Here is a 57,671-nt window from a genome sequence, read left to right as displayed (position 1 = left end):
CGAGAAAGGTGAATGGTGCCTTCGTTTTCGTTTTTGTTTGCAACAAAAACGTCTACTTTGTCACCAACTGCAACAGTTACTTCACCGTCAGCATCCAGAAATTCAGATACTGCAATCTGGCCTTCAGATTTGAAGTTAACGTCGATGAGAACGAAGTCTTTATCAACTTTAACTACTTCACCGGCAACGATGCTGCCTTCGTCCAGATTTCCGAAATCGGCATTAAGATAATCTTCAAGGGCAGCCTCGAAGTCCATATCCATTTCCATTTCGGCGTTCATGTTTTCATTGTTTTCCATGGGTTACCTCCAACAACGATGTCCTCGGACAAAATTTCGACATATATGATGGGATAAGTACATTGGAATCAACCTGCTCACGCGTTCCGAGGCAGCCGATGCCCAGATTGTCCGTTGGCTTAAAAAGCCGTACTTCGTCCCTAATGCCCGTTACGGGATACTCTCAACCTATTAAGATAATCATCCATCTGCACTTTTCAATGCGGGTGATAAAAATTCCCAGCTTGAGATTAAGAGAACTGCTTCTATCCTAAAAAAGAACTTATGTAAACCTCATCCAGCATGCCCCCAGCACCTGAAATCGTTTGCACTCAATGCTTAAGGCAAAAAAAAGAGCCGGAACAAATCCGGCTCTTTCTGTGAGACATATCTTAATAACACATACTGCGGGATTTAGCCCTTGCACTGGTGCTTGATGTTTACACCCTGACTGATGAAAATAACTGACTCGGCAATGTTGGTGGCCTGATCCGCAACACGCTCAAGGTTGGCGGCAGCCATGATCAGATGCACACCGCGCTCAACAATTCTTGTCTCGGAGACCATATTCTCGATAAGGCCTTTAAGAATCCGGACATTGAGGCTGTCCGCTTCATTATCCATGCCGCAGACTTCGGCAGCAAGGACATGGTCTTCATCAGCAAAAGCCTTGACCGCCTTGGCGACCATGTCCTGTGCAATAGCACTCATCTGGTCCAGCTGCTGGTTGAACGGCAGCGGAGGACGGGTGCTCAAAAAGACCGTATGATTGGCGAGATTAACCGCCTGATCGCCAATCCTTTCGAGGTTGCTCGCAATACGCATGGAACCGACAATGAAACGCAGGTCCCGGGCCATGGGCTGGTCAAGGGCCAGCAGACTGAGATTGTATTCATCAAGCTCGCATTCAAGTTCGTTGATCTTGATGTCGTTCATGATGACATCTTCAGCCAGCTCGGCATTGCATTCACTGAGAGCTTTTATTGAATTGTGCAGGGCGGTTTCCGCCATGCTGGACATCCTGAGGACCTGAACCTTCAGGTCGTCCATTTTTTTTATAAAGTGGGCACGCTGCTCCATAAGAATCTCCGTAGGCTTGCGGTCCGGCAGGCCGGACCTGTATACATGAACTAGGGCAGCGTTCTAACCGAATCTACCAGTGATGTAATCTTCAGTCTGCTTGTTCTTGGGTTTGGTGAACATGGTTTCGGTTTTACCGGTCTCAATAAGACGTCCCATGTAAAAGAATGCAGTCTGGTCGGACACACGTGCAGCCTGCTGCATGGAGTGGGTCACGATGATAATGGTGAAATTCTTCTTAAGCTCGTGGATCAGGTCCTCGATCTTCTGGGTGGCGATGGGATCGAGAGCGGATGCAGGCTCGTCCATAAGCAGGATTTCAGGCTCAACCGCGAGAGCGCGGGCAATACACAGTCTCTGCTGCTGACCACCGGAAAGCCCGAGTGCGGAAGAATGGAGGCGATCCTTTACCTCGTCCCAGAGAGCACCGCCCTTGAGGCTTTCTTCAACCTTGTGGGCGATAAATTCCTTATCTTTAACGCCGTTTACGCGCAGACCGTAAGCAACGTTCTCAAAGATGGACTTGGGAAAGGGGTTGGGTTTCTGGAAAACCATGCCCACACGCCTTCTGAGGGTAACAACATCCAGCCCCTGAGCGTAAATATCTTCTTCATCAAGGGTAAGGTCACCATCCACGCGGGTACCGGGGATAAGGTCATTCATCCTGTTCAGGCAGCGCAGAAAAGTACTTTTACCACAACCGGAAGGCCCGATAAGCGCGGTAACCCTGTTTTCTTCAAAATCCATGGAAATATCTTCAAGAGCCTTGAAGTCACCATAGTAAAAGTCCAGATTTTTGGAAGCGATTTTAACAGCTTGCCCCATTACACTATCTCCATAATATTATATAAAAATAAAATCGGATCAGGCTCGATGAATCCCTGATCTTACGTGATACGCACCGTAAAAAAATAGCCAGCTTTCTCAAGCTGACATGAACTAACTATCCGGCACGGGTTACAGGGCAATGACCCGGCTGTTACGTTTGTGTTACGTGCCACACTTTACATCAAAACCAAACATATCATTACATTAGAGCTAAAAAACAAACTAGTTGAAACAAAAACGGACTGAGGCAGCAAAGCACCCCAGTCCGTTCGCAACAAAATATTTTCCGCTGAAATTTAAAAATCCAGTTTCAGGAAAATCCCCTTATCCTCCCTGCGCACAGCAGGTTTTATCTTTGCAGGAGCTGCCTTTTCATCAAGATATATGACCAGACGAATTTTTCCGGGATGTTCGCCAAGCACAATCTTTTGAACCGGACAATCTTTTATCCGGTATACGGATTTAGCCTTGTTCTTCCACTTTCCGTGCAGATCAACAACCAGACGGCGCGGCTTATCAAGATTGAACCAGCTTATTCTACCCGCAGCGGAAGAAAGGCTGATCTCCAGTGCAGCCTGTTTCGGCTGACAGGAAACATCTATCCCTCTGAGCACTCCTTTGACTGAAAGAGGCTTGACAGACTTCGCTTTCGGCTTGGGTTCCGGTTTAGGCTTAGGCTTGGATTCGGGCTTGGACTCAGAAATTTTTTTCTCAGCAACAACCTGCTCTGTTTTATTCCCGGCATCCGGGCCGTTCTGTTCATGTTCTTCTGAAGAAGGAGTTGATGCGGAATTATTTCCTGCAGCAAGATCCTGTTCATTGAGACCTTCAGCTTCCCCGGGCTGACCGGACTCCAGCGGTAAAACCAGTTTGCTCACTTCACGGCGTACAACAGGACCCTCCCCTTCCTGTTGCTGGACGATTTCCACTTTTTCAGCAAAAAAAGCATCGAAAAAGCCCATGTGAAAAGCTGCTGCGCAAACTCCCACCAACAGCAGGAGAGTTAACAGCAAAGCAGTAAAAGGACGAAATTTCATTTTCATTATTTGGTATCCATTCTTAGGGTGGGTTTGGGATCGTCAATATATGTAAATTTCAACGAGTTGGCAAAGCCGGGCTGATCCCGCAGAAAGTCTGGGCTAAGCAGAAAGAGCCAAAACATAACCGCCTGTTTTAAAGGTAAAACAGGCGGCCATGCTAAAGTTTATAATAATTAAAAACTATTTTTCCAAATCCATGGGACGAATGCCCCAGATATTGCGGGCGTAATCCATGATGGACCTGTCACTGGAAAAATGCCCGGAACCGGCAGTGTTAAGAATGGAACTGCGCAGCCAATTTCTGCGGTCCAGCCATAATTCATCAACCTTGTCCTGCGCATCCACGTAATCCCTGTAATCGGCAAGGACCATATACTGGTCACCGCCATCAAAAAGAGCATCAAGGATCGGCTTGAACAGCTCCCGGTCACCTTCGGAAAATGTGCCGTCACCCATGTAATGCAGGACTTCGCCCAGCTCCTGATCAGCTGAAGCAATTTCAGAAGGGTTGTATCCGTTGTAGCGGCGAACCTCCACTTCATCCGCATCCATACCGAAGATGAACATGTGCTCCCGGCCCACCTCTTCCATAATCTCGATATTGGCCCCGTCAAGAGTTCCGATGGTCAGGGCACCGTTAAGGGCGAACTTCATATTTCCGGTACCGGAGGCTTCAGTCCCGGCAAGGGAAATCTGTTCTGAAAGGTCGGTAGCCGGAATAATGCGTTCCGCCTGCGAAACCCGGTAGTTGGGCATGAAGGCGATACGCAGTTTATGGTTCACCGCAGGATCGGAGTTGACCACCGCGCCTACGGAATTGATCAGTCTGATAATGCGCTTGGCAAGAAAATATCCGGGAGCGGCTTTCCCGGCAAAAATCTTCAACCTCGGCACAGCCACACTATCCGGATTCTTTTTCAAACGGCAGTACAGGGTTATGGCATGCAGCACATTGAGAAGCTGACGCTTGTATTCATGGATACGTTTAACATGCACATCATACATCCAGTCCGCAGGCAGGTAGAGTCCGTATTCATTGCGGGCATAATCCACCAGCCGCTGCTTTTCCTTAAGCTTGCATTCATACCAGCGGTCCTGAAAGTCAGGGTCGTCAGCCAGCGGTTCAAGCTTTCTCAGCTGAGCAAGATCAGTCACCCACTCATCACCGATCTTTTCACTGATCAGGTCGGACAACGGCTGGTTGCACTGCTTGAGCCACCTGCGCGGGGTAATGCCGTTGGTCACCGAGGTGAACCTGCCGGGAAACATTTCCACGAAATCCTGAAAAATGCTCTTTTTGATCAACTCTCCGTGCAGGGCGGAAACCCCGTTCACAATAAAACTGCCCACCACGGCCAGCCAGGCCATACGCACCTGCGGGAATTCGCAATCCTCAATAATCGACATGCGCTTCAAACGCTCTTCATCACCGGGAAAACGGGCCTTCACATCTTCCATGAAACGGCGGTTGATCTCGAAAATGATGGAAACATGACGGGGCAGAACCTTTTTCATCATGTCCAGAGGCCATTTTTCAAGGGCTTCGGGCATGACCGTGTGGTTAGTGTATGCGAAAGTCCGGCGGCAGATGCGCCATGCCTCATCCCAGTTGAGCATATGCTCGTCAATTAGAATGCGCATCAGTTCCGGGATGGCGATGGCCGGGTGGGTCTCGTTGAGCTGGACCACGGCCCGGTTGGGCAGTTCGGAAAAATCAAGTTTCAATTTTTCAAAGCGGCGCATCATATCCTGAATAGTGGCCGAGACAAAAAAATACTGCTGCACAAGACGCAATTCCCGTCCTTTACTAAGACGGTCATTGGGGTAAAGGACCTTGGATATGGTCTGGGAACGGACCGCATCTTCCATGGAGCGGATGTAGTCGCCGCTGTTGAAGAGGTCGAAATTGAACCGCCGCGCCGGCTGGGCCTCCCAGAGACGCATGTTGATAACGTTGCCGTTTTTGTAACCGGGAATGAGCATGTCTACGGGCACGGCCATTACTTTGGCACTGTCCGCCCAGCGATGGCGAACCGATCCGTCTTCGTGGGTGTACTGCTCTTCACGCCCGTAAAGACGGACCGTAAACATGAATCCCTTGCGGTTGAATTCCCACGGGTTGCCGCTGTGCAGCCAGTCATCCGGGGCCTCGACCTGCTCCCCGTTCTCAATGGCCTGCTTGAAAATACCGTACTCATACCTTATCCCGTAGCCGTAACCGGGAATCCCCAGACTGGCCATGGAATCAAGAAAGCATGACGCAAGCCTGCCCAGACCGCCGTTACCCAGCCCGGCATCGGCTTCCGCACTTTCGGCCTCATCAAGAGTGACCCCGAATTTATCCAGAATTTCAGTCACTTCTTTTTCCACCCCAAGACTCAAGGTGTTGCTGGCCAGAGATTTCCCGGTCAAAAATTCAAGGGAGAGGTAATAGACACTCTTGGCCCGCTGGTTGTAATAAGAACGCTGGGTTTTGATCCAGTTACCTACAAGGCGGTCCCGCAAAGTATAAGCCAAAGCCTGATAGAGAGAGAAGATATCTGTACGGCTGTAATCACGTCCCAGATATGAAAGATGGTGGCGGCAGACGCAATTCACAAGGGAATCAACATCCATTCCCCCTATTTCATTTAGAAATTCATTAATATCTTTGGGCATAACAAACCTCGCTATCTACAGGATCTGATTTGATTCAATAGTACGCGGGAACAATTCCCGTCCCTCAGACAAAAGACCTACTGCATCGTTATACCTCAACTAGCGTGAAAAAGTAACGCAAACTTTCACTTTGATTGCGACAAAGTGTTACAATCCGGTACACAGCAAAACCTTACCCCTCCCCCAATCTCAACTCACAACCTGACTTACACTAAATCAAACTGACTCCCATGCAGTGGCCTGCAGCATTCTAAAAAAGAATAGAGTTTTTTAATATTCTACTTCACCTTTATCCATAGATAGTGTTACTGGTAATAGGCAGTGGCAAAAAAAGGTTATCAATAACACAAACTGCAATGCCACAACTGCCACACAAAGAGATTTAGAAATTTATAATAGGTAAAAAGAGCACAAATTTATACCGTGCTATACAACTTAAACCAATACAAATAATAATTTTAAACAGATAAAGGGAGATAATATGGAAGATCATCTGAAAGAAGCACTTGAAATTGTAAAAGCCCAAGCCAGCGTAAGGACCATGACTGAAGAAGAAATAACTTCCATGGTGCAGAAGCTTGCAACAGGAATCAAAAAAATCAGCGAAGGCATGCTCGACAGCGGCTCCCCTGACCCCACCCCTCCGGTAGATCCCAAAAAAGCCATCAGAGAAAAGAGCATCATCTGTCTGGAATCAGGAAAATCTTTCAAGGTGCTTACCAAACGTCATCTCGCGAAATACGGCCTGACCCCGGAAGAGTACCGCGAAAAATGGGGATACGCCAAAAAGACACCGCTGGTCTGCAAATCCCTGCAGCGTGAGCGGCGTAAAAAAATGAAAGAGATGAAACTCTGGGAAAAACGCAAAAAGAATTAAAAAACTTGATCATCCCAAAAACCCCGTCATTTCTTCATGGAAATGACGGGGTTTTTATTTTTTACTTTCTATCAGAATTTATCAGATGGCGGCTGGTAATAGAATTCAACCCTGCGGTTGATGGCCCTGTTGCGGTTGGAAGTATTAGGTACCAGCGGCTTGGTTCCGGCATAACCCACGGCTTTTACCCTTTTGGAAGAGACCCCGGACTTTTTCAGAATATAACGCAGACAGGAAGCCGCCCTTGCAGCAGAAAGCTCCCAGTTGGAACTGTAAATATTATTCTTCGTGGCCCGGTCATCCGTGTGCCCGCGGACGACAAGATTAAAATCCTTTTTCTTCATAATGCCGGCAACTTTATCCAACAGTTTCGTTGCTCTGGGATTAATCTGCGCAGTTCCGGGCATGAATATGGCTCTGGTGGGAACCCTGACCAGCACACCCTGCTGATCGGTATTCACCGCCATCAGCTTCTGCAGCTTACCGGCGGAAATAAAAGCCCTGATATCAACTTCAAGAGCCTCCATCTTCTTCTTGGCATCAGCTTTCATGGAAGACGCGGAGTTGGGACTCTTGGAAAAAGCCATATGCTTTCCGGTTTTATCCTGAGTCTGCATCCCGAAAGCATCGCGCATGGAGCCTTTCAGGGTCTCAAAGTTAGCAACATCCTGGTTGGCAAAAGAAAGCAGCAGAACAAAAAAGCACAACAACAGGGTAACCATATCCGCAAAGGTGGCCATCCACGGCGGCAGTCCCTCCTCCGGAGGAGGCTCCACAGGTGCTTTCGCTTCTATATATATTATCTCTTCTTTTTTCGGGGGCACAAAAATTCACTCCGGGAAAACCGTTCTTCTGTCAACCTGATAACGGCAACCCGCTCTTATTGCAAATTCACACTGTTTCTGAAGTACAAAGACACCCTAAGCCAGCATGCGCCTAATTTCGTTGACCATAACCTCGCAGGTCGGCAACGGCTTCAGGAATATGGAATTTGAAACACTGGAAACTTCGGCCAGATCCACCGGTATACTGAACTCCGGAGAGCCGGTATAAATGATAAATTTCAGTGCCGGCCATTTTAACCGGGCTTCATTAATAAAATCAGTACCGTTCATTCCGGGCAACCGTAAATCAACGATCACCATATCCACTTTCTGCCCATCCAGAAAAGTCAAAGCATCTTCAGAACTGCCGACCTCGTAGACATCGAAATCCTCATCTTCAAGGCTTATCGCAAGACTTTCCCTGACATGCACGTCATCGTCGAGAACCAGAATTGAATGTGGCATTGCTACGCCTCCTGCCCTGAAATAGGTATCTTAATCCCAAACCGGGTCCAATTGCCCGGAACCGAATTTACTTCCATTAATCCGTTATGCTGATCCGTAATGATAAAATAGGACACCGACAATCCCAGCCCGGTCCCGTGTCCGACACTCTTTGTGGAGAAAAACGGCTCAAAAACCCTTTTGCGTACATCTTCGTCCATGCCCGGACCGTTATCTTCAACTTCCACAACAGCCATGCGGCCTTCTTTTTTCAACCTTAGAATAAAACAGGGTCCGTCATCAATATATTCCTTTTCCATCATGGCCTGTGCGCCGTTTTTCAGCAGATTGAGGAAAACCTGCTGAATTTCGTTTTCTTCGCAGTGGACTTCTGAAAGATCCGGGCTGTACTCTTTGATTATCTCGATCTTTCTGAAATCATATTCCCGTTTGAGGTCGTAATCGTTGGCCGCCAGTTCAATTGTATTATTCATCAGTTCAGCCAGATTACATCCAGTGAACTCTTTTTTGCTCTTGCGACTGAACCGAAGCATATTGCTGACAATGGTGGCCGCCCGGTTGCAGGACTCGGAAATACCGTTCAACATTCTGGGAACATCCCTGCGGGAAAGATAATCCCGCAGATTATCCAGCTCCACTTCGCATTCTCCGGCCACCCTGCGGTTCTTGTCCAGATCCTTATAAATACGGTTGAGAATATTCTGGGTATTACCGGAGATGGCTGCAAGAGGGTTGTTTATTTCATGAGCCATTCCAGCTGCCAGCCCGCCCACAGACATCATTTTTTCAGTCTGAATCATCATCTGTTCCAGATTACAACGCTCGGTAACATCATCAATCTGGATAACCGCTCCCTCAACACCGTTGGCGATGAGCGGAAAGATGGTCACATCTTCATAATGAACCCCGCCCTCACCCTGACGGGACTTACGTTCCTCATTCCGGGGCTGGCGGGAACGGATGCTCTCCCTGATCTTATCCATTTCGGCCCCCATACGCGGAAAAACAGAAGCAAGAGGTTTACCGTATGCATCGCCGGAGGAAACCCCGGTAGCCTTTTCAGCGGTCATGTTCCACTGGGTGACTTTGCCATCCACATCCACCCCCACAAGAATGGAAGGCATGGAATCAATGATGTTGGAAAGGTAATTACGCAGTTTTCGCAACTCCTCCCGTTGCCGATAGTCTTCCGAAACATCCCTGAAGACAAGGACAGTGCCTGAAATATTGCCATATTTATCAAACACAGGAGCTGCGGAATCCGCAATCTGGAACTCCTCTCCGTCATGGGAAATAAGTGTGGTGTGATTGGCAAGCCCGACCACTTTCTTCGACTGCAAAACCTTATCCACAGGATTTTCACACGGATGCTTGGTAACGGAATTAATGATCTTGAAAACATCAGGCAGGGCAAGCCCCGTCGCAGCTCCCACAGACCACCCGGTAAGCTGCTCGGCCACCGGATTCATGCGGGTAACCCGCCCCTGTGCATCAGTGGCAATCACCGCATCCCCGATGGAATTAAATATGGTTTTCAGCTTCTGCTCACTTTCACGAGCCCGTTCTTCAGAAAGTGACACTCGCCCATACATGAAAGAAACAACCGCTCCACTGAGCAGTATCGAACTGACCATCAGGATACGCATGAACATTTCATGCGGGTCGTCTATGGGAAAGAAGTGATGACCCAGCCCCGCCCCCTCTTCATTAAACCAAAGCAATTCAAAAATTGAATCTACAAACCACATGCAAAGGGCAAATAAAAGAAAGGTCAGCAGCATGGATCTGCCGGGATTCTTACTACCGCTCATGGCTCACCCTGCTTTCCAGCCATGCAAAATAGGGAACCGCAAAAACAAACGTTCCCAGAGCATGGGCCATACCCCAACGGGCAATTGAAACAACCACCTTACCTGCGGGCAGAAATCCGAACATAAATTTACTGCCGATTCCTCCGAGCGCAGTCAGCAGCGGAACAAGGAAAACCCCGACAAACACGGCAAAGCCCATATTTCCGGCAGTCTTGAAATGCAGCCCGCCGCCGTTTTTACTTCTGATCAGCGAGGCCCCTAAAAGCGGACCCAGCGTATTCATAACCGCAATGCAGCACGCAAAAGCCCACGGCGCGCCCAGTGAAAAATGGTTGGCCAGAATTGTTCCCAGGGCTATGCCCGAACCGATGGCCCACCCTCTATATAACGCAGCAATAATAGCAACAGCCGCCGCAGGCCATATAGGCATGGGCAACACACCCACACTGCTGAATACGACCCAGTTCAGATGAGACACAATCCAGTAGGCCGCTGCAACAGCCAGATTTTCCATTATTATCTTTCGGTTGTCAGACATAACAACTCCTTAATACACCTCAGAATGGAGTCTATGATAACCCAAAGAACAGGTTTTATCACCTGAAAAATATATTTGTAGGACTTGTGCCGAATCTTGAGTAGATCATAAAAAAGGGTGGAGACATCTGCCTCCACCCCGTAAATTCGAAAATGATAACGTTACCCGGATTAACCGAGAGCTTCGTCAGGAGCCACTGAATCGATGCCGAAAGCTTCACCTACTGCAGCGTAGGTCAGCTTGCCTTTCATGGTATTCAGGCCGAGTTTAAGACAGGGATTTTCGCGAAGAGCACCCAGCCCCTTATCTGCAAGCTGCAAGGCGTAAGGCAGGGTCTGGTTGACCAGCGCGAAAGTGGAGGTTCTGGGCACCGCGCCGGGCATGTTGGCAACACCGTAGTGCACAACACCATCCACAACATAAGTAGGATCACTGTGGGTGGTGGGCTTGATGGTTTCAACACAACCGCCCTGGTCAACTGCGACATCGACAATAACGGCTCCTTCCTTCATAGTGGAGAGCATGCCGCGGGTGACAAGATTCGGAGCCTTGGCACCGGGAATGAGCACCGCGCCGATGACAAGATCAGCCTCGGCAACACCGGCCCGGATGTTCGGTTCGGTGGAGGTCATGGTAGTTATGCGGCCATTGAAAACATCGTCCAGATACTGCAGACGGGCGTGGCTCACGTCGAAGATGGTAACTTTCGCGCCCATGCCGGATGCAATCTTGGCTGCGTTGGTGCCGACCACGCCGCCGCCGATGACCATGACTTTAGCCGGTGCCACACCGGGCACACCGCCCATGAGCACACCGCGCCCGCCCTTGGTTTTTTCAAGGTGCAAAGCACCTTCCTGTGCGGCCAGACGTCCGGCGACCTCACTCATGGGGGTCAAGAGGGGCAGGGAGCCGTCCGGAAGCTGCACGGTTTCATAGGCCACCCCGGTGGTACCGGATTCAAGCAGGGCTTTGGTCAAAGGCTCGTCCGCAGCAAGGTGCAGATAGGTGAACAGCAGGAGGTCTTCACGAAGATATTTGTATTCGGAAGCAATGGGTTCTTTAACCTTGATGACCATTTCCGCAGCCCATGCGTCATCCACGGACCCCATTTTCGCGCCCGCATCAATATATTCCTGATCGGAAAGCCCGGAACCGAGTCCGGCCCCTTTTTCCACCAGCACTGAATGGCCGCGGCGGACAAAGGCTTCTACCGCACCGGGGGTCATGGAAACCCTGTTCTCCATGGTTTTAACTTCTTTAGGGATACCGATAAGCATGTCGTCAACTCCTGCTGATAAAAAGTTGTAAGTTTAAAATGATGCAACAATCTAACGCAACTATAACTTTCTTAGCAACGGCAAAATACGAATAATATACACCGGCCGTCATTAGACCGTGACTATTTTTCTGTTTAAATCCTTTTTTCAGAAACATAACACTCAACAGCCACCCAGACACGCAAAGGATTCAGCAAAATGCCCATCCAGCCAAATAATATACCTACCATTCTCATTATAGATGATGAGCCCTTCAATCTTGAATTCCTTGAAATTGTATTGAAACAACAGGGCTACAACATCCTGACCGCAGGTAATGGGCGCACCGGCAGAGAACTGGCCGAGCAGGAACAGCCCGACCTGATTCTGCTGGACATCATGATGCCTGATGAAAACGGCTTCGAATGCGCGGCAGTATTGCGGATTTCACCGGAAACATCTGAAATACCCATCATCTTTCTCAGTGCCCTTGATGACGAGAGCAACACCTCACGCGGCTATGACGCCGGGGCCGTGGACTTCATTGTCAAACCCTTTGAATACAAAGAGGTCATCAATCGCATAAAGCTGCACCTCAAGCTGAACTCCTGCGCCAGACAGATGCAGAGAGCAGCTCTGCAAGATACCCCGCTACGCATAAACGAAACAGCTTTCCCACCAGCCGGGGCAAGGTGTACTTTCCCGGCATCCCCGCCGTCAGCTGGGCAATTCATTTATGAAACCGTAGTCCTGAACAACAAAAGTGAAAGCCATTTTCTGCTCAACAGCACAGGCGATTGGTCGGTGATCATGCAGGAAAAAATAAAAGCCCTGCTGGCAGAAAATACCGGGCCGCTTTTCAGCCCTTCCGAAACCGTGCGCAACATAGGAGCCGCCCTGACTTCCCGCCAAAACAGTGAAAGCGGACTCACGGCCAGCTACATTCACATTGACCGTGAAGACGGAACCGTGACCGTGGTCAACTCCGGTTCGCTCCCCGTAATCCTGATGCGCGCAGACAAAGCCCACATCCTTATCGAAAGACAAAGCGGAAATCTCGGCAGCCTCGGCCTTGGCCTGCCGCCCTGCTCCACATACGAGATCAACAGCAGAGACCGTTTATTCATGGTTAGTCCGGCCATGCTGAACTCATTCAGTAAAGAAGGGGAAGGCATCCGCGAACTGATGGAAGCATGCCGCAGCCATACCGGAGTCGATCTGGAATTGACCTGCCGTATCGTGGGTAAGCAGTTTTCAAAAGAAACTGATACGGCTGGGATATTGGTTGGGGTTGAAGGGTAAAGGATTAAATTGAAAGGCCAGCCTTCCCGGACCAGGAAAGGCTGGCCTTGAATCATTTGAAATTCAAATCTTCTTCAAGCGTAATCAAAACTGTGGGTGGTCCGGGACACATAATTTTCCGATGAATGACCCATAAACCCGAAGCAATTATCTTCAACTCTTTGTACGTAGCTCCATCGGCGACATAAGTTAATTCCACATGCAGCAATGTTCGCAACTTACCTAAAATTTTTTTCTTGCTCCGCTTTACAATCTTACAATTAATCCTGATTTTTTTACCGTTTGACTTTCCATGCTGAATCCAGTGCTTTTTTTGCAAATCAAGAAGAACGTCACCCTCTCCTTTGAATGTCAGACTTTCAGCGGTTATTCTTGGGCCGTCAGCCCGCAAGATATAATTATTAACAATATCTTTTTCTCCTTTCATAATCTGCTGCATATCTGGAGGATATTGCGACCAATCAACACCTTCTTGAATTTTTCCGGCAGCCAGTCTTGTACGTTCCTCAATATGAAAATTTCCATCAGATACAGACTTGCAACGGCGTTTTGTGGTGCTGCCGTCTTGTGCTTTTAGGATGATGTTTTCAGCGGCAGAGGGTAGAAAGATGGCTGGGTCAATATCTCCAGCATACGCCTGACCGCACAATAGAGCATAAAACATTAATGTCAGTAGAAATTTATGCAGCACTAGCATCCCCAAAACTTACATAATTTGTAGACTTTAATTCTCTTTTAACTTTCCCGACTTCGTGTCTCCTTATCATGAAATTCTCTGTCCTGTAAAAATTGTGGCAACTAAAAAAAATCCGCTGCAAGACGCAAAAAAGCCCCGGCACACAATGCACCGGGGCAGGGAGAGAACCGTTTTTATACAGTTCTAATGGCTTATTTTACGGAACCGACGGGGTATTTGGCACCTTTCCATGCGAAGATACCGCCGGGGTATCTCTTAACGTTGGTGTAGCCGAGCTTCTTGGCCCATGCTGCACCGTTGTGGCTGCGGGTGCATTTTACGAAACCGCAGTAGATTACGATGGGTGCGTCTTTGTCAGGTCCGAGCATTTCAATGAACTGCTCTTTGGTCTTGCCGTCGGTTTCCTTTACGTCCCACTCAACCATATCGGGAATGGGGAACAGGAACTGCTTGGCGCCGGGTACGTGTTCTTTTTTGTAGCTGGCTTCGTACGGCATGGTGTCGATAACAATCACGTCTTTGTTCTTATCCAGCAGAGCTTTCAGTTCCGGGGTGGTGATGATGTCATAACCGCCGCGCTGCACTTCTTTGAGCAGCTTTACCGCGCCTTTTTCCTTTTCCACTTCCTGAGCGAATTTATCGGAACCGAGGCAGCCGGTCATTGCAAACATCAGCGCGCAGAGGGCCGCAATTACAGAAATATTCCTAACCATCTTCATTCAACCATCCTCCAAATTTAGAATTCTAACGGGCAATCAGAGTCAACATAGAACGCGAACGGTACCCCTTCATCCGACGCATCAGATAAAGATAACCGCATCCTAAAAGCAGAAAAGCATCACGCAGCAGGGCCTCACGCAGGGAGTGGTAGGCTTCCCCTTCCGGGTCATCAGGAGCAAAGCAACCGCAATCAACATCCAGTCCCATATTGATGCCGTGGGCAAGTACAGCCATAAACACAAGCAGCAACACTGAATATGATGAAAGAGAACCCTTCACATCCCAGAGCAGTCCAAAAGCAATGAGAATCTCCGCCAGCGGCAGCACCAGTGCCGCTACGTAATTCAATTGTCCGGGCAGCAATCCGTATCCGCTGATGACCGTGGAGAATCCCTGTATATCCGTGAGCTTTCCCGCTCCCGCATATAAAAACACGGCAGCCAACACACACCTGATCAGAAAATAAACCTGTTTGGACATCAATTTATCAACCATTGCAACACCCGTTCAAAAAAGTTTTAATAAATTAGAATTACATACAGTTTTGCTCCAAGATCAAATAGTTATACCTAATCGGTTTGCAGCTCTTTTATTTGTTTTATTAATACCACCAATCACACGCCAAAATACCCTTTGCAAAATCCAATACTTATAGCGTAGTGTTTTGCGGATATTTCAAGTTTTAATAGGAAAAACATTTATGACCAATTCAAAAGACGACCAAGACACGCAGAAAATGCATAATGAAAGCGTTCACGATGAACCGGATAAAGTAGTGGAACCAGAAGACTCCCTGCCGGAAATCACCAAAGAAGAACTCCCCCCATCCATACTGAACGCCCTCGACAAAGCAGGCTGGGAAAAACTGACCCCGGTCCAGTCCAAATCTCTCCCCTATCAGCTCAGAAACTGGGACCTCATGGTGCAGGCCAAAACCGGCAGCGGCAAGACCGGTGCTTTTGTAATGCCCCTGCTGGAAAAACTCGATCCCAATATCAACTACACCCAGGCGTTGATCCTCGTCCCCACCCGCGAACTTGCCCGGCAGGTTGAACGTGAAGCGGAAAGAATTTTCGAAGGCTCCGGGCTGCGGGTCCTCTCCGTCTACGGCGGCGTCGGCTACGGCCACCAGCGCGAAGAGTTGGAAAAAGGCGCGCACATGGTTGTGGGTACACCGGGCAGAATTCTCGACCATCTGCTCAAACGCACCTTCGACCTTGAAGATCTGGAAACCCTGATTTTCGATGAAGCGGACCGCATGCTCTCCATCGGTTTCTACCCGGATATGCGCGAAGTAAAATCCTACCTGCCGCGCAGGCCCATTTCCACCTACATGTTCTCGGCAACATTCCCGGAGCACGTGATCCGTCTCTCCAAAGAATTCATGTACAGGCCGCAGATGCTCAGCCTGAGCAGCAAGCAGGTGCATGTAACCGAGATCGACCACGCCTATTACGAGGTGCCTTCCATGGGTAAGGAACGCCAGCTCATGCGTATCCTTGAAATGGAAAATCCCACTTCGGCCATCATTTTCTGTAACACCAAGGCCAACGTGGAATTCGTGGCCGCCGTGCTCAACAACTTCGGCTTCAATGCCGCAGACCTTACCTCGGATCTTTCGCAATCCAGACGTGAAAAGGTACTGGCCCAGCTCCGCTCCGGTGATGTGCGCTTCCTCGTAGCCACCGACATTGCCGCGCGCGGAATCGACGTGCCGGACCTCTCCCACGTGGTCATGTACGAACCGCCGGAAGACAAGGAATCTTACATCCACCGTGCCGGACGTACCGGACGCGCAGGCTCTTCCGGGGTGGCAATCTCTCTTGTAGACGTCATCCAGAAGATCGAACTGCAGCGCATCGCCACCGCCTACAACATCAATTTTGAAGTCCGCGAACTGCCGGACGACAAGCAGGTGCTGGAAACCATCAACGAAAGATTGACCACCATCCTTGAAGGTCAGTTCCGCTCCAGAACCATCCTTGAAAGGGAACGCATCGGACGCTATAAAGACCTTGTCCGTCAGCTTGCCGAGGATGACGAGCAGTGTATTCTCGTGGGCATGCTGCTGGACGAACTGTACCAGAAATCCCTGCACGCCCGTGCAGAACAGCCCCCGGCACCCAAGCCCAGACCGCAGAGAAAATCCCGCCCCCGTAATAACAACTATCGTGGCAAGCCCAAGAGCAACCACTCCCAGAATAAGGGCCGCAGCGGGAACTATAATAAAAAACGCAGATAACGGAGAATTGAAATGAAACTTCTTTCAACCCAAGTGGAAGGGTACATCGAACGTTCATCCTGGATTCGCAAGATGTTCGAAACAGGTATGGAACTGAAGAAAAAATACGGTGAAGACGCTGTCTGCGATTTTTCACTGGGCAACCCGGACGTTCCCGCTCCCGCAGCAGTTGCGGAAGGCCTTAAGGAACTTTCCGAGACAGCGGACAAGCCCTTTGCTTTCGGCTACATGCCCAACTTCGGCTATCCCGCAGTGCGTGAAAAACTGGCCGAAAAAGTTTCCGAGGAGCAGGGTGTTAAAGTTGCAGGTGCCGATCTGGTCATCACCTGCGGTGCAGCCGGAGCCATCAACGCCCTCTACCGGGCCATTTTAGAGCCGGGCGACCAGATTCTCTGCCCCGCGCCCTTTTTCGTGGAATACGGCTTCTATGCCCAGAACTCCGGCGGAGAACTGGTCACCGTACCTTCCAAGCCGCTCACTTTCGAACTGGACCTCGACGCTATTGAAGCGGGCATCAACGAAAAGACCCGCGTGGTGCTCATCAACTCCCCCAACAACCCCACCGGGGCTGTCTACACCAAGGCGGAGCTTGAAGGGCTGGCAGCCATCCTCAAAAAAGCAAACGAAGGCCGCGAGCGTCCCATCTTCCTCGTTGCCGATGAGCCATACCGTTTCCTCGCCTTCGATGATGTGGAAGTGCCTTCCATCCTGCCGCTCTACCCCTACAGCATCGTGGTAAGCTCTTTTTCCAAGAATCTCTCCCTTGCCGGGGAACGGGTCGGCTACGCCCTGCTCAACCCGGAAATGCCCGGCAAAGAGCAGCTCACCGCCGGGCTGGTGCTCACCAACCGCATCCTCGGTTTTGTGAACGCCCCCGCAGTGGGCCAGAAGCTGCTTGAAAAGGCCCTCGGCTCTCAGGTGGATAAGAACATCTACCTCGAACGCCGCAATGCCATGGATTCCGTGCTTAAAGATGCCGGATATTCCTACACCATGCCCAAGGGCGCATTCTACTTCTTCCCCGAAGCCCCCGGCGGCGACGATGTAAAATTCTGCGCCGCACTGCAGGAAGAAAAAATCCTCGCCGTGCCCGGAACAGGATTCGGCTGCCCCGGTTACTTCCGTCTCGCCTTCTGTGTCGGCACTGAAGTAATCGAAAGATCACGTGAGGGTTTTAAGAAGGCTATTGCAGGTTTTAAGTAAGATGACTTTGGCGACCCTGCCTGGGACCTTAAACCCTTTTGGGAAAGGGTTTGTTCCACTGTCGCTACCTCTCTCGCGGGAGACCGCTCGCCTAAGAGCTAATGCAAGAATCCCAAAACTTTGTGTTAAGGCTTCGCCACGTTGCTTGGTAAGTTGTTAGAAATATTAAAGGCCGGAAGTTTTATCGACTTCCGGCCTTAATTTTATTCATCCATTTCGACGTATTCTATGTCTAGATGCTCAAGAAAATGCCTGACTCCGGCGGTGTGTTCCGGGACTTCGGACATGTCTTCATCTACTGCTTTGTCTTCGATGAGGGTGCCCAGCCGGGTCAGTTCATCAAGTCCGTATGAGGAACCGGTCCCTTTCAAGCGGTGGCCCAGCAAACGTATTATTTCAAAGTTTTTTGCGGCAACGGCTTCTTCAAGTTCCGCTAATTCTTTTTGCCTGATTTCCAGATAGCGCGGCATAATGGCTTCCAGATCTTCATCCACTTGAATAACAAAACGTTCACTCATAGCTATATTCTCCCGGCTGAGATGTTAAAATACAAAGATTATGCAGGTGCTTGGGAGTAATATTACTTCTTCTTGGAATCTTTTTCCACTGCTTTTAATTCTTTTTCTTTGTCTTGGTTAAATTCGGTTCCCAGAAAATTTTTGGTCTCCGGGAGTTGCAGGAAGAAATCGTTGTAGGAACCGACCTTGGCAGCCAGGTCGGTGAAAACGCAATCAAGGACATGGCCCCCGGCAGTACGGTCCCTGGTGATGAAGTGCCAGTGATATCCGGGCACGCCGACACCTTTGACATAGGCCGGGCTTTTTATGCCCACCAGTGAACCTTCAATGTTCTTGAAGCGGAAGATGGATTGTTTTTTTACCACATCCACCAGCGGCACGTAGGGCTTGGTCTGGGCCGGGACACTGCGAGTTTTCATTGTCTGGAATTTGCCGTCAATGCGGATCACGTAAAAAAGATTTTCAGAGTCAAGGGCGGATGAGATTTTATTGTTAAGTTCTTTGAGCGACTTTGCGGAATCAAGCTTGATGATTTTATCAGTTTTTAAGAAGGCTGCGGCGGCAAAAGGGGTACGGGCTTTGTCTTCCATTTTTTCGGCTTTGCCTTTGGCGGTGATTTTGTAGACTTCACCGTCAATGAAAACCATCTCTCCATCAAGGCGGTTGAAGGTGCCCAGTCCGGTGTCGCCGTGCTTTTTCAGCCCGCCGATGGTCAGTTCTCCGTCATAGTTGCCCACCAGCAGTGAGTCGATGATGGAATATTGGTAGATGGTTCCGTCTGCTGCGGAAAAACCGGGCAGACAGAAAAGAGCCAGAGCAATAAACAGAATTGAGGAAGAAAGCTTGTTAGTGATGTTCATGGTCGTTATCCGGTTTGGTCCGGTTTATGCGGACCTAAAACATTTTTTTTTCGAGTCTTTTGATCCAGACATCTCCGGTGTAGGTGCAGAAGAGCAGTTTTCTGCCCACATTGCCGCCTACATCCATGGTCCGCGGCTTCAGACCTTGTGCTTTGAGGTGTTCAAGGGCAGCGTCAATATTTCTATTGCCGATGCCCAGCGCACAGGACGGTCGTACCTGCGAATAGGTCAGTCCGGTCGCCCCTCCGAAGAGCTTGACTTCGAGTTCATTCTTTTTGACCCCCAGACGATTCATACTCTTTAGCAAATGGGTCACAGCCGTGTCTACATATCTGCAAATCTGCAGGGAGGGCTCGTTAACGTCCTTTATTTCCGAGCGGGAAGGCAGGAAGGCATGACAGATTGCGCCTTGCCGGGTGCGTGCTGAAAACATGGATATCGCCACACAGGACCCCAGTACAGTGGATACTATGGTCGGTTTTACGCCAATGTATGCATCTCCGGTGTGCAGGAAAACGCGGCGTATATCGGAATCTTTCTGTGGCATTATGTTCATTTCGTCCGTGGGTTGTAGCTTTAAGCTTGTCCCGTAACAATATATTACTATTGCGTTAATGCCCAGTATTATTGTGCTGTTTTACGTTATGCAGCTTTAAAAAATAATACGGTAAATATATTCGAAAAAGCCTAGTTGCCGTGGATCATGCGAAGGACTTCTTCAAATTCATCCAGCGGGGCGGCTCCGGTGACGGTTACTCCGTTGACCAGAAAGACCGGAGAGGCGGTAAAGCCGAACTTGCGGGCTTCTTTTCTGTCCCCGTCGATGCGTGCTTTGACCTGCGGTGAATTCAGGGTCCGCTTTAGCTGTGCCATATTCGCGCCGCATTTTTCTGCCAGCTCATCAAGTTTTTTTATCCCGCTTTTTTTAACAGCGATTCTGTTCTGCAGAATCAGGCTGCTCAGTTTCTTGGCTTTGCCATGGTCCTGCAGGGCGAGAGCTTCGTAATAGCGGGCTGCAGGCAGGGACATCTTGTGCAGGCCCAGCGGATTGTGGCGGTAGCGGAAGCTGATTTCAGGATATTCTTGTAAAAGTTTTTGAATTGTCTTGTCCGCTTTGGCGCAACTGGCACTCTGGAAATCGGAAAAGACCACGATATTGATTTTTCCGTTGGCAGCACCCCAGACCGGGCGGTCCGGATGCAGGGCCGGGACTTTCGGGTTCTTCAACTGTTTGAGTCGGCCCTGCCTGATGCGGGATTTGTTCTTTTTTTCCAGCCCGACCTGCAGGAGATCGTAAAGTTGTTCTTCATGCCCTTCAAGGGCTTCAAAGATGAGCTGCGGATTGTTTTTCAGGATGTTGCGTATTTCAGCTTTGGACACCGTCTGTGCTGAGGCTGTGCAGAAAGAGGTGAAAACGAAAATTGCACTGAGCAGTAGGGCAGGCAATGCGCGGAACATTCTTTAATCTCTCAGGATATTTTTTCCGCTGCGGTCAGGGCGGAATTGTAGATGTTGAACATGGTTCCGAATCCGGAAATTTCAAAAACTTCACTGATCATCCCGGTGATATTGGCAAAAGCAATGGTTCCGTCAGTGGATTTAAGTTTCTTGGCGCAGAAAAGTATGGCCCGCAATCCGGCACTGGAAATATATTCAAGTTCGCCGAGATCAAATACTATTTTTGTTTCACCGTCCTCGATGAGCTTGCACATTTTGCCTTCGAGTTCAGTTGAGGTAAGGGCGTCCAGACGTCCTTTTATGGACATGATAAGTACGTTGCCGACCTTTTTGCTGTTGATTTCCATTGCAATTCCTTAAAAAATATATGTGAGTGCTCTTTTTTTTATTATTAAAGTACAAACTTCATTCATTTGCGGAGGTTTGTAAAGGGGAAGTAGAGAATTACAGCTTGTCCTTACAGTAAATTGATCCATGCCGGAACCAGACGACCAGCCTCTGATAACTCTTTTTCCAGCTTTTCCACGTCCGGTTCCACCATCTTGACCAGCCGCCAGTATTTAGCGGAATGGTTGAGGTGCACAGTGTGGCAGAGCTCATGAATAAGCACGTAGCGGGCTAAGCGGTAAGGCAGGAACATGAGCTTCATGTTCAGGTTGATATTACCCTTGGCGGAACAGCTGCCCCAGCGTTTGCGCTGGGCGCGGATAAAGGCTTTGCTGAAGGGCAGGTTCAGTTCTGTGGAAAGTTTTTTAAGTTCCGGGACGAGGAATTCGCGGGCTTCGCTGCGTACAAAACGGGTCAAAACTTCAAGCTCTTCTTCCGGCGACCAGCCCTCACCGCTTAAGAGCAGCTTGTCCACATTGCGGCGCATGCGTAATCCCGGCTTCCGGTTTTTGACCCGTCTGACCATGTATACTTTTCCGCTGGCCGCAAAGCAGATTTCATCGGGCAGGACCAGTTCCGGCGGATTCAGGGATAATCCTTTTCCTTCCAGCTTGCGGATGTTGTGTTCAATCCATTCCCGCCGCTTTTCCAGAAAATAGGGAACGTCGCGCTGGTTTACGCCTCTGGGCAGTACTACCTCAATTCCTTTGTCCGGAATGAGTTTGATGATTACGTTTTTTGCCCGCGGGCTGACCCGCACCGTGTACGGGGGGGGAAAATCTGCCATTTTTTGCCTGTTAAGTTTTGACTTGTTTTATGTTGGGTGCGGGATTACTTTTGGCGTCCCTGCTCATGCAGCTCTTTATCATAATCTCACCATTTCTAAGGATTACCCGTGTCTACAAAAAGCTTCACTTCCCGTAAGATGTATATATTCCTGCTGGTACTGACCATTGCCACCACTGTCGGTTTTCAAGGCTGGCGGACCCTGCTCAACAACTTTGCCGTGGAAGTGGCCGGGCTGGACGGCGGTCAGTTCGGAATGATCGGTTCCATTCGTGAGATTCCGGGCTTCCTTGCCCTGCTTGTAATCTACGTGCTCATGTTCATCAAGGAACACCGTCTGGCCGCTCTTTCGGTAATTGTCATGGGCGCGGGTATCAGCATAACCGGATTCATGCCTTCTTTTGCCGGACTGGCCTTTACCACCCTGCTCATGTCCTTCGGCTTTCACTATTACGAAACCCTGAACCAGTCCCTGACCCTGCAGTATTTCGGTTATTCCGAGGCCCCGCTGGTCATGGGCCGTTTGCGCAGTCTGGCGGCGGCGACAAATATCTGCGTGGGGGTGGTGGTCATCTCCATTTCAGGTTTCATGGGCTATAAAGAAATTTTTTTCGGTGCAGGCATGGTTGCGGTGCTGGCCGGGTTTTATTGTCTGACCCGTGACCCTTCGTCCCCGGACCTGCCCCCGCAGCACAAGAAAATGATCCTGCGCTCCAAATATTGGCTTTTCTATGCCCTCAGCTTCATGGCCGGGGCGCGCAGGCAGATTTTTGTGGCCTTTGCAGTCTTTCTGCTGGTCAAGAAATTCGGTTTTTCCTTGCAGCACATCGCTATCCTCTTTGTGCTCAACAACGTGATCAACTATTTTGCCAACCCCATCATCGCCAAGTGCGTGAATAAGTTCGGGGAGCGCAAGATGCTGACCCTTGAGTACGCCAGCCTGTTTTTTATTTTTACCGCCTACGCCTACACGGACAGTCCGCTGGTGGGCGCGCTGCTCTACATTCTGGACAATATTTTCTTTAATTTCACCATGGCCATCAAGACCTTCTTCCAGAAGATTGCCGACAAGCCTGATATTGCGCCGTCCATGGCGGTCAGCTTCACCATCAACCACATTGCGGCGGTCTTTGTGCCTGCTCTGGGCGGTCTGGCCTGGATGCAGGACTATCGTATCGTCTTTTTGGGAGCGGCCGCGCTGTCATTGGTATCCCTTGTACTCAGCCAGTTTGTGGATCGTGAATTGCGTTTGAAAAGTCAGGTCGGGTAAGCGCGGTCACAAACATTTCACATCTTCCCGGCTAGTGACTCTGCATACACGGCCTCGTCTTTTTCAGGCTGACCATGTATGAAGAAGATACCGATTTTGAACCGGGAGAGTGAAATGGAGCCGTTGAAAGTCTTGGTCGTGGAAGACCATCAGGATTTAGCCGAAAATATATGTGACTATCTTTCAGCACTGGGGCATGTAGTTGATTATGCCCCTGATGGAGTTGTAGGGTTGCATCTGGCGGTGACCGGGAATTATGACGCCCTTGTACTGGATGTCATGATGCCCGGTCTGGACGGAATCAATGTCTGCGCCCGCATCCGGGAATCCTCCATAGTCCAGCCTGCCATACTCATGCTTACCGCTCTTGATACTTTGCAGGACAAACTTTCCGGCTTTGATTCCGGTGCTGACGATTATCTGGTCAAACCCTTCGCCCTTGAGGAACTCAGCGCAAGGCTCGATGCCGTGACCCTGCGCCGCAGGGGGCGCAGCAATCCCAAGCTTACCGTTGGGCAGCTTGTTCTGGACAGCGGAACCATGTCCGTGAGCCGGGCCGGAAAGCAGGTTAAGCTGAACCGGGTCTGCTTTCAGATTTTGAAAAAGCTTATGGAAACTCACCCAAATGTTCTTTCGCGCAGTGAAATGGAATTTACCGTCTGGGGTGAAGACCCGCCGGACAGCGATGCCCTGCGCAGCCATATCTACAAATTACGGCTCAAGGTTGATAAGAATTTTGCTTACCCCATGATTGAGACCGTGCATGGGGTGGGATTCCGGCTGGCGGCAGAAGATGAAATTTAACAGTCTGCGCTTCAAGGCGATAGTTCTCTACAGTGTATCGTTGGTTATTTTACTGGCTTTGTACGGCTGGGCACAGTTCGGCACCGCCCGGGTTACCGAGGACGAGGTTCTCAATAATATCCTCCGCTATGAGGCCGATGATTATTTCAACCGCTATGATGCAGACCCTGATACCCGCTTACCCCAAATGCGCCATATGCGTGCGTTTAATGATCCCGAACAGCTCCTTCCGGAGTTCAGGGCCAAACTTCCAATGATGCGGGACGGTGTTTATGAAACCAGCGGTCCGTTTGCGATTCCGGGACCTGACTCTCACAATATACTGGTCCGCACCTATCCTGAAGGAGATAGACGGCTGTATCTTGTTTATGATGCCAGCCACGTGATTGCCGAGCATTCCTGTTCTTTGGGGTCCACCAGCATAATGGTTATTTATTTTGTCTTCACTGCTGTGCTGGGAACCTTGCTGGTCTTTTTCATAGGTAAAATTATTTTTTATCCCCTTGATTCACTGGCGGGCAAATTGCGGGCCTACGCTCCGGATGATCTGGATAGAGTTTTTTCCGAGTCCGAACGGAGGGATGAAGTAGGTCTTCTTGCCTCAAATATCCAGAACTCGTTTCAAAGAGTGCGTTGTTTCATAAAAAGGGAACAGGAATTTACCCGCGACGCAAGTCATGAGTTACGAACTCCGCTGAGTGTGATCAAAGGGGCCATGGAATTGATCCGGCTGTACCCGGAGTCAGAGCGTCCTGAAATGCAGAAGCCGCTGGACCGCATTGAACGCTCGGTCACGGACATGGAAGAGATCATCGAAACCCTGCTCTGGATTGCCCGCGAGGAGAGCGGAGATGTTGCGGGCAGTACGTTCTGTCTTTCAGAAGCGGTGGAAGGAGTAGTGCAAAGCCTGCATCCTTTGGCTGAGAGTAAGAATATTGACCTCGTGATTGAGTTGGAGGGAGACGATATCAACACTGCCCCGAAGCGCGCTTTTTCTATTGTCCTTTCCAATCTGCTGGCCAATGCTTTCAATTATACTCCCAATGGTTCGGTGGGAGTCAGCCTGAAAGGTTCCGTTCTTACCGTCTGGGATACCGGGATGGGTATTGCGGATGAAATACTGGAGAATGTTTCAAACCCGTATGTAAAAGGCGAGAACAGCAGCGGCTTCGGACTCGGATTATCCATCGTCCAGAGGCTTTGTGACCGTTTTGGTTGGATTTTTTACATCAGCAACCGCAGTGGCGGCGGTACTGTTGTTTCCATTGATTTCAGCTCAACCAAGGGTGAGACTTAATAAGTTCTACTTATTGTTTCTTAAGATGACTTAGTTCTTTTTGTGTTGGAAAATTAGTATTTCACGATTATTTCACAGTTTGATTACTTACTGTTCACGTTGCGGAGATTATTCAGTTTTGAATTCAATAATGATTCGCCCTGGAGGGATTATTTCATCATGATCAAAATTACCAATATTCTGCTTGCTTTTATGATTGTCTGCTGTGCAAGCAGTGCCGCAGCCGGAGAGCACAGCCTATTTGAGCCCGTATCCATCCGGGCTACCGGAAAATATATTTCCGATGCTGACTACAAGGACAGTGACGGCTCATCCTCTGTTATCGGCGGGCAGGCCCGTCTGAAAGCCGGGGGATTCTCACTGAGCTACGAAGCACAGCATTACTCATGGGACAATGTGGACCAGCTCAACTTCGGTAACGGGCAGGACGATCCGTGGAATACCCTGCATCGCTTGAGCATCGGTTATAATTTTAACGGTGCCATCAACAAGAACTGGTTCTACGGGGTCGGCATTACCGGAACATCCGCTTTTGAAGAGGAAATGGAAGATTCCTTTGGTGGAGCCTTGCGCGGACACATCGGCTATGTTTTCAATGACAACTGGCGAGCACTTATCGGGGTGCGCGGTTTTGCAAACGCCATCCGCTATTCGGCCATGCCATATTTCGGCATCAACTTTACCGATTACGCTGAAGACGGTTCCGGCTATTTCATGAACCTCGGCATGCCCGCTACAGAGGTCGGTTATTCTTTCAACGATGCCAACACCCTGCGTGCGGCTTTCAATTTTGACGGCAAAACCTACCGCTTAAAAGACGACAGCACTGTTTCCGATGCCGGATACGTAGAGACCAGCAGCATGAAAGTCGGGGTCTATTATGACTACCAGCCGGTCAAGAACTGCTCTATTTCTATCGGCCCGGAATACGTATTCTCCCGTGAGACCAAGTTTTTCGACAAGCATGGAAACAAGTTCGGGGCAGAAGATCAGGAAGCCGCTTTCGGAGCGTTTTTTAATTTGAAGTATAAGTTTTAAGGAGATCGTATTCACGGTGTCCAATTAAAAGGACATATCCATAGAGTTACTTACAAACTTAACAATTGATGATATTTTCTTACCTGCCATGTTGGTCCTCCTTCAGGGTTAGATGTTTAGCACACCTATTTTATCCTGTTTGGAGCCAACATGGTATTTGGAATTCTTAAATCAAAAACTTCCCGGTAACTGAATCCGGGTTGGCGATAATCTCCTCAGGTGTTCCCTGAGCAACAATCTGCCCGCCGGACTCCCCGCCTCCGGGTCCGAGGTCGAAAACATAATCAGAAGCACGGATAACATCGGTATTGTGTTCAATAACGATAACCGTGGCCCCTTTTTCCACCAACTGCTGCAGAACCTTGATCAGCTTGCCCACCTCGTGCATATGCAGCCCGGTGGTCGGCTCATCAAGAATGTACAGTGTCCCGGGCAGGCTGCGTTTGCCCAGCTCACGGGATATCTTGATCCGCTGCGCCTCCCCGCCGGAAAGGGTGGTGGCCGGCTGCCCCAGCTGCACATATTCCAGCCCGACCTGCTCCAGCACTTCCAGCCTGCGCTTCAGTGTGGGGTGGTTCTCAAAAAACGCCTTGGACTGCCGCACGGTCATATCCAGCACTTCGGCGATATTCTTGCCCTTGTAATCAACTTCAAGGGTCTGGCTGTTGTAACGCTTGCCCTTGCAGACATCGCAGGTCACGTAGACATCGGGCAGGAAATGCATTTCCACCCTGATCTGACCGTCACCGCGACAGGCTTCGCAACGACCGCCGCGCACGTTGAAACTGAAACGCCCGGGCTTGTAGCCGCGCTTCTTGGACTCCTTGGTGGCGCAGAAGATCTTGCGGATCTCATCAAAAATCTTGGTGTAGGTGGCCGGGTTGGAACGCGGGGTCCTGCCGATGGGAGACTGGTCAATGGAGATAATCTTTTCAATCTTCTCAATGCCGTCAATGCCGGAAATACGTCCGGGCTGATCCACCTTCACCCCGCGCGACAAAGCGATGTGCTTGTACATGGAATCCACCACCAGCGAACTCTTTCCCGAACCGGAAACCCCGGTAAAACAGCAGAGCACGCCCAGCGGGATATCCACATCCAGATTCTTCAGGTTGTTGGTCTGAACCCCTTTCATTTTGATCCAGTCCTTGGGAATACGCCGCTCTTCGGGCTTGTCCAAAGCCAGCTCACCGCGCAGGTATTTGGCGGTCAGGGTCTGCGCCTTGCCGAGCAGTTTTTTAACGCTGCCCTGAAAAACAATCTCCCCGCCGAGCATGCCCGAACCGGGACCGATTTCAATGACATGGTCGGCATTACGGATGGTGGATTCATCATGTTCCACCACCAGCACGGTATTGCCGCGCGACTGGAGCGAACGCAGGGTTTCGATCAGCCGCTCATTATCACGCGGATGAAGGCCGATGGAAGGCTCATCCAGCACGTAGGTTACGCCCACCAGCCCGGAACCGAGCTGCCCGGCCAGCCTGATGCGCTGGGCCTCACCGCCGGACAAAGTAGCCATGTTCCGGCCGAGGTTCAGGTAATCAAGCCCCACATTGACCATAAAACCGAGACGATGGGTCAACTCTTTGAGGAGCGGTTCGGCAATAAGCAGTTCATGACCGGAAAATTCAAGATTTTCCAGCCAATCCAGAGCCCGTTTGATGGACATGGAACAGAATTCGAAAATTGAAACACCCTCAACCTTAACTGCCAGCGATTCAGGACGCAGCCTCGCGCCATCACAGGCCGGACAGGGCCGCGACTGCCGGAACCGGGAAAGTTCATCGCGCCAGATGCGGCCAAGATTATGGCCCACCTCAAGCAGATCGACCACGCCTTCCCAGCCAAGTTCCTTATCACCATAGAAAAGTGCTTTATGCGCGGCTGCGGAAAATTCAGCCAACGGGGTATCCACTTTAAAGCCGTATTTTTTGCCCAGCTGCTTGAAATCAAGTTCGTAGCGTTCGAACATTTTCGGGGATTTCCACGGGATGACCGCCCCGGTTTTCAGCGAAAGGCCCTTGTTGGGGGCCAGCAGTTCCGGCTCGTAATATTCAACGCTGCCGATGCCGGAACAAAGCGAACAGGCTCCCTGCGGACTGTTGAACGAGAACAGCTGCGGGGAAAGCTTGGGCATGCTGATTTTACACGAAGGACAGGTGGACATGGTCGAAAGATAAACATCCTCGCCGCCGATGATGGAGACCACTATGGATTCATCTCCGTAGCGCAGGGCCAGTTCCAGTGAATCACCCAGCCGCTTTTTCATGTCGCCCTTGATTACAAGGCGGTCCACCACCAGATCGATATTATGTTTTTTATTCTTCTCAAGGTCCGGTACATCGTCAATGGTATAGACCTGACCGTCCACGCGCACACGCACGAACCCTTCTTTTTTCAGCTTCTTAAGCAAATCCTTATGAGTCCCCTTCTGGTGGTCCACCAGCGGGGCCATGAGCATAAATTTGGTGCCTTCACCAAAGGACATGATCCGGTCCAGAATCTGGTCCGAGGTCTGTGCTTCAATGGGGATACCGCATTCCGGACAGTGGAATTTACCCAGCCGGGCAAAAAAGACACGCAGGAAGTCATAAATCTCGGTCACCGTACCCACTGTCGAGCGCGGGTTGCGCGAGGTGGATTGCTGTTCCAGAGAAATGGCCGGGGAAAGCCCCTCGATCTTATCCACTTTCGGCTTGTCCAGCTGCGGCAGAAACTGGCGGGCATAGGCGGAAAGGGATTCCACATACCTACGCTGCCCTTCAGCGTAAACAATGTCGAAAGATAAGGTGGATTTACCGGACCCCGAAGGGCCGCAGACCACAACCAGCTGGTCGCGGGGTATATCAAGGTCTAAATTTTTAAGGTTGTGCTGACGCGCACCTTCAATATGTATGGAATTTTTTTTCATGAAATATGCCTTCGCCGTGCTGAGCGATTGTTAAGGAAAAATTAACACGAAGGGAGAGAATAAGCATTTCCCCACAGAAGGCAAGCAAATTAGGAATGGTTCTTAATTATTTTTTGTGGCTTCGTCAGAATGGGCTGATTTTCCCATGGTGCAGGTGCTGAAATTATCTTCCACATCTTCAAGACCATGCTCTTCAATCTCAACAATGAAAAGCTCCACCAGTTCCGGGTCAAGTGACGGTCCGGCCAGCTTGCGCAGGATGGAGAAGGCTTTCCCGAGATCCATGGCCTGCTGATAAGTGCGGGTGGTGGTTACTGCGTCAAATACATCGGCAATGGATAAAATACGTGAACCGGTCTTGATTTCATTACCCGCAAGGCCGTTGGGGTAACCGGTGCCGTCCAGCCGTTCATGATGCGAACGCACGTATTCCAAAGCCGGACCGAGAAATTCCAGCCCGCGCAGCATCCTGAATCCCCATTCCGGGTGCTGCTTGATCTCAGCCAGCATGTCCGCATCCACCTTGGTATCCACATTCTGGATCAAGCGGTCACTGAATCCGATCTTGCCGATATCATGCAGAGTCCCGGCCACATGCATGGTCCAGATTTCGTCTTCAGGCAAATCCATACGCCGGGCCAGCCGCTCGCAATAAAGCCCGACCCGTTCCGCATGTCCACGGGTATACGGATCACGCAAACTGAGTCCGCGCGCCACAGCCTTGATGGTCGCCACAATATTACACTTAAGATCGTCATTGGCCTGTTCAAGAGCGAACTCGCGGGCCTCAATACGAACCATCATCAAACCCACGGATTCCGCCAGTTCCCGCACAAAAGGATCATATTCCTCAGTAGTCAGATGCATAATGTCATTGGAATAATTTCCGCCGGAAATTTCCTGAATACAGGTCATGAGTTCGGTGAGTCCTTTCATGTGGCTGTCCAGTCTGTTAGATGGGGTTACTGCGGAACAAATGGCATTGACCCTGATCAGAATCAAGCCGTTTGCAGAATCAGGCAAGAACTATTCAAAAACAGGTATTCAGATTTTGCGCCCGCTCTGCCATATTGCATTCAACGAAGACAAACAAAGGTTACTAACTTTTTTAATATTTAATAATTAGGAGCAGCATAATGAATTCTTCTTTCAATTTCTACATTCCCACCAATATTGTTTTCGGCCCCGGTCGCATCAAGGAACTGGCATCAATGGAACTGCCCGGCAAAAAGGCACTCATCGTGACCACATCCGGTAAATCCGTAATCAAATTCGGTTACCTCGACATGGTCAAAGACGCGCTTAGGGAGCATGGCATTGAATCCGTAGTATTCAACAAAATCCTGCCCAACCCCACCCTCGATCACGTCATGGAAGGCGCGCAGGTTGCCCGTGACAGCAACTGCGATTTCATCATCGGACTCGGCGGCGGCAGCCCCATTGATTCCGCCAAATCCATCGCCATCATGGTCAACAACCCCGGCAACTACTGGGATTACATCCCTGCCGGAACAGGCAAAGGCAAATCCGTTACCGAACCGGTCCTGCCGCTGGTAGCCATCCCCACCACCGCCGGAACCGGAACCGAAGCCGACCCGTGGACCGTTATCACCAACATGGAAACCCAGGAAAAAATCGGTTTCGGTCTCGTGCCCGACACCTTCCCGGTAATTTCCATCGTCGACCCCGAACTCATGGTCAGCATTCCACCGCATCTGACCGCTTATCAGGGCATGGATGCATTCTTCCACGCAGCCGAAGGCTACCTTGCCACTGTCAGTCAGCCCGCCAGCGACCATTTCGCCCTTGGTTCCATTGAGCTGATCAATAAATTCCTGCCCCGCGCAGTAAAAGACGGTTCCGACCTCGAAGCCCGCACCGCCTTAGCATGGGCCAGCACCCAGTCCGGTCTGGTGGAATCCACATCCTGCTGCATCTCCCAGCACTCCATGGAACACGCCCTCTCCGCATTCGACCCCGCAGTGCCCCACGGCGCAGGGCTGATCTTACTCAGCATCCCTTACTTCACCTTCATGGCTGAAAAAGCCCCGGAACGGTTCCCGGCCATGGCAAAAGCAATGGGCGTAAACGTGGACGCCCTGCCTGAAAATGAACGTCCCATGGCTTTCGTCAAAGCACTCAAAGAGCTCATCACAGCCATTGACTGCGACTCCCTGAGTATCAAGGACTTCAAACTCGAAAAATCACAGTGCGAAGCCCTCGCAGACAACGCCATGACCGCCATGGGTTTCCTCTTCGACCTTGATCCTTACAAGATGAGCAAAGAAGAGTGCGTAGCTATTTTTGAGCAGGTTTTTGAGGGGTAGGGATTGGGTTGATTTATAAAATCAAAGAAATTATTCTAGGAGAATAATTCTATTGGAATAATTTTTAGTGTTCTAGTAGAGCAAAATGGAACTCCCCCTTTCTCGGCTGTTGAGGAAGGGGGAGTTTTTGATTTAAAATGTTCTGATCAGCCACTTCCTGAATACCGGGTCGACAAGTTCCCAGCCGTTCTTTTCATCGCTAATCAAGTCTTGCACACTCAAATGCTTCAAAGCTTTTTGCACCCCGCCGGATGACAGATTTGTTTCTTTCAGGAAGACCTGCGAGGTAACTTTGCTTCCGGGAAACTTTGCCAACCCGACCAGCAAGGCAAGCTGTACCGGAGTCAAACCATCTACAATTCCCTGATAAGAATATCTTTCGCTCGCCAACAATGATTCAAAGCATTCATCAACATCATCAAGGCTTGGGTCAGTCCCCATTCCAAACAACAAGTAGCTGAACAGCTGGGCGTAATACGGATATTGATCAACGAGAGAAGAAACCAAAACAGCGGCTTCGCGTGAAATAGATTTACCGCCTTTGCTGAAAAGATCGACGATATACTCCACAAGATCTTCATGGGGCAGCGGGGGCAACTCCATCAAAAGTGTGCTGTTATAGAATGGACGGTGCCTGTCCGTAAACATGGATTTGAGAATACGCCGCCTGCTGCCCGCAAAGATATACCCGGCTCCATGCATCTGGATATGGGTCCGCAACAAGGCTTCGGTTTTACCCTTGTCCACTTCCACAATATCCTGAAATTCATCCATGGCGATGTGCACGGGTCTGTCCGCTTTTTCGGCAAACCGCCCTATTTCTTTGAGTAAGGATTCAAGCAAATCATAACCAGAAATGCCCTCAGTAGCGCGCACATCTATTTCGATCCCGCCATCTTCAGTTGGAGTAAATACCGGGCGGTAAGTCCTGAAAAATTCCAACAAAGCTTTTTTGCCCTTCTCAAAAAAGGACACATACTCGCTTAGTCCTTCGTAAACCGCCCGCGCAAGCCGCGAGGCTAGGTCTTCCACCGACATTACTCGATAAAAATCAACATAAAAGACGTAAGCACCTTGATCATGCAACTCATTCTGGGCACGTTTGATTAGAGAGGTTTTCCCATATCTACGAGGAGAAAAAAGAGTCACGTTCGCGCCGTTCATGCCGTGCGTGATCAAATCGACAAGTTCTTTTTCACGGTCACAGAAAGGATCGCTGGGGCGTAAGGTGTTAAAGCGGAAAGGATTATTCATGACATACTCCAAATTATTCTAGTAGAGCATTTGATTTTATTCTCTTGGAATTATTCTAGTAGAATATTTTGCTTTGTCAACTTCCAGCAAACTAAAAAACTCCCTGCCTCAACCGAGACAGGGAGTTTTTCAATCCTAAATATATCAACCAGCTAAACCCTACGCCCCCACATGCTCCTTATAAGCCTGTACGGTATTGATCAGAAGCTGGGCAATGGTCATGGGTCCGACTCCGCCGGGAACGGGAGTCATGGCGGATGCCACGTCTTCAAGGGCGGCGTAATCACAGTCACCCACCAGACCTTCATCAGTGCGGTTGATGCCTACGTCAACAACGACTGCGCCGTCTTTGACCATATCTTTCTTGATGAACTTGGCAATGCCGATGGCGGCAAAAACGAAATCTGCGACTTTGACTTCCTCGGCGAGGTTGTCGGTGCGGGAATGACAGACAGTCACGGTGGCGTTTGCGAAATCACCGTACTGCATAAGCATCATGGCAAGAGGCTTACCGACGATGTTGGAACGGCCTACCACTACGGCTTTCTTGCCGGAGGTGGGCAGGTTGTAACGTTCCAGCAGGGTCATGATACCTGCGGGAGTACATGAACGGAAACCGGGCAGGCCGAGCATGAGCTTGCCTACGTTCATGGGATGGAAACCGTCCACGTCCTTGCCGGGATCGATAAGTTCGAGGCAACGCTGGCTGTCCAGTCCCTTGGGCAGGGGCAGCTGCAGCAAAATACCGTCGATGGTCTCGTCTGCGTTGAGCTTCTGGATCAGGGCTTCCAGATCTTCCTGAGAAACGGACGCATCAATACGGTGGGCAGTGGAAACAATACCCGCTTTTTCGCAGGCGATTTCCTTGTTGCGCACGTAAACCTGAGATGCCGGGTCCTCGCCGACCAGAATAACGGCCAGACCGGGCGCGCGGCCGTGTTTTTCTTTAAGTCCGTCTATCTCTACTTTCAGCTCTTCACGAATAGTAAGAGCTGTTTCTTTACCATTCAAAATCTGCATTGAAATTTCTCCGCTGTTTTGGGCCTGTGGGTGAAAAAGGCATATTGTAATTTTCACCCACTGGCAAGAAGACAATACACTATTCCCCCGCCAACATAAAAACTAACATACCATATACACAAAAAGGGCTGCGGAGATAACCCCGCAGCCCTGTAATAAACTAAACAGTCTAGCTGTTCCTAGTCTTCGCCGAAGAAAGCTTCCTTCAGAGCGGGACCGTAGTAGATGCCATCATCTTCGAGGTCTTCCTCGATGCGCAGCAGCTGGTTGTACTTGGCGAGACGGTCGGAGCGGCACAGAGAGCCGGTCTTGATCTGGCCTGCGTTCAGACCTACTGCGAGGTCAGCGATGAAGTGGTCGCTGGTTTCACCGGAACGGTGGGATACAACGTTGGTGTAGCCTGCGGTCTTGGCCAGTTCCATGGTGTCGAGGGTTTCGGTCAGGGTACCGATCTGGTTCAGCTTGATCAGAATGGAGTTACAAGCACCGCGCTCGATACCTTCAGCAAGGATTTCGGGGTTGGTTACGAAAAGGTCGTCACCAACGAGCTGGATTTTTTCACCGAGATCGTCGGTCATTTTTACCCAGCCTTCCCAGTCGCCTTCTGCAAGGCCGTCTTCAATGGAGATGAGCGGGAAACGCTCTACGAAGTCAGCGTAGAAATCGATCATGCCCTGAGCGTCGAATTCCTTGTTTTCACCGGCCAGTACGTACTTGCCGTCTTTGTAGAATTCGGAAGCAGCTGCGTCGATAGCGAGAGCTACGTCAGCACCGGGACGGTAACCTGCGGCTTCGATGGCTTTCATGATGTATTCGAAAGCCTGTGCGTGGGACTCGAGGTTCGGCGCGAAGCCGCCTTCGTCACCAACAGCGGTGTTGTGGCCGTCAGCAGCCAGCAGACCTTTCAGGGTGTGGAAAATTTCAGCACCCATGCGCAGAGCTTCAGCGAAGGTCTCAGCACCGATGGGCATGATCATGAATTCCTGAATATCGAGGTTGTTGGGTGCGTGCTCGCCACCGTTGATGATGTTCATCATGGGAACAGGCAGGAGCTTGCCGTTTACACCGCCGAGGTACTGGTAAAGGGGAATGCCGAGCAGGTTTGCGCCAGCGCGGGCAACAGCCATGGAAACGCCGAGCATTGCGTTTGCGCCGAGACGTTCCTTGTTTTCAGTGCCGTCCAGCTCGATGAGAATGTTATCGATGGTAACCTGACGCAGGGCATCCTGACCGACCAGAGCTTCAGCGACTTCTTCACGAACGTTGGCAACAGCAACCTGTACGCCTTTACCTTTGTAACGGTCTTTATCGCCGTCACGCAGTTCGAGGGCTTCACGGGTACCGGTGGATGCTCCGGAGGGAACAGCTGCACGGCCGGTGGCGCCGGATTCAAGAACAACTTCAACTTCTACGGTGGGGTTACCTCTGGAGTCGAGAATTTCTCTCGCCCATACTGCGGTAATAGTACTCATAACATTACTCCTTAAAAATAAATCAACACTTTCCGGTTACTAAACTGCCGGGTACATTCCCGGCCAAAAAACCTACACTAAACTATTTTTCACTGCCGAACCAAGCCATGCGCAACCCGTCCAGAAGAAGGGTCGGTTCCACACGGTCGATTGCCCGGCAGACTTCAGCAATTTTGGAGGCAAAACCTCCGGTGGCGATTAGCTCGACCTCCCCGCCGAGAGTCTTGCCCAGTCGCTCGCTCAAGCCTTCAACCATGGCCGCGAACCCGAAGATAAGCCCCTGATTGAGGCTGTCTGCGGTACTTTTGCCCGGTCTGATGGTGTCGGACTCGATCTCTAAAGAAATATGCGGCAGCTTGGCCGTCCCGGATGCCAGTGCCTTGGTGGAAGAGAGCACACCGGGACAGATCAGCCCGCCCATGTAATCCATGCCCACCACACAGTCGAAGGTGGTGGCGGTTCCGAAATCAACCACGATGAGGTTCTCGCTGTCACTGAGCTGGCGGCCCGCAAAGGCGGTAACCAGCCTGTCAGCCCCCACCTCCCACGGCCTTTCGTACTTGTTGTTCAGGGCCAGCGGGATGGAATTCGGGGCAAAACGCAGTTCGCAGGGGAAAAACCTTTCCACGGCCCGCTTAAGGATCGGGTTCATGGGCGGAACAACCGAAGACACGGCCCCGCCGATGATGTCCTCATTGGAGAAACCGGCCACCCGGCAGATTTCAACCAGCTTCAGCCCCCATGAATCAGCAGTGCCGCCAGGATCGGTAGGCAGGGTGAACGAGGGACCGATTTTATCACGGGTGGAAAAACCGATTTTGGTATTGGTATTCCCCACATCAAAAAGTAAAATAGTTTCCGAACTCAAAGAGGACTCCGCTGCTTGCTGGATTCTTACTCCAAAGTCTAATACCATATTCCGCAAAAACTAAAAACATGATTGCGGTACAATTATGGTACAACCTTAAGTCTGTTTTCAAAGACCGTTGGAAAAACGAAAATCGCAATTGATTTCTCTTTCCAGTCAGCCTTTTAAGACCTGTCTGGACCACCGCGTACTCCATTCTGGAGAAGGAATCAATAGGGTTTCCTGATCGAAAGTGAACACAAAAATGTTCGAAATGCAACATTTTTGTAATAATTTGATAGCTTATTGACTTGGGTTGAATTAAAAATTAAAAAAAATAAATCATCAAAAAATTTTGAATTTTCCATGAACCCCAATGCGGAGCATGCCGTGCCAGACAAAAAACTTCTCTCCATTGCGGAGATTTCACGCCTGCTGGAAGTCCCTGAATCAACCCTGCACTACTGGAAAAACCGTTTTGCCCAGTACCTGCCCAGCACAGGACGCAACAGGCAGAAAAGATTTAAATCTGAAGCAGTTGAAATTTTTAAAATTATCGCCTCCATGCTCAAACAGGGTCATACCGCCGAAGATGTCATGGCCGAACTTTCCCGCAAATATCCGGTCAACGTGGCCATTGATCCGCAGGGGCCGGAAGTGAGCGCGGCCGCGCCTGCCGCTCCCGCCCAAATGCAACAGGCCAACCTTGAACCTGCCATCCAGCTGGCCGCAGCCATGGGTACGGAAATAGCCAAGTCCATTAATGAAGGACTGAAAGGCATGTTATCCTGTATGCCGCAGGGAACAATATCCGAAGACGTAAAAGCCTGCATGGATAAAGCCAGCGCGGACCTGAATGCCCAGAATGAAAGCATTGAAGGCTTGAAAAGCGAGAATAACGAACTCAAAGAAAAGCTCTCCATCATGGAAGCGGAGCTGGTCCGACTGCGCAAAGACCGCCGCGAAATGGAAAAATACCTGCTTGACAAGCTGAAAACCATTACTAAATAAGATTAGTCCTTTCCCCCGGAAACGGACACTAAAAATTACACACAAGACCTTCCGGCTGACCTGCGCAGCCGGAAGGAATTTTATGTTTATGGAGGAATTAAAATGACTGCCCAGACAGAAAAATTCGAATTCAAAGCTGAAGTAAACCAGCTGCTGGACATCCTGGTCCACTCTCTCTACACCAACCGCGAAATTTTCCTGCGCGAACTGGTTTCCAACGCATCAGACGCCCTTGATAAAATGCGCTTCGCCATTAACAGCAATCCTGAGCTGGAAGATGAAGTGGAACCTGAAATCCTCATCGCTTATGACGAAGAGAAAAAGACCGTAACCGTGACCGATACCGGTATCGGCATGACCCGCGAAGAAGTGATGACCAACATCGGGACCATCGCCCATTCCGGTTCTGCCGAATTCGTCAAGCAGGCAGCTGAATCAAAAGAAAGCCTCGATTCCCTCATCGGCCGTTTCGGTGTGGGCTTCTACTCCATCTTCATGGTTTCCGATCACGTTGTTGTTCGCACTAAGTCATACAAGAAAGACGAGCCCGCAATCCAGTGGGTTTCCGACGGCAAAAACGCTTACGAGCTGACCGAGATCGAACCGGAAATGGATCACGGAACCATCATTGAAATCCACCTCAATGAAGACAACGCCGAACGTTTCGATTCCGATGACAAACTCAAGGAAATCGTCAAACGCCACTCAAACTTCGTATCTTTCCCCATCATGATCGGCGGTGAGCGGGTCAACACAGTATCCGCCCTCTGGCGTGAACCTAAATTCCAGATCAAGCAGGAACAGTACGAAGAATTCTACAAATTCCTGACCTACGATGTGCAGCCTCCCATCGATACCCTGCATTTTTCCGTGGACGCTCCGGTACAGTTCAACTCCCTGCTCTTCATCCCGGAAAAAGACCTCGATATCTTCGGCATGGACCGCGACAACTGGGGACTGGACCTTTACGTGCGCCGCGTGCTCATCGAAAAGCAGAACAAAAACCTGCTTCCCGAATACCTGAGCTTCATCAAGGGTGTGGTCGATACTGAAGACCTGCCCCTGAACATCTCCCGCGAAACCCTGCAGGACAACCTGCTCATCGGCAAAATCAGCACAACCCTGACCAAACAGGTTCTGGGTCAGCTGGAAAAACTCGCCAAGGATGACGCCGAAAAGTACGCCAAGTTTTGGAAAGCCCACTCCAAAATTTTCAAAGCCGGGCACATGGATTTTATCAACCGCGAGAAATTCGCCAACCTGCTCCGCTTTGATTCTTCCAAAGCTGAAGGTGAAACCCTTGTTTCCTTCGCTGACTACATCGAACGCGCCAAGGAAGACCAGAAGGAAATCTACTACTCAGTGGTAGCCAGCCGCGAGGCCGCCAACCTCAACCCGCACCTTGAAATCTTCCGTAACAAGGATATCGAAGTACTCTACCTTTACGAGCCTATCGATGAATTCGTCATGGAATCCATCCGCGAATACGAAGACTTCAGCTTCGTAGCCGCCGAGTACGCCGACCTTGAAAAGCTGGACAAATTTGAGTCCGCTGAAAAAGAAGATGAGCCGGAACCTCTTTCCGAAGAACAGGAAAAAGACATGGACGCGCTCATCGCCAGGATGAAAGAAGTCCTCGGTGAACAAGTGGCGGAAGTGAAGGTTTCCGAAAGACTTTCCGATTCCCCCTGCCGTCTGGTCAACCCGGATGGAGCCATGACCTCTTCCATGGAAAAACTCATGAAGGCCATGAACAAAGACAGCTCCATCCCCACCAAGACCATGGAAGTGAACGCCGACCACCCGCTGCTGCGTTCCATGCTGGAAATCTTCAAGGTCAACCCGGAAGACGAGTTCATCGCCCTTTCCTCCAACCAGCTCCTTGAATCCGCCCTGCTGCTGGAAGGCTATCTGAACGACCCCCACGCCCTTGTGGGCCGCATCCAGAGCCTGCTGACCAAAGCCGGCGGCTGGTATGCCGAACTGGAAAAGAAAGACTAGTCATTTCATATAAAAAAATGCATAAAATCCCCGGTGGAAATTTTCCGCCGGGGATTTTTTTCAACATATTTCAAATCGATGTTGATGCTGCCCCCTGCTTACGATATTATAAAACTAGTCGGCCAAAATACTGAGCCGAAAAGTTCAGCTATACGGAGACAAGAATGGAACCCAAATGCATTTCGGAGAACTTCGACCTGAAAAGTGCCCTGGCAAGGTTCGCGCAGGATTATGAACTGCTGGATGAAGCCATTGCAATTTTCAAGGAGGAAGCACTTAAACATCTTGGAGGAATAAAAAAGAGCCTTGAACGGGGAGAACTCAAGGAAGCCTCGAACTATGCTCATACGCTTAAAGGAGAATGCGGAGCAGTGGGAGCAATGAAAGCTCAGTCCGTGAGCTGGACAATGGAAAAAGCAGCAGGAAATGGAGACAACTCCGCTGCCCGGGAGATTCTTCCCGAACTGGAAAACGAAATAACAAAGGCAATTGAATATCTGCCGGAATCAACAGCAACAATGGCAAAATAATCGAAATAAACTTATAAAAAAGCTAATAAACCCACCGCTTTCATTTTTGCCGACCATGAGTTAGGCAAAGACAGGTTTCATCAACTGCTAAATATAAATATAAAATGAAAACGATCCTGATTGTCGACGACGACCCTAAAATGCTTGAACTTCTCAAGCATTACCTCAGAAAAGAAGAGGTCAATGTACTCACCGCTGCGGATGGCGAGGAAGGCTTATCTGTTTTTGACGGCAAAGCCGTTGATCTGGTCATCATCGATATTTTCATGCCCAATATGGACGGCATCCAGACCATTCTTGAAATGAAGCAGAAACAACCGGAAGCCAGCATTCTGGTTATTTCCGGCGGCGGTGAATTCACCGGGCTGGAATACCTGAAACAGGCCAAAGCCCTTGGCGCGAAAGAAGCACTGGTCAAACCATTTTCTCAGGACGATTTTCTGACCACAGTGCGCTCCATGCTGGCTTAGGCTTCCAGCCCTTGAAATTATCTTCTGGAACAGGCCAGACTTACGCCAAGCCCCACAAAAGCAGTCCCCAGCACTTTATTGATATACCTGCAAATCGCAGTACCCTTGATAATTTCCTTAATTTTTTCGCCACCGCAGGCATAAATCATCATACACCCGAAAGCGATGACGGTAAGCAGCCCCAAAAGCATGGCAAAATGCTGCAGGGAAGCCTGTCCGCTGCTGATGAACTGGGGAAACAGAGCACTGAAAAAAACAATGGCTTTTGGATTCCCTGCCGCGACCCAGAACCCCTGTAAAAACAGTTTCCGGGCAGAAGTCTTTCCAGCTGCTTCAACGCCGCCTTCTTCAAAACTGAAATCCCCGGATATAAGCACTCCGATACCAAGCCAGACCAGATAGGCGGCCCCGGCATATTTAACCAGCATAAAAGCTGTTTCGGATGCAGCAAGCAGGGCACCCAGTCCGGCAATTGAGACAACTGCCTGCAGAAAAGAAGCGGCACTGTTTCCCAGAGCGGTGGCAACTGCCCGTCTGGCCCCGTATTTAATTCCATGGGTCAAAGCCAGAATCATGCTCGGCCCCGGTATGATGGAAGCCAGAAAAACAGTCAGTACGTATACTCCCCAAAATTCAATGGACATGGATTTAACTCCCAAAAAGAACAAGGCCGTGCCCGATAAAATCGGACACGGCCTTTTAATATCAATTTACATGTGACTCTTAGGCTTCCAGCTCAGCTGCAGCCTTTTCAACAGAGTCAATGAAACCCTGACGGGCTTCACGAATCTTTCCTGCAAGAGCTTCGTCATGCAGGGCCAGAATCTGGGCGGCCATCCATGCGGAGTTCTTTGCGCCGACCTTATCAAGGGCGACGGTTCCTACGGGGAATCCCGGAGGCATCTGCACGGTTGCCAGCAGGGCATCCATTCCGCCGAGAGCGGAACCGCAGATGGGCACGCCCAGTACGGGACGGATGGTTTTAGCTGCGACAGCACCGGCAAGGTGCGCGGCAAGGCCCGCAGCGCAGATGAAGATTTCACAACCGTTATCTTCCAGTTCCTTAACCAGCTTCGCAGTCCTTTCCGGAGTACGGTGGGCGGAGGAAACAGTGAAAACGTGGGGAATACCGAGTTTGGTCAGCAGATCGGAACAAGGCTGCATTGTGTCCTTATCCGAAATGGACCCCATAAAAATAGCTACTTTTGCACTCATTTTTTAAGACCCTTGTCACCTATGTCGCGACGGAAGTAAGCTTTATCAAAGCTGAGCTTTTCAACTGCTTCGTAAGCCTTTTTCTGGGCTGCTCCAAGATCCGCCCCCAGAGCGGTAACACCCAGCACACGTCCGCCGCTGGTTAATGTTTTACCCTCTTCAAACTTTGTCCCGGCCTGAAAGACCTTGACGCCTTCAATCTTTTCAGCTTCCTCGAAACCGGTGATCTCCGCTCCCTTATCGTAGGAACCGGGATAGCCGCCCGCAGCCATGACCACGCAAAGGGTGGTCTCGTCCTTGAGCTTCACTTCCACTTCGGGGAGGCGGTTCTCAACGCAGGCCAGCATGATTTCGACCAGATCACAATCCAGACGCATCAGGAGCGGCTGGCATTCGGGGTCGCCGAAACGAACATTGTATTCAAGAACGGAAGGACCGTTTTCAGTGTACATGAGTCCGGCATAAAGGATGCCGGTAAAAGGCTCGCCACGCTCGGCAAGCAGCTTGAGAATAGGCTTGATGCACAGTTCGGCGGTCTCAGCGTATTTGTCGCGGGGCAGAATGGGGGCCGGGCTGTATGCGCCCATGCCTCCGGTGTTGGGTCCGGTATCGCCTTCGCCCACGGCTTTGTGGTCCTGTGCGGAAGGCAGCAGGGCGTAATCTTCACCGGCACAGAAAGCGAGGAAGGAAGCTTCTTCACCCTTGAGGGCTTCTTCCACAACAACGCGTTCCCCGGCAGTACCGAATGTTTTTTTGACCATCATGTCGTCAAGGGCTTCAAGAGCCTCTTCGACGGTTCCGGCCACAACAACACCTTTACCCGCAGCGAGGCCGTCGGCCTTGACCACGATGGGCGCGCCCTGTTCTTCAACGAACTTTTTGGCCTGCTCATATTCATCAAAGACCTGAAAAGGAGCAGTGGGTACGCCGGAATCACGCATGGTCATCTTGGAGAAAGCTTTACTGCCTTCAAGATTGGCGGCGTAAGCCCCAGGACCGAAACAGGGAATACCTTCCTTGGAGAGGGCTTCCTTGATGCCCAGCACAAGGGGCAGCTCCGGTCCGGCCACCACGAGGTCTATTTTATTTTCTTTGGCAAAGTTGACCAGCCCGGGCAGGTCGTCATCCTTGATGTCCACGTTGGTGCCGTGCAACCGGGTGCCGCCGTTACCGGGGGCGATAAAAATTTCAGAAACCTTGGGACTCTGGCTGATTTTCCAAGCCAGAGCGTGTTCTCTCCCGCCTGAACCTACAACAAGTATTTTCATGAAATAATTCCTCTTGGGATTGAGCTAATGTGACCTGTGGGTAATAGTGGTCCCCAAACTGTTAATTTGGTAGCAAGCATCACTTAGATAAATATTGCAGATTTGGCAAGAAAATGCGTACGCCTGAAATAATTATCCGTTCACTTTCACATCGGCGGCAATAACTCCAAGAACCTTTCCCTTGGAATCAAAGAATGGACCGGAAACCGTAATGCAATTCTCTCCGGTGGCGGAACTTTCATAAACATCGGACACATACATGGTCTGATCCGCAAGCACTGCACTGAACCATTCCCGGCCGGACCAGTCTTTTCCGCAGGCGAAACCGTCCTCGGCAAAGCTCTGCCACTGGCCGCTGATGTTGCTGACCAGCTTAAACACACCGATCATATCATCAAGATCAGCAACGCGTCCACCAAGAACGGAAACACTGACCACAGCTGCGGCTATAGTAAAAATATCCACCATCCGAGCCAGACTGTCAGCGGTATGGGCAGATTATGAAATACCCGGCCACAAAAGCCGGAAAAAGAATCAGACGTTTCCGGTAAGGGTGTATTCAAGAGCTCCAACCAGCTCTTTCAAATGGATTTTATCTTCAATCTTTCCGCCTTCCGGACCTTCCACATGAAAAACATCAAAAACAGATTGCCCGGTGGTAGAGATACGGGCCATGCGCAGATCGATATTCATGCGCGAGAAGAACGCGGCCATGTCGTAAAGGATGCCGGAACGGTCCTGAGTGATAACCTCAATGAGGGTACATTCCTCGCTGGATTCATTATCGATGCTGATCCGGGTGGGTACCCGGCAGGGAACAGCGCGGCTCAAGAAGGAATTGCGCTTCTTATGCAGCCGGAAATCAAGGGCCAGCCGCCCGGTAAGGGCATACATGATAGAACGCTCCACCCTGCTCCAGATGTCGTCCGGGCAGTTTTCGGATGGGGCTTCCACAATAAAAATATTCACTGCCGTTCCGTCAGACCATGAAAATATATCCGCAGAGAGGATATTCACTGAGTGCAGGGCCAGCACCCCGGATTGGGCGGCAAAAAGAAAATCCTGATCTTTGGCAGTGATAACCAGCTTGACCCGTCTTTCATCCTCGGTTTCAAAAGCGCGGACCAGACTGAGGCCTCTTCCGCCCTTGCCTGCTGGTTTGCGGACCATATCCCGTTCATAAACCCGGTTGAATTCAAACACCTGCTGCATGTGCTGCACAATTTCATCCGGGTCCTCCACCAGAAGATAGCGTTCGTCCATGCAACCGATAAGGGATTCCGCCATGCCGGGATCAATGTATCCTTTGGCCCGTTCACGGACCCGACGCAGGGTTTCAGCCAACTGCGTTTCCGGTCCCAGATCAACCAGAGCATCATCGGTAAGCAGCAGTTCCAAACCGGCATGAATTTCCCGCAACAAAGACTCGCTCCACGAATTCCAGACCCGCGGCCCGGTAGCCATGGAATCGGCCATGGAAAGGATGAAAAGCATCCGCAACTTGCGCAATGAACCGATTTTCCCGGCAATCTTCTGCAAAGCTTCTACAGAACTGAGATCTATGGAACGGGAAGCACGGACCAGAAGCAGGTGTTCACGAATCAGAAAAACCACATCTTCCTTAAAACGTGACGGAAAATCAGTGCGCGAAAGAATTTCTTCAGCAATACCGGCCCCGCGCTCACTGTGATTACGCTTGCCCTTGCCGATGTCGTGAAAAAACGCCCCCAGAATCAAAGCATCAAAGTCTGCTGAAGAAATACACTTACCGCCCTCGGAAAATTCATCGCGAAAAATATCACAGCATTTATGCACGGTAAGCAGGGAGTGACGTCCCGGAGGATACTGGTGGTAGCCGTCATAGGGCACAAGGTCCGCAACCATTGAAAATTCAGGCAGGAATGATTTAAAAACCCCGCTGTCGAGCATCTCAACCGAAGCGCGCCAGCCGAATTCGCCCTTGAAAATATCAATGAGCATCTTCAGGGAGCGGGTCAGCTTAACTCCTTCAGCGGAATCTATGGCTGAAACCGCACGGCGGGCCTCACGGGTCAGCGGTGCTCCGGTGCGGGATTTAATGCCGAAAACCTCCAGCCCGGCCTTAAGCCCGGCAATACCGCAATGATCAATGAAAGATCTCGACTCAGCATCAAATGATTCCCTGAAAAGGGCATCCCCCATGGAGCGGACCCGGACCATGGCCCGATGGATGGAAGTAAGCAACTCGTTGCCGCGCTTGGCCGGATCATACCCTTTGAAACCGCAAAGGGAAGCCGCGTCGGGCAGAATCTCAATGATCAGCTTGTCCTGTTTGCGCTTACGCAGCAGGTGCACAGCGCAGCGGGCCTGCATAAGCAAACTCTCATCCCTGCACAGATCAAGGAGGTCGCCCTGATTCAGGGGCGAGTAATCCCCTTTGATGTCCGCACACCAGCGGATAAACTGCACATCACGCAGGGTCCCCCAGCCGTTTTTCAAATCCGGCTCCAGAACCACAGAATCCATGCCCTGCCCGATTTCGGAACGGTTCTCCCAGAGGATACGGCAGAACTCATCACCGGATACAGTCAGCACCTTCTCCCTGAACTCATTGACCAGCTGCCGGAACGGTTCTTCACGCCCGGCAATGAAACGCAGATCCAGAAGCGAAGCCAGCACCTTGAAATCGGACTTTGCCAGTTTAATGTTCTGCTCCACAGTGCGCACGCCGTGGCCTACGTCAAATTTAAGATCCCAGAGAGGATGAAAGAAAAAGGAAGCCAGATCCTCAAGATCTTCCTGCACAGAAAGATCAGTGATGATCAGGACATCAATATCTGAAAACGGGGCCAGCTGACCGCGCCCGTAACCGCCCACCGCGACAATGGACAGGTCATCATACGAAGAAAGAATCCCCTCGGATACGGCTTCCCTGATTCTCGCCCGGAAATAATCATCCACAAGCGAGCACATCTGCTGCGGGAAATCCCGCGGCATGCTCTTTGAGCATGCCGCGAGGAGTATTTCACGTCCCGCCAGTAAACGGTCTACTGACAATTCCGGGGACAATCCGGGGGGATTTTCAGCGTTCATTTAGATGGCTTCCGGCCCGGTCTCGCCGGTACGGATACGCACCACTTCTTCAACCGGGATAACGAATATCTTGCCGTCGCCGACCTTTCCGGTCTTGGCGGCCGCACTGACTGCGTCAATAACTTCGGGAACGCGGTCAGCATCGACCACAATCTCAATCTTGGTTTTGGCGATGAAATCCACCTGATACTCGGCACCGCGGTAAACTTCCTTGTGCCCGCCCTGACGACCGAAACCTTTCACGTCAGTAACAGTCATGCCCTTGAGCCCGAGCCCTGCAATGGCGTCCTTAACATCATCGACCTTGAAAGGCCTGACAATAACTTCTATTTTTCTCATTTTAATTACCCTGCTTTAACTATTAGGGAGTGCAGAGGGGATTATCCCCTTTGCCCGCCGGAGGCGAAATCAATTCAACAAAGCGCGAAGCGCATCAATACCCTGTCTTACAACTGGTATCCGGTTTCGCTGTGATCGGAAACGTCCATACCGGCAACTTCTTCTTCCTCGGAAGGACGCAGACCGTAGAACTTGTCGATAGCCTTGAACAGAATCCAGCTGACCGCAAAGCAGTAGCCCCAGGTGGCGATGCAGGACTCAATCTGAATCCAGAACTGGGAAGCATTGCCGTAGAAGAGGCCTTCAGCACCGATACTGGCGAACAGCCCGGTGGCGATTGCGCCGTATGTTCCGCCGAGACCGTGGATACCGACCACGTCAAGAGAATCATCATAGCCGAATTTGGACTTCATGAGTACTCCGCCGTAACAGACCATGCCGCCACCGAAACCGATAACAATGGAAGCCATGGGTGTTACGAAACCGGCAGCCGGGGTAATGGCGACCAGTCCGGCAACAGCACCGGAAGCAGCACCGAGGGTGGTGGGTTTGCCGCCATGCATGGCTTCAACCAGCAACCAGCCGAGAACTGCTGCAGCTGCGGCAAGGTGGGTGGTTACAAAAGCGTTGGCAGCAAGGCCGTCAGCCGCAAGGGCGGACCCGGCATTGAAACCGAACCAGCCGAACCAGAGCATGCCGGCACCGAGCAGGGTCATGGGCAGATTGTGAGGGATAAAAGGTTCTTTGCCGTATCCTTTACGTTTACCGATGATCAGGCAACCGGCCAGAGCCGCAGCAGCGGAACTCATGTGCACAACCGCGCCGCCCGCGAAGTCGAGAGCACCGTGGTCGCCCATCCATCCGCCGCCCCAGACCCAGTGGCACATGGGAGCGTAAACAAGGATAACCCAGAGGGTGCTGAAAATCAGCAATGCGCCGAACTTCATGCGCTCGGCAAAGGCTCCGGTGATCAGTGCGGGGGTGATGACCGCAAACATACACTGAAAAACCATGAAAAGAAGGTGGGGCAGGTTGTCCGCAGGGCTATTGACTGTATCCATGCCTACGCCATTAAGGGCGAAGAAATCCAGCCCGCCGATTACACCGCCGATATCACTACCAAAAGAAAGGGAATAACCGATAACCGCCCAGACGATAGAAACCAGTCCGAGCATGATAAAACTCTGCATGATGGTAGCCAGAACGTTTTTGCTGCGCACCATGCCGCCATAGAAGAGAGCCAGCCCCGGAGTCATGAACATAACCAGAGCTGCACAAATAAGTATAAATGAAGTATCCGCCGAATTCATTTTTAATCAACCCCCGTTGATTCAAGGTGTCATTTTTACAATTATGTCTCTAAAATCGTTTTTGTAGATTCTATTTTTACAATTTTAGAAAAACCAGCCTTCAAAAATGCATTTTCAATACCTATTTAGCACGCTTTGTGCCAAAACAGGAAATTCAATACCCGGAAAGCAAATAAAACTACACCTAAAAAACATATTTGGAAATTTACTTCATATAAAATTTCATCTCTCACAGCTTTTAAACAATAAAATACATTCCACCTGCTGAGACCGTGAAAATCCATTCGACAAAAGCATTAATACAGCAAAATTATTTCCAGCTGGAAAAACACAAAACGGGAAAATGATGACAACCGCGATTGACTTCATATAAGATATGATTCATACAAAAGTTAATTGAGAATCATTTTCAGCAAATAAACGGAGAACACATGAGAATATTAAAGACAGGCATTCTGATGACTGTAATTACAATACTGAGCTGCAGCATGGCTGCTGCCGGACAATTGCAGACCACGGTATCCATCGTACCCATGAAATATTTTGTGAAAAAAATCGGCGGAGACAACATAAAGGTAAACATCATGGTCAAACCGGGAAGCAGTCCGGCGACCTATGAGCCGCAACCCAAACAGATGGCGAACTTAAGCAAATCAGAAATCTACTTTGCCATCGGCGTTCCTTTTGAAAAAGCGTGGCTGCCCAGATTTAAATCCGCCAACAAAAAACTTGAGATCGTGCACCTCGGCCAAACAGTCATCCACAGGGCGATGAAAGCGCATGTCCATGAACACGAGGAACATCACCACGGACATCAGGCCAAACACCACGAAGAACCGCACATCAAAGACCCGCACGTATGGCTGTCCCCGCCGCTGGTACGGACCATCTGCCAGAAAGTCCGAAACACCCTGATCGAACACGACCCGGCAAATTCCCAGACATACATCGACAACTACCTGAAATTTGCAGCTGAAATAAACAAACTGGACTCCGACCTTCTGGAGATATTCTCCAAAAAAGGAACCAGCTTCAAATTCATGGTCTACCACCCCTCGTGGGGGTATTTTGCCGACACCTACGGCCTGACCCAGATTCCCATTGAAATGGAAGGTAAAGATCCGAGCCCCAAAGAATTGGCCCAGCTGATCGATCTCGCAAAAAAGAATTCAGCAAAAGCCATTTTTGTCCAACCCCAGTTCTCCAAAAAGAGCGCGCAAACCATAGCCGACTCCATAGGGGCGGCTGTACTTGTAGCCAACCCCCTTGCTGAAGACTGGGCAGACAACCTGCGCCGCACCGCAGCAGCCCTTGCAAAGAAACACTAAAAAAAGAATCCGCCCTTCCAAACAGAAGGGCGGATCTTTTTTCTGGCGATTATCCAGCTCCATCATAAGATCAGGAGCCGCACGCAAAACAATTTAAAAGCTGAACACACCCATCAGGGTGGCCATAAAGGCAATAGGAGCTCGAAGAGTTACAGAATAAGAACTTCTAACCGGCATTTCAGCAGCCAGCTGACTGCGCAGCTCCTTAAACGCCTGATTCATCTCACGCTCACAGTCCAGCCTTTCCTGTCTGGCCTGCTTTGCTTCAGTGCGCAAAAGGGCCATATCTTCGCGATGCATGGATACTAAAGTTTCAATATTGCTCATCACACCATCTCCGTATATTTGAAAAAACTGAGTCGGATTTGCTTCTGAAAAAGGTTATGGACCGGAAAGCCCGGAGGGGTCGGGGAGGTGGAGTGGGCTCTCCGGTCCATACTTGACTAACAAGCTACCCTCCATACAGCACCATCCGTGCCAAAACTTTTCAAACCTCTCAGATCATGCTAAACTAAAGGATTGATGACCAAAATCAAAAGCCACCGAAAATTATTTATGCTGTAATCACTGTTGACCTAATGCCATTTTACCGATATTTCATAAAAAGCACTAAATAATACCATCAAACAACCTGATCACAGCAGATTTTTATGACTATATCCATTAATGACTATAAAGCCCTTTCGCAGGAACTCGACCCGGAAAAACTACAGACCCAGATTCTGACCCTGCTGCTTAAACTGCAAAATGTCGAGCGCGGATCCCTGTGGCTGAAACGGGACGGCATGTATGAATGCGTTGAAGCCCTCGGTGACAAAAGCGAAAATGTAAAAGGGGCAAAAATATCAGCGCAGGAAAAAAGCATCGTTGGCTGGGTGATCCAGAATGGAAAAATGACCGTTGCCGAAGCAGGGGATTCACGCCACCTAAGCTCCTTTGAGCGTGACTTCAAAATAAAAAGCAAGCTCATCCTCTGCTTCCCCCTGCACCTCAAGGGACTGGAGGTGTACGGTGCCGTACAGGTTATCGACACAAGCACTTCCGGCGAACAACTCAATCAGGACCCCGCCTACCTGACCATGCTGCAGGATCTGGTGGATATCGGCTCCATATCGCTCAGCAATTCACTGGAATTCCAGAAACAGCGCATTGAATTTGCCCAGCTCAGCAGAACCCTGAGCAGCATCAGGAACAACAAAACCATTGTGGGCCGGAGCCAGTCCGTAAACAAAGCCATGAAACTGGTGGAAAACTACGGAGCCACCAGCTATCCGGTCCTTCTCTACGGCGAATCCGGGACTGGTAAAGAACTCTTTGCCGAGGAAATCCACGCCCAGAGTGCACGGGCCCAGAAACCGTTCCTGACCCAGAACTGCAGCGCTATCCCGGAAAACCTGCTGGAAAGTGAACTTTTCGGTTACGTAAAAGGAGCTTTTACCGGAGCCACGACCAATAAGTCCGGCCTCTTTGAGGCTGCCGATGGCGGCACGGTATTCCTTGATGAAATCGGCGATATGGACATCAACCTGCAGGCCAAGCTGCTGCGCGTGCTGCAGGAGAACGAGATCAAACCCCTTGGCGGGACCCAGACCAAAAAAATCGACATCCGTATCATTTCGGCCACCAACCGCAATCTTGAAGAAGATGTGCGTTCAGGACGCTTCAGGGAAGACCTTTATTATAGGCTTAATGTCCTGCCCCTGAAGCTGCCCGCCCTGCGTGAACGCAAGGAAGATATCCACCTGCTCACCGAGCATTTCCTGAACCGCGAAGCAGCCCACAGCCACATGCTGCCCAAGCAGATGTCCGCAGAAGCCATGGACGCCATGAAAAATTACAATTGGCCGGGCAACATTCGCGAACTGGAAAACATGGTCAAGCAGTTTCAGGCCATGGTTCCCGGCGACACCGTTACCGACAGCGACCTGCCCCTGCACATTGTCCATCCCGGTGCAACACCGCCCCCAAAAGCACAGCCGCAGACCCCGCCCGCAATTCAGGAACAGACTGCAGCGCAAGAGGACTTCAGTGCCCTGACCTGGAAGGAAATGGAGTATTCATATATAATGAAGCTGCTGGAAAAATACCGCTGGAACATCAGCCGGGCCGCCCGTGCTGCGGACGTGAACCGCTCTACTTTTGATTCGCGTATGAAGAAACTGGGGATCAGTAAGAACGGCTAAGAAAACCAAAACCTTTTATTAGGGTTTCGCCGCTTGTAATCATATAAAGACAACCATTCACGGAAAGCATCTTACCACTCGCGGTAAAAGCTCTGGACTCCGATATTAACAGGATGCTAGATAAACAGGTGGATCATATCATTATATAGTATAGCTCACCAGCCTCCCGCACAGACCGGGAGAACAGTTCAAGGATTACCAGATGCTCCTTCTCGGAATTGATGTCGGCGGAACCCACACGGACGCCGTTGCCATAGGGCCTGACGGTCTGGAAGCGCAGGTTAAAGTCGCCACTCAGCACGACAACCTGCTCGCCTCCATCAGAAACAGCCTTGGGGAAATCGTCCGCCACACGGACCCGGCCCGCATAAAGCAGCTCAACCTCTCCACCACTCTCTCCACCAACTCCATTGTGGAAGGGAACTACGAAGACGTGGGCGTGATAGTCTCCGCAGGTCCGGGACTCGATCCCCATTCATTCATGACCTGCAAGGATTTCCATGTCATTCCCGGTTCACTGGACCATCGCGGCTCGGAAACAAAACGGCTGGACAACCTTTCCCTTGAAGAAGCCATTGTCTCCTGCCGCAAGGCCGGGATCAAAGTATACGCCGCAGTGACCAAATTTTCCCCCCGCAACCCGGCCCACGAAAAAGAAATGGAGCTGGCAGTAGGCGATAACGCCGACTTCATCACCCTCGGGCACCAACTCACCGGACGGCTGAATTTCCCGCGCCGCATTTCCACCGCATTTTACAACTGTGCTGTCTGGCGGGTCTTCAACAAATTTGCCGACGCCATTGCCGACACCCTTGATGAGATGGGGCTGGGCGACATCCGGGTAAATATCCTCAAAGCCGACGGCGGAACCATGCCGCTGGATCTCTCACGCAAGGTTCCGGTGCAATCCATTTTTTCCGGTCCGGCAGCCAGCGTCATGGGCATCATCGCCCTGTGCAACATCACCCACGATTCCATCATCTACGACATCGGCGGCACCACCACCGACATCGCCATTTTCGCCGGGGGCAGCCCGCTCATCGAGCAGGAAGGCATCCATATCGGCTCCCACCCCACCCTTGTACGGGCCTTGAAGGTCCATTCCATCGGCATCGGCGGGGATTCAGCCATTTCAATTCTGGACGGGCAGGTTCGTGTCGGCCCCAACCGTCTCGGCCCGTCAATTGCCTTCGGCGGCGAAATCCCCACCCTTACTGACGCGCTGATCTGGAAGGATTCCTGTGATTGCGGAAACGTAAAACAATCTAAAGCGGGCTTCACTTCCTTTGCCGCCAAGCATGGACTCGACCCGGCAGAACTGGCGGATCAGGCCATCGGGTACGCAGTGGATAAAATCCATGATTCCACCCGTGAAATGGTGGATGAAATCAACCAGCAGCCAGTCTACACCATCCATGAACTGTTGGAGAACCGGAAGATCATCCCCCGCAAAATCTACATCATGGGCGGCCCTGCACAGGCCATGAAAATGGATGTATTCCGCAAATTCCGTCTTTCCACCGAAGTTCCGCAGAACTACGATGTTGCCAACGCCATCGGCGCGGCCCTGACCCGTACAACCACCGAGCTGGAACTTTTCGCCGATACTGAACGCGGACTCATGTTCATCCCCTCGCTGGGACACCGCGAGAACATCCCCCGCAATTACAATATAGAACAGGCTGAAAAGGATGCCATGAACCACCTGCTGGCCCATCTGGGCGAAATGCACGTGGCTTCGGACGGTTCCAATGCCCAGATCACCAGCTCATCATCATTTAATATGGTCAATGGAGCCAGCACCGTGGGACGCAACATCAGGGTCAAATGCCAGATCAAACCCGGCGTGGACCGGACATATTCATAAACGGAGACAACAATGCTCAAGGCTGAAAACAGTCTGGGAATCATCTTTTTCCCCGCCTTTGACTGGGCCATCTCGCCCACCCACCCGGAGAGGGAAGAAAGACTGCTCTACACGCAGGACCAGTTGCGCGAGGAAGGTCTTTTCGACATCGAAGGCATCCGTGAATACAAACCCGAAGTGGCTTCCAGCGAAGATATCGAACGGGTCCACTTCTGCTTTCCCGAAGCCGAGGCCGTTGCCACCCGCTCCCATTGCATTTCCGCAGGCGGAGCCATTAAAGCCGCCGAACTGGTCATGAACGGCGAACGGGAACGGGCCTTCGCCCTCGTGCGTCCTCCGGGGCATCACGCCATGAAGACAGTGCAGGGTTCACGCGGGTTCTGCGCCATCAACATTGAAGCCATCATGTGCGAATACATCCGCGAAAACTACGGTCCCAAACGCATCGCCATTGTAGACACCGACTGCCACCACGGGGACGGCACACAGGATGTCTACTGGCATGATCCGGACACCCTGTTCATCTCCCTGCATCAGGACGGACGCACCCTTTATCCCGGCACAGGTTTCCCCAAAGAATCCGGAGGTCCCAAGGCCCTCGGACGCACGGTGAACATCCCCCTGCCCCCCGGAACATCCGACGCCGGGTTCATGATGGTCATGAAAAATGCGGTCATGCCCATTCTGGATGATTTCAAGCCGGACCTGATCATCAACTCCGCCGGGCAGGACAACCACTTCACCGACCCGATCACCAACATGAATTTCTCTGCGCAGGGCTACGCCGCGCTTAATTCCATGCTCAAGCCGGATATCGCAGTGCTAGAAGGCGGTTATGCCATTCAGGGCGCGCTGCCTTACGTAAACCTCGGCATCAGTCTGGCCATGGCCGGGATTGATTATTCACACGTGCGCGAACCGGGCTTCAACCCCGAAACGCTCAAAGAATCAGATGAGATCATGGATTATATCGCCAAGATCTGCGAAGGCGTGAAGGATATCTATTTCAATCCGCCCACAGAGAGCAGCGAAGGGGTCATCAGCGGAGACTGGTCCGTGCGACATCGCAATATTTTTTACGACACCGAAGGGTTCACTGAATCCCAGACCGAATCCCTGCTGCTCTGCGAAAACTGCCGGGGCCTGCTCAAAGTGGAAACCCAGCGCGAAGGCGGTCCCATGGGCTTTGGACTGGAAATCCCCGCCGCAGCCTGTGACTCCTGCCGCAATCAGGGCTACTCCCTGCTCGAAGAAGCTCAGGTCAAGAGCCGTTACCGCTACATCCAGCTCATCAACCGCAAGGACAAAGATTACCTGCGCTACGGATTTTGACAAAAGAAACGTAGATTCCTCAGGTCTGAGGGATAAGTGCGCGCTACGCGCGATTTAACGGACAGATTTCGCCTCCGGCGGCCAAAGAAACTTTTTGGAAAAAGTTTCTCTGGACTCTTCAAAAACTTTTATTAGGCTTCGCCGCTTCGAGTATTACTCAGTTAATTAAATAAAAAAGCGGGCAAATCCGGTTGGATTTGCCCGCTTCTATTTCAGTCTATTTTGTACTCTTACTGATTCTGCATTCCATGGATAATATCAGAAAGGTTATCCGCCAGCTGGGCCAGCTTTTCAATGGCTTCGGATGATTCCAACATAGCCTGCTCGGTCTCGTTTGAAATGCGGTTTACCGTTTCAGTGGAACGGTTGATCTGCTCACTGGCTGCGGCCTGCTGCTCAGCGGCAGTGGCAATGGACCTGATCCGGTCGGAAGTCTCTTCAGACATGGATACGATCCGCGCCAAAGCATCACCGGACTCCCCGGCCAGCGCAGTGCTGCGGGTAACGGACTCAACAGCCGCTTCCGTAGCCTGCACGTTGGTCTTGGCACCCTGCTGAATATTGGAAACAGCCTGATGAACCTCGGTTGTGGCCTGCACGGTCTTTTCCGCAAGCTTGCGAACTTCATCGGCAACAACCGCGAATCCGCGCCCGGCTTCACCTGCACGGGCAGCTTCGATAGCCGCGTTCAAAGCCAGCAGGTTGGTCTGGTCTGCGATATCTTCGATCACACCCAGTACATTACCGATGGCTTCAGCCTTCACATCCAGATCTTCCATGGAAGCTTTCAAGGAATTAGCCTGACCGGAAACTTCATCAATGGCACTGACCACACCGGCTACAGTATCTTCACCTTTTTCCGCATCAGCCCTTGCTTTATCAGCGTCACTGGCAGCTTCCTGCGCATGGCGTGCAACCTCAAGAACAGTGGCGTTCATTTCTTCCATGGCAGTGGCGGCCTGTCCGGCTTCTTCACTCTGAACCATGGCCCCCTTGCGGGCCTCGCCCACCAGTCCGCGCAGCTGCTCGGCTGCACTGCTCAGTTCATAAACCACGGAATCAGCCTGATCAGCAGCCTTGGCAATCACTTCGTTCTGTTGAAGGATATGAGCTTCACGCTGTTTAAGTTCGGTTGTGTTGATATACAAACAACAACCGCCGATAACATTGCCGACCACATCATGCAGAGGAAAAAGGTTGGCCAACACGTTGATGTCACTGCCGTCCACATGCTTGAAGATAACTTCCCGGTTCATGGCCCGGGTATCATCATCCATACAGTGCCCGATCAGTGATTTACGGTCATCGTGATAAAAGATCTGGGAAATCATGCGCCCGTGATAAGATTCCGGCTTTTCATCAGAGCCGATCATTTCAAGGCATTCTTTATTCAGGAAATTTATATGTTCTTTGAGATCAACAATACAGCAGCCAAGAGGCAGACCTTCAAGAATACTGTTGCTGAAACCGAGGCGTTCTTTATAAACATCGCTCAGTTCACTGATCGCAGCACGCAAACCATCAAGCCCCGGGCTGTTACATTTATCAGCTTCGGAGTACTCGCCTTTGATCACAAGATTTGCAAAATTTGTAAGACATTCCACAGGTCGGGCGACCTGTGCTTTGAGGACGGTAAAAAGACAGATTCCCAGCAAAAACAGCAGCCCAATCAAACCGAAAGCCAGCCCGGTCAGTGCCCATGATTCATTGCTGTAGGCAGTTAGAATTGCGCCGCACAATACTGCTGCGACAAGTAACACTCCAAAATAAATTCCAGCGATTACACGCAGAAACTTTCCATTTTCCATTTCAGTTCTCCCAGCTAAAAACGAATAACCACAAATTATTCGATCCCCTCTTCAGCCGCTCTCACATACGCCATGTCCGGACTGTCCACCTCAAAAAAGAACAGAAACAATATTAATCCAGTGTAACACAGCAACGGTAGAATCAGGAATTTTCAGCCTTCCAAAACCGAACCTTCACTAACCTCGCAAAATCGCTTCTAAACCCTTTATAAGGGCTTGTCTAGCCGTTTTCTTGTTCAATTCAGGATAAAAAAACGGAAAAGGCCCGCCGTAACGGCAGGCCTTCTGTAACCATTCCTTAATACAGAACAATCACTATCGACACCTTGGTAACATGACTCAAAGTGTAAAATGTACCCAGCAACTAGAACATTATCGCTGCAAGAGTGCCGAGAAACAACAGAACCGAAATAACCCCGTTCAGAGTAAAGAAAGCCATGTTGACCCGGCTCATATCTTCAGCAGAAATAACGAGATGTTCGCAGATTAGAATTCCGCCCACAAGGGCAAGAGTTGCGAAATAAATCCAGTTCAAACCAGCGGCCAGTCCGGCCAGCCCGAAAAAGATAACCGTATTCACATGGCTGAAAGTGGAGATGGTCAGGGCTTTCTCGATGCCGAGGTTTGCGGGAACTGAATTCAAACCCCGGTTGCGGTCGAACTTGCGGTCCTGCGTGGCGTAAAGGATATCAAACCCGGCCACCCAGAACATTACTCCGAAGAAAAACAGAATCGCGGGCAGGCTAAAATTGGGATCAACACAGAGCCAGCCCGCAACAGGGGCCAGCCCCAAAACCGAACCGAGGGCAAAATGACAAAGAAAAGTGAATCTTTTGGTCAGGGAATAAAAGGCCGACCAGACCAGCGCAAAGTACGAAAGTTTGTAGCAAAGCTCATTCATGTATTTACAGGTAAAAACAAAAACGACTGCACAAGCCACGATAAAACAGAAGGTAAAAAACGGGGTCAATTCCCCGGTCACCAGCGGACGGGTCCGGGTACGCGGGTTTTCACTGTCAATATTGATATCGACAAGCCTGTTCACGGCCATGGCGAATGAACGAATCGCCACCATGGCTATGGTCAGCAGAGCAAAAGGCTTGGGCTCCGGCCATGTTCCGCTGGCCAGAAAAATTCCCATATAAGCAAACGGCAATGCAAAGATGGAATGCTCAATCTTGACCATCCGGCAGACCAGCACGATATTTTCCCACAGCTTCTTCATGTATTTGCAAAGAATATCTTTCACACCCCACTCCTTGATATTTAAACTAAAATTTTTCAACCAGCACTGCGCCCACAACAACCATTAAAACCCCGGCAATACGTCCGGCTGAAGCCTCCCGCACGGCATACCCCAGTATCCCGTAGTGGTCCAGCACAAGAGATGCCGCCATCTGTCCGGCCACCATCCAGCACATCATGGTTCCCGCACCCAGCACCGGAGCCACAACCACCGCAGCAGCCACGAAAAACGCGCCCATAAAACCACCGGTCCACATCCACCACGGCCCTTTAAGCACAGCACTCCCTTCCGGAAGCGGAACCTTGGTAAAATAAGCATAAGCCAGCAGGCTCAGCGTTCCAACGCTGAACGACACAATGGCCGCCAGAACAGGATCACCCACAAAGCCCTTAAGCTTAAGGTTCACCCCGGCTTGTGTAGGCGCAAGTGCACCGAACACGAAAGACATTATTATAAAGAATAAACGCATTTTATTGCCTAGTACGTCTTGATTGACGTTGTTTAACCAATTAAACAGTTGTAATTTTGCATGGCAGACCGATTTTGCCTTGGTTTTTTAAGACCGTGCCGGAGCTTGGGTCGTCATGCTTTGTTCTTCTAACCCGAACCGTTGCTTGGGA

53 protein-coding genes (1 of these 53 running past the window's edge) are annotated in these 57,671 nt (G+C 50.6%); 17 read left to right on the top strand and 36 right to left on the bottom strand.

Annotated elements, in window-relative coordinates; all coding sequences use genetic code 11:
- The 5 genes from FMR86_RS17430 to FMR86_RS17410 all read right to left on the bottom strand — a co-directional run.
- Nucleotides 1-299, bottom strand: the beginning of a protein-coding gene (locus FMR86_RS17430) for a 30S ribosomal protein S1 (RefSeq protein WP_163352682.1). It extends 1,456 nt beyond the left edge of the window; 299 of the gene's 1,755 nt are visible here — the first part of the coding sequence; the start codon lies at nt 297-299; the stop codon falls past the left edge of the window.
- Between the two features lie 393 nt (nt 300-692).
- Nucleotides 693-1,358 carry a phosphate signaling complex protein PhoU gene (gene phoU / locus FMR86_RS17425; protein WP_163352681.1) on the bottom strand — a complete coding sequence of 222 codons (666 nt, stop codon included), beginning with the start codon at nt 1,356-1,358 and terminating at the stop codon, nt 693-695.
- Nucleotides 1,359-1,421: 63 nt separating this feature from the next.
- On the bottom strand, nt 1,422-2,183 hold the full coding sequence (pstB, locus tag FMR86_RS17420; RefSeq protein WP_163352680.1) for a phosphate ABC transporter ATP-binding protein PstB: 762 nt from the start codon (nt 2,181-2,183) through the stop codon (nt 1,422-1,424).
- Nucleotides 2,184-2,482: 299 nt separating this feature from the next.
- Nucleotides 2,483-3,229 (bottom strand): AMIN domain-containing protein, encoded by a 747-nt coding sequence (locus tag FMR86_RS17415; RefSeq protein WP_163352679.1) that lies wholly within the window; start codon nt 3,227-3,229, stop codon nt 2,483-2,485.
- Nucleotides 3,230-3,406: 177 nt separating this feature from the next.
- On the bottom strand, nt 3,407-5,884 hold the full coding sequence (locus tag FMR86_RS17410; RefSeq protein ID WP_163352678.1) for a glycogen/starch/alpha-glucan phosphorylase: 2,478 nt from the start codon (nt 5,882-5,884) through the stop codon (nt 3,407-3,409).
- Nucleotides 5,885-6,365: 481 nt separating this feature from the next.
- Here FMR86_RS17410 and FMR86_RS17405 point away from each other — a divergent pair, with 481 nt between their 5' ends.
- Nucleotides 6,366-6,761 (top strand): MucR family transcriptional regulator, encoded by a 396-nt coding sequence (locus tag FMR86_RS17405; RefSeq protein WP_163352677.1) that lies wholly within the window; start codon nt 6,366-6,368, stop codon nt 6,759-6,761.
- Nucleotides 6,762-6,832: 71 nt separating this feature from the next.
- Here the strand turns inward: FMR86_RS17405 and FMR86_RS20885 are convergent, their stop codons facing one another.
- From FMR86_RS20885 to ald, 5 genes are all read right to left on the bottom strand, one after another.
- The gene (locus tag FMR86_RS20885) at nt 6,833-7,585 is read right to left on the bottom strand and encodes an OmpA family protein (RefSeq protein ID WP_163352676.1); all 753 of its coding nucleotides are present in this window, start codon (nt 7,583-7,585) and stop codon (nt 6,833-6,835) included.
- Between the two features lie 96 nt (nt 7,586-7,681).
- The gene (locus tag FMR86_RS17395) at nt 7,682-8,050 is read right to left on the bottom strand and encodes a response regulator (RefSeq protein ID WP_163352675.1); all 369 of its coding nucleotides are present in this window, start codon (nt 8,048-8,050) and stop codon (nt 7,682-7,684) included.
- A gap of 2 nt (nt 8,051-8,052) precedes the next feature.
- Nucleotides 8,053-9,861, bottom strand: a complete 1,809-nt coding sequence (locus FMR86_RS17390; RefSeq protein WP_163352673.1) for a PAS domain S-box protein — start codon at nt 9,859-9,861, stop codon at nt 8,053-8,055.
- Nucleotides 9,851-10,399 (bottom strand): MASE1 domain-containing protein, encoded by a 549-nt coding sequence (locus FMR86_RS17385; protein ID WP_163352672.1) that lies wholly within the window; start codon nt 10,397-10,399, stop codon nt 9,851-9,853. Before FMR86_RS17385 ends, FMR86_RS17390 begins: the two co-directional genes overlap by 11 nt.
- A gap of 170 nt (nt 10,400-10,569) precedes the next feature.
- Complete coding sequence (gene ald, locus FMR86_RS17380; protein ID WP_163352671.1) at nt 10,570-11,676, bottom strand: alanine dehydrogenase; 1,107 nt, start codon at nt 11,674-11,676, stop codon at nt 10,570-10,572.
- 198 nt (nt 11,677-11,874) lie between these two features.
- Here ald and FMR86_RS17375 point away from each other — a divergent pair, with 198 nt between their 5' ends.
- Nucleotides 11,875-12,957 (top strand): response regulator, encoded by a 1,083-nt coding sequence (locus FMR86_RS17375; protein WP_163352670.1) that lies wholly within the window; start codon nt 11,875-11,877, stop codon nt 12,955-12,957.
- A gap of 52 nt (nt 12,958-13,009) precedes the next feature.
- Here FMR86_RS17375 and FMR86_RS17370 read toward each other — a convergent pair whose 3' ends face one another.
- From FMR86_RS17370 to FMR86_RS17360, 3 genes are all read right to left on the bottom strand, one after another.
- Nucleotides 13,010-13,648, bottom strand: coding sequence for a hypothetical protein (locus FMR86_RS17370; protein WP_163352669.1), 639 nt, complete (start codon nt 13,646-13,648; stop codon nt 13,010-13,012).
- 197 nt (nt 13,649-13,845) lie between these two features.
- The gene (locus FMR86_RS17365; protein ID WP_163352668.1) at nt 13,846-14,373 is read right to left on the bottom strand and encodes a rhodanese-like domain-containing protein; all 528 of its coding nucleotides are present in this window, start codon (nt 14,371-14,373) and stop codon (nt 13,846-13,848) included.
- Between the two features lie 25 nt (nt 14,374-14,398).
- Nucleotides 14,399-14,869, bottom strand: coding sequence for a MauE/DoxX family redox-associated membrane protein (locus FMR86_RS17360; protein WP_163352667.1), 471 nt, complete (start codon nt 14,867-14,869; stop codon nt 14,399-14,401).
- Nucleotides 14,870-15,074: 205 nt separating this feature from the next.
- On the opposite strand from FMR86_RS17360, the gene FMR86_RS17355 reads away from it, so the two are divergent.
- Both FMR86_RS17355 and FMR86_RS17350 read left to right on the top strand, forming a co-directional pair.
- Complete coding sequence (locus tag FMR86_RS17355; RefSeq protein ID WP_163352666.1) at nt 15,075-16,616, top strand: DEAD/DEAH box helicase; 1,542 nt, start codon at nt 15,075-15,077, stop codon at nt 16,614-16,616.
- A gap of 12 nt (nt 16,617-16,628) precedes the next feature.
- Nucleotides 16,629-17,819, top strand: coding sequence for a pyridoxal phosphate-dependent aminotransferase (locus FMR86_RS17350; RefSeq protein ID WP_163352665.1), 1,191 nt, complete (start codon nt 16,629-16,631; stop codon nt 17,817-17,819).
- A gap of 203 nt (nt 17,820-18,022) precedes the next feature.
- On the opposite strand, the gene FMR86_RS17345 is transcribed toward FMR86_RS17350, so the two are convergent.
- The 6 genes from FMR86_RS17345 to FMR86_RS17320 all read right to left on the bottom strand — a co-directional run bounded on the left by FMR86_RS17345 (nt 18,023) and on the right by FMR86_RS17320 (nt 21,829).
- Nucleotides 18,023-18,337 carry an Hpt domain-containing protein gene (locus tag FMR86_RS17345; protein ID WP_163352664.1) on the bottom strand — a complete coding sequence of 105 codons (315 nt, stop codon included), beginning with the start codon at nt 18,335-18,337 and terminating at the stop codon, nt 18,023-18,025.
- Between the two features lie 62 nt (nt 18,338-18,399).
- A complete protein-coding gene (budA, locus tag FMR86_RS17340) occupies nt 18,400-19,197 on the bottom strand; it encodes an acetolactate decarboxylase (RefSeq protein WP_163352663.1) in 798 nt (265 codons plus the stop codon).
- 34 nt (nt 19,198-19,231) lie between these two features.
- Nucleotides 19,232-19,744, bottom strand: coding sequence for a chemotaxis protein CheD (locus FMR86_RS17335; RefSeq protein ID WP_163352661.1), 513 nt, complete (start codon nt 19,742-19,744; stop codon nt 19,232-19,234).
- 140 nt (nt 19,745-19,884) lie between these two features.
- Complete coding sequence (locus FMR86_RS17330) at nt 19,885-20,655, bottom strand: DsbA family protein (protein WP_163352660.1); 771 nt, start codon at nt 20,653-20,655, stop codon at nt 19,885-19,887.
- A gap of 11 nt (nt 20,656-20,666) precedes the next feature.
- Nucleotides 20,667-21,002, bottom strand: a complete 336-nt coding sequence (locus FMR86_RS17325) for an STAS domain-containing protein (RefSeq protein ID WP_163352659.1) — start codon at nt 21,000-21,002, stop codon at nt 20,667-20,669.
- 110 nt (nt 21,003-21,112) lie between these two features.
- Nucleotides 21,113-21,829, bottom strand: coding sequence for a M48 family metallopeptidase (locus FMR86_RS17320; protein ID WP_163352658.1), 717 nt, complete (start codon nt 21,827-21,829; stop codon nt 21,113-21,115).
- Between the two features lie 108 nt (nt 21,830-21,937).
- Between FMR86_RS17320 and FMR86_RS17315 the strand changes: the two genes are divergently transcribed.
- The 4 genes from FMR86_RS17315 (at nt 21,938) to FMR86_RS17300 (ending at nt 26,237) form a co-directional block, all read left to right on the top strand.
- Complete coding sequence (locus tag FMR86_RS17315) at nt 21,938-23,098, top strand: MFS transporter (RefSeq protein WP_163352657.1); 1,161 nt, start codon at nt 21,938-21,940, stop codon at nt 23,096-23,098.
- A gap of 123 nt (nt 23,099-23,221) precedes the next feature.
- Nucleotides 23,222-23,902, top strand: coding sequence for a response regulator transcription factor (locus FMR86_RS17310; RefSeq protein ID WP_203544983.1), 681 nt, complete (start codon nt 23,222-23,224; stop codon nt 23,900-23,902).
- Nucleotides 23,892-25,199, top strand: a complete 1,308-nt coding sequence (locus FMR86_RS17305) for a HAMP domain-containing sensor histidine kinase (RefSeq protein WP_163352656.1) — start codon at nt 23,892-23,894, stop codon at nt 25,197-25,199. Before FMR86_RS17310 ends, FMR86_RS17305 begins: the two co-directional genes overlap by 11 nt.
- A 159-nt stretch (nt 25,200-25,358) precedes the next feature.
- On the top strand, nt 25,359-26,237 hold the full coding sequence (locus tag FMR86_RS17300) for a DUF6268 family outer membrane beta-barrel protein (RefSeq protein WP_163352655.1): 879 nt from the start codon (nt 25,359-25,361) through the stop codon (nt 26,235-26,237).
- A gap of 166 nt (nt 26,238-26,403) precedes the next feature.
- On the opposite strand, the gene uvrA is transcribed toward FMR86_RS17300, so the two are convergent.
- Nucleotides 26,404-29,151: an excinuclease ABC subunit UvrA gene (uvrA, locus tag FMR86_RS17295; RefSeq protein WP_163352654.1), complete on the bottom strand. Its 2,748-nt coding sequence runs from the start codon at nt 29,149-29,151 to the stop codon at nt 26,404-26,406.
- Between the two features lie 102 nt (nt 29,152-29,253).
- Complete coding sequence (locus tag FMR86_RS17290; protein WP_306770963.1) at nt 29,254-30,174, bottom strand: HD-GYP domain-containing protein; 921 nt, start codon at nt 30,172-30,174, stop codon at nt 29,254-29,256.
- 113 nt (nt 30,175-30,287) lie between these two features.
- Between FMR86_RS17290 and FMR86_RS17285 the strand changes: the two genes are divergently transcribed.
- Nucleotides 30,288-31,478, top strand: coding sequence for an iron-containing alcohol dehydrogenase (locus FMR86_RS17285; RefSeq protein ID WP_163352653.1), 1,191 nt, complete (start codon nt 30,288-30,290; stop codon nt 31,476-31,478).
- Nucleotides 31,479-31,610: 132 nt separating this feature from the next.
- Here FMR86_RS17285 and FMR86_RS17280 read toward each other — a convergent pair whose 3' ends face one another.
- From FMR86_RS17280 to FMR86_RS17265, 4 genes are all read right to left on the bottom strand, one after another.
- Complete coding sequence (locus tag FMR86_RS17280; RefSeq protein ID WP_163352652.1) at nt 31,611-32,732, bottom strand: ATP-binding protein; 1,122 nt, start codon at nt 32,730-32,732, stop codon at nt 31,611-31,613.
- 159 nt (nt 32,733-32,891) lie between these two features.
- Nucleotides 32,892-33,752: a bifunctional methylenetetrahydrofolate dehydrogenase/methenyltetrahydrofolate cyclohydrolase FolD gene (folD, locus tag FMR86_RS17275; RefSeq protein WP_163352651.1), complete on the bottom strand. Its 861-nt coding sequence runs from the start codon at nt 33,750-33,752 to the stop codon at nt 32,892-32,894.
- A 179-nt stretch (nt 33,753-33,931) separates the two neighbouring features.
- On the bottom strand, nt 33,932-35,224 hold the full coding sequence (gene eno, locus FMR86_RS17270; RefSeq protein WP_163352650.1) for a phosphopyruvate hydratase: 1,293 nt from the start codon (nt 35,222-35,224) through the stop codon (nt 33,932-33,934).
- A gap of 82 nt (nt 35,225-35,306) precedes the next feature.
- Nucleotides 35,307-36,092, bottom strand: coding sequence for a type III pantothenate kinase (locus FMR86_RS17265; protein ID WP_163352649.1), 786 nt, complete (start codon nt 36,090-36,092; stop codon nt 35,307-35,309).
- A gap of 369 nt (nt 36,093-36,461) precedes the next feature.
- Between FMR86_RS17265 and FMR86_RS17260 the strand changes: the two genes are divergently transcribed.
- The 4 genes from FMR86_RS17260 to FMR86_RS17245 all read left to right on the top strand — a co-directional run bounded on the left by FMR86_RS17260 (nt 36,462) and on the right by FMR86_RS17245 (nt 40,083).
- Nucleotides 36,462-37,082 (top strand): MerR family transcriptional regulator, encoded by a 621-nt coding sequence (locus FMR86_RS17260; protein WP_163352648.1) that lies wholly within the window; start codon nt 36,462-36,464, stop codon nt 37,080-37,082.
- A gap of 102 nt (nt 37,083-37,184) precedes the next feature.
- Nucleotides 37,185-39,083 (top strand): molecular chaperone HtpG, encoded by a 1,899-nt coding sequence (gene htpG / locus FMR86_RS17255; RefSeq protein WP_163352647.1) that lies wholly within the window; start codon nt 37,185-37,187, stop codon nt 39,081-39,083.
- 164 nt (nt 39,084-39,247) lie between these two features.
- On the top strand, nt 39,248-39,613 hold the full coding sequence (locus FMR86_RS17250) for an Hpt domain-containing protein (protein WP_163352646.1): 366 nt from the start codon (nt 39,248-39,250) through the stop codon (nt 39,611-39,613).
- A gap of 104 nt (nt 39,614-39,717) precedes the next feature.
- Complete coding sequence (locus FMR86_RS17245; RefSeq protein ID WP_163352645.1) at nt 39,718-40,083, top strand: response regulator; 366 nt, start codon at nt 39,718-39,720, stop codon at nt 40,081-40,083.
- 17 nt (nt 40,084-40,100) lie between these two features.
- Here FMR86_RS17245 and FMR86_RS17240 read toward each other — a convergent pair whose 3' ends face one another.
- From FMR86_RS17240 to FMR86_RS17210, 7 genes are all read right to left on the bottom strand, one after another.
- Entirely contained in the window at nt 40,101-40,727 is a 627-nt protein-coding gene (locus FMR86_RS17240; protein ID WP_163352644.1) for a LysE family translocator, read from the bottom strand.
- 79 nt (nt 40,728-40,806) lie between these two features.
- Nucleotides 40,807-41,298 carry a 5-(carboxyamino)imidazole ribonucleotide mutase gene (gene purE / locus FMR86_RS17235; protein ID WP_163352643.1) on the bottom strand — a complete coding sequence of 164 codons (492 nt, stop codon included), beginning with the start codon at nt 41,296-41,298 and terminating at the stop codon, nt 40,807-40,809.
- Nucleotides 41,295-42,566, bottom strand: a complete 1,272-nt coding sequence (gene purD / locus FMR86_RS17230) for a phosphoribosylamine--glycine ligase (protein ID WP_163352642.1) — start codon at nt 42,564-42,566, stop codon at nt 41,295-41,297. The genes purE and purD overlap by 4 nt, the downstream gene beginning before the upstream one ends.
- A gap of 132 nt (nt 42,567-42,698) precedes the next feature.
- The gene (locus tag FMR86_RS17225; RefSeq protein WP_203544977.1) at nt 42,699-43,034 is read right to left on the bottom strand and encodes a hypothetical protein; all 336 of its coding nucleotides are present in this window, start codon (nt 43,032-43,034) and stop codon (nt 42,699-42,701) included.
- A 66-nt stretch (nt 43,035-43,100) separates the two neighbouring features.
- Nucleotides 43,101-45,638 carry an ACT domain-containing protein gene (locus FMR86_RS17220; protein WP_163352641.1) on the bottom strand — a complete coding sequence of 846 codons (2,538 nt, stop codon included), beginning with the start codon at nt 45,636-45,638 and terminating at the stop codon, nt 43,101-43,103.
- Nucleotides 45,639-45,977 carry a P-II family nitrogen regulator gene (locus FMR86_RS17215; RefSeq protein WP_163352640.1) on the bottom strand — a complete coding sequence of 113 codons (339 nt, stop codon included), beginning with the start codon at nt 45,975-45,977 and terminating at the stop codon, nt 45,639-45,641. It abuts the gene before it with no gap.
- A 107-nt stretch (nt 45,978-46,084) separates the two neighbouring features.
- Nucleotides 46,085-47,287, bottom strand: coding sequence for an ammonium transporter (locus tag FMR86_RS17210; protein WP_163352639.1), 1,203 nt, complete (start codon nt 47,285-47,287; stop codon nt 46,085-46,087).
- Nucleotides 47,288-47,718: 431 nt separating this feature from the next.
- Between FMR86_RS17210 and FMR86_RS17205 the strand changes: the two genes are divergently transcribed.
- On the top strand, nt 47,719-48,615 hold the full coding sequence (locus FMR86_RS17205; RefSeq protein ID WP_163352638.1) for a metal ABC transporter solute-binding protein, Zn/Mn family: 897 nt from the start codon (nt 47,719-47,721) through the stop codon (nt 48,613-48,615).
- 93 nt (nt 48,616-48,708) lie between these two features.
- On the opposite strand, the gene FMR86_RS17200 is transcribed toward FMR86_RS17205, so the two are convergent.
- Nucleotides 48,709-48,942 (bottom strand): hypothetical protein, encoded by a 234-nt coding sequence (locus FMR86_RS17200; RefSeq protein WP_163352637.1) that lies wholly within the window; start codon nt 48,940-48,942, stop codon nt 48,709-48,711.
- 323 nt (nt 48,943-49,265) lie between these two features.
- Here FMR86_RS17200 and FMR86_RS17195 point away from each other — a divergent pair, with 323 nt between their 5' ends.
- The 3 genes from FMR86_RS17195 (at nt 49,266) to FMR86_RS17185 (ending at nt 53,997) form a co-directional block, all read left to right on the top strand.
- Complete coding sequence (locus tag FMR86_RS17195) at nt 49,266-50,798, top strand: sigma-54-dependent Fis family transcriptional regulator (protein ID WP_163352636.1); 1,533 nt, start codon at nt 49,266-49,268, stop codon at nt 50,796-50,798.
- Between the two features lie 202 nt (nt 50,799-51,000).
- Nucleotides 51,001-52,665 (top strand): hydantoinase/oxoprolinase family protein, encoded by a 1,665-nt coding sequence (locus FMR86_RS17190; RefSeq protein ID WP_163352635.1) that lies wholly within the window; start codon nt 51,001-51,003, stop codon nt 52,663-52,665.
- Nucleotides 52,666-52,677: 12 nt separating this feature from the next.
- Nucleotides 52,678-53,997, top strand: coding sequence for a histone deacetylase (locus FMR86_RS17185; protein WP_163352634.1), 1,320 nt, complete (start codon nt 52,678-52,680; stop codon nt 53,995-53,997).
- Nucleotides 53,998-54,227: 230 nt separating this feature from the next.
- On the opposite strand, the gene FMR86_RS17180 is transcribed toward FMR86_RS17185, so the two are convergent.
- From FMR86_RS17180 to FMR86_RS17170, 3 genes are all read right to left on the bottom strand, one after another.
- Entirely contained in the window at nt 54,228-55,805 is a 1,578-nt protein-coding gene (locus FMR86_RS17180) for a methyl-accepting chemotaxis protein (protein WP_163352633.1), read from the bottom strand.
- Between the two features lie 364 nt (nt 55,806-56,169).
- The gene (locus FMR86_RS17175) at nt 56,170-57,054 is read right to left on the bottom strand and encodes a 4-hydroxybenzoate octaprenyltransferase (protein ID WP_373682498.1); all 885 of its coding nucleotides are present in this window, start codon (nt 57,052-57,054) and stop codon (nt 56,170-56,172) included.
- Nucleotides 57,055-57,076: 22 nt separating this feature from the next.
- On the bottom strand, nt 57,077-57,520 hold the full coding sequence (locus FMR86_RS17170) for a DMT family transporter (RefSeq protein ID WP_163352632.1): 444 nt from the start codon (nt 57,518-57,520) through the stop codon (nt 57,077-57,079).
- Nucleotides 57,521-57,671 lie beyond the last annotated feature (151 nt).

The sequence above is a fragment of the Desulfovibrio sp. JC010 genome (assembly GCF_010470675.1).
Classification (GTDB): domain Bacteria; phylum Desulfobacterota; class Desulfovibrionia; order Desulfovibrionales; family Desulfovibrionaceae; genus Maridesulfovibrio.
The sequence above is the reverse complement of the archived record's forward strand: the minus strand, read 5'-3'. Positions and strand labels throughout refer to the sequence as shown.

What these genes read in the sequence shown, in the direction of transcription:
- FMR86_RS17350 (WP_163352665.1), top strand. Translation starts at nt 16,629, where the DNA reads ATGAAACTTCTTTCAACCCAAGTGGAAGGGTACATCGAACGTTCATCC.
- FMR86_RS17395 (WP_163352675.1), bottom strand. Translation starts at nt 8,050, where the DNA reads ATGCCACATTCAATTCTGGTTCTCGACGATGACGTGCATGTCAGGGAA.
- uvrA (WP_163352654.1), bottom strand. Translation starts at nt 29,151, where the DNA reads ATGAAAAAAAATTCCATACATATTGAAGGTGCGCGTCAGCACAACCTT.
- FMR86_RS17250 (WP_163352646.1), top strand. Translation starts at nt 39,248, where the DNA reads ATGGAACCCAAATGCATTTCGGAGAACTTCGACCTGAAAAGTGCCCTG.
- FMR86_RS17355 (WP_163352666.1), top strand. Translation starts at nt 15,075, where the DNA reads ATGACCAATTCAAAAGACGACCAAGACACGCAGAAAATGCATAATGAA.
- FMR86_RS17215 (WP_163352640.1), bottom strand. Translation starts at nt 45,977, where the DNA reads ATGAGAAAAATAGAAGTTATTGTCAGGCCTTTCAAGGTCGATGATGTT.
- FMR86_RS17335 (WP_163352661.1), bottom strand. Translation starts at nt 19,744, where the DNA reads ATGCCACAGAAAGATTCCGATATACGCCGCGTTTTCCTGCACACCGGA.
- FMR86_RS17185 (WP_163352634.1), top strand. Translation starts at nt 52,678, where the DNA reads ATGCTCAAGGCTGAAAACAGTCTGGGAATCATCTTTTTCCCCGCCTTT.
- FMR86_RS17365 (WP_163352668.1), bottom strand. Translation starts at nt 14,373, where the DNA reads ATGAAGATGGTTAGGAATATTTCTGTAATTGCGGCCCTCTGCGCGCTG.
- FMR86_RS17330 (WP_163352660.1), bottom strand. Translation starts at nt 20,655, where the DNA reads ATGTTCCGCGCATTGCCTGCCCTACTGCTCAGTGCAATTTTCGTTTTC.
- FMR86_RS17195 (WP_163352636.1), top strand. Translation starts at nt 49,266, where the DNA reads ATGACTATATCCATTAATGACTATAAAGCCCTTTCGCAGGAACTCGAC.
- FMR86_RS17410 (WP_163352678.1), bottom strand. Translation starts at nt 5,884, where the DNA reads ATGCCCAAAGATATTAATGAATTTCTAAATGAAATAGGGGGAATGGAT.
- purE (WP_163352643.1), bottom strand. Translation starts at nt 41,298, where the DNA reads ATGAGTGCAAAAGTAGCTATTTTTATGGGGTCCATTTCGGATAAGGAC.
- FMR86_RS17375 (WP_163352670.1), top strand. Translation starts at nt 11,875, where the DNA reads ATGCCCATCCAGCCAAATAATATACCTACCATTCTCATTATAGATGAT.
- FMR86_RS17415 (WP_163352679.1), bottom strand. Translation starts at nt 3,229, where the DNA reads ATGAAAATGAAATTTCGTCCTTTTACTGCTTTGCTGTTAACTCTCCTG.
- FMR86_RS17320 (WP_163352658.1), bottom strand. Translation starts at nt 21,829, where the DNA reads ATGGCAGATTTTCCCCCCCCGTACACGGTGCGGGTCAGCCCGCGGGCA.
- FMR86_RS17210 (WP_163352639.1), bottom strand. Translation starts at nt 47,287, where the DNA reads ATGAATTCGGCGGATACTTCATTTATACTTATTTGTGCAGCTCTGGTT.
- eno (WP_163352650.1), bottom strand. Translation starts at nt 35,224, where the DNA reads ATGAGTACTATTACCGCAGTATGGGCGAGAGAAATTCTCGACTCCAGA.
- FMR86_RS17345 (WP_163352664.1), bottom strand. Translation starts at nt 18,337, where the DNA reads ATGAGTGAACGTTTTGTTATTCAAGTGGATGAAGATCTGGAAGCCATT.
- ald (WP_163352671.1), bottom strand. Translation starts at nt 11,676, where the DNA reads ATGCTTATCGGTATCCCTAAAGAAGTTAAAACCATGGAGAACAGGGTT.
- folD (WP_163352651.1), bottom strand. Translation starts at nt 33,752, where the DNA reads ATGCAGATTTTGAATGGTAAAGAAACAGCTCTTACTATTCGTGAAGAG.
- FMR86_RS17285 (WP_163352653.1), top strand. Translation starts at nt 30,288, where the DNA reads ATGAATTCTTCTTTCAATTTCTACATTCCCACCAATATTGTTTTCGGC.
- FMR86_RS17245 (WP_163352645.1), top strand. Translation starts at nt 39,718, where the DNA reads ATGAAAACGATCCTGATTGTCGACGACGACCCTAAAATGCTTGAACTT.
- budA (WP_163352663.1), bottom strand. Translation starts at nt 19,197, where the DNA reads ATGAACATCACTAACAAGCTTTCTTCCTCAATTCTGTTTATTGCTCTG.
- FMR86_RS17305 (WP_163352656.1), top strand. Translation starts at nt 23,892, where the DNA reads ATGAAATTTAACAGTCTGCGCTTCAAGGCGATAGTTCTCTACAGTGTA.
- FMR86_RS17325 (WP_163352659.1), bottom strand. Translation starts at nt 21,002, where the DNA reads ATGGAAATCAACAGCAAAAAGGTCGGCAACGTACTTATCATGTCCATA.
- FMR86_RS17200 (WP_163352637.1), bottom strand. Translation starts at nt 48,942, where the DNA reads ATGAGCAATATTGAAACTTTAGTATCCATGCATCGCGAAGATATGGCC.
- htpG (WP_163352647.1), top strand. Translation starts at nt 37,185, where the DNA reads ATGACTGCCCAGACAGAAAAATTCGAATTCAAAGCTGAAGTAAACCAG.
- FMR86_RS17390 (WP_163352673.1), bottom strand. Translation starts at nt 9,861, where the DNA reads ATGAGCGGTAGTAAGAATCCCGGCAGATCCATGCTGCTGACCTTTCTT.
- FMR86_RS17180 (WP_163352633.1), bottom strand. Translation starts at nt 55,805, where the DNA reads ATGGAAAATGGAAAGTTTCTGCGTGTAATCGCTGGAATTTATTTTGGA.
- purD (WP_163352642.1), bottom strand. Translation starts at nt 42,566, where the DNA reads ATGAAAATACTTGTTGTAGGTTCAGGCGGGAGAGAACACGCTCTGGCT.
- FMR86_RS17225 (WP_203544977.1), bottom strand. Translation starts at nt 43,034, where the DNA reads ATGGTGGATATTTTTACTATAGCCGCAGCTGTGGTCAGTGTTTCCGTT.
- FMR86_RS17170 (WP_163352632.1), bottom strand. Translation starts at nt 57,520, where the DNA reads ATGCGTTTATTCTTTATAATAATGTCTTTCGTGTTCGGTGCACTTGCG.
- FMR86_RS17300 (WP_163352655.1), top strand. Translation starts at nt 25,359, where the DNA reads ATGATCAAAATTACCAATATTCTGCTTGCTTTTATGATTGTCTGCTGT.
- FMR86_RS17280 (WP_163352652.1), bottom strand. Translation starts at nt 32,732, where the DNA reads ATGAATAATCCTTTCCGCTTTAACACCTTACGCCCCAGCGATCCTTTC.
- FMR86_RS17220 (WP_163352641.1), bottom strand. Translation starts at nt 45,638, where the DNA reads ATGAACGCTGAAAATCCCCCCGGATTGTCCCCGGAATTGTCAGTAGAC.
- FMR86_RS17405 (WP_163352677.1), top strand. Translation starts at nt 6,366, where the DNA reads ATGGAAGATCATCTGAAAGAAGCACTTGAAATTGTAAAAGCCCAAGCC.
- pstB (WP_163352680.1), bottom strand. Translation starts at nt 2,183, where the DNA reads ATGGGGCAAGCTGTTAAAATCGCTTCCAAAAATCTGGACTTTTACTAT.
- FMR86_RS17190 (WP_163352635.1), top strand. Translation starts at nt 51,001, where the DNA reads ATGCTCCTTCTCGGAATTGATGTCGGCGGAACCCACACGGACGCCGTT.
- phoU (WP_163352681.1), bottom strand. Translation starts at nt 1,358, where the DNA reads ATGGAGCAGCGTGCCCACTTTATAAAAAAAATGGACGACCTGAAGGTT.
- FMR86_RS17385 (WP_163352672.1), bottom strand. Translation starts at nt 10,399, where the DNA reads ATGTCTGACAACCGAAAGATAATAATGGAAAATCTGGCTGTTGCAGCG.
- FMR86_RS17205 (WP_163352638.1), top strand. Translation starts at nt 47,719, where the DNA reads ATGAGAATATTAAAGACAGGCATTCTGATGACTGTAATTACAATACTG.
- FMR86_RS17240 (WP_163352644.1), bottom strand. Translation starts at nt 40,727, where the DNA reads ATGTCCATTGAATTTTGGGGAGTATACGTACTGACTGTTTTTCTGGCT.
- FMR86_RS17360 (WP_163352667.1), bottom strand. Translation starts at nt 14,869, where the DNA reads ATGGTTGATAAATTGATGTCCAAACAGGTTTATTTTCTGATCAGGTGT.